48 protein-coding genes (2 of these 48 running past the window's edge) are annotated in these 57,512 nt (G+C 69.4%); 16 read left to right on the top strand and 32 right to left on the bottom strand.

The genetic code is table 11. From position 1 onward, the window contains the following. The 8 genes from AB4850_RS06205 to AB4850_RS06170 all read right to left on the bottom strand — a co-directional run. A protein-coding gene (locus AB4850_RS06205; protein ID WP_414441728.1) for a branched-chain amino acid ABC transporter substrate-binding protein crosses the window boundary here: on the bottom strand, positions 1 to 82 show its 5' end (the start). The gene continues 1,073 nt to the left of window position 1, outside the view; the window shows 82 of its 1,155 coding nt (coding positions 1–82); the start codon lies at positions 80 to 82; the stop codon falls past the left edge of the window. Positions 83 to 266: 184 nt separating this feature from the next. After that, positions 267 to 899, bottom strand: a complete 633-nt coding sequence (locus AB4850_RS06200; RefSeq protein WP_414441727.1) for an N-carbamoylsarcosine amidohydrolase — start codon at positions 897 to 899, stop codon at positions 267 to 269. A gap of 35 nt (positions 900 to 934) precedes the next feature. Beyond that, positions 935 to 1,969 (bottom strand): 2,5-dihydroxypyridine 5,6-dioxygenase, encoded by a 1,035-nt coding sequence (locus AB4850_RS06195; protein WP_414441726.1) that lies wholly within the window; start codon positions 1,967 to 1,969, stop codon positions 935 to 937. A 1-nt stretch (position 1,970) separates the two neighbouring features. Next, entirely contained in the window at positions 1,971 to 2,837 is an 867-nt protein-coding gene (locus AB4850_RS06190) for an alpha/beta fold hydrolase (RefSeq protein ID WP_414441725.1), read from the bottom strand. Positions 2,838 to 2,862: 25 nt separating this feature from the next. Then, positions 2,863 to 3,615, bottom strand: coding sequence for an Asp/Glu racemase (locus AB4850_RS06185; RefSeq protein WP_414441972.1), 753 nt, complete (start codon positions 3,613 to 3,615; stop codon positions 2,863 to 2,865). A gap of 49 nt (positions 3,616 to 3,664) precedes the next feature. Next, positions 3,665 to 4,870 (bottom strand): FAD-dependent monooxygenase, encoded by a 1,206-nt coding sequence (locus AB4850_RS06180; protein WP_414441724.1) that lies wholly within the window; start codon positions 4,868 to 4,870, stop codon positions 3,665 to 3,667. Positions 4,871 to 4,920: 50 nt separating this feature from the next. After that, positions 4,921 to 5,886, bottom strand: a complete 966-nt coding sequence (locus AB4850_RS06175; protein WP_414441723.1) for a PDR/VanB family oxidoreductase — start codon at positions 5,884 to 5,886, stop codon at positions 4,921 to 4,923. Beyond that, positions 5,873 to 6,931 (bottom strand): Rieske 2Fe-2S domain-containing protein, encoded by a 1,059-nt coding sequence (locus AB4850_RS06170; RefSeq protein ID WP_414441722.1) that lies wholly within the window; start codon positions 6,929 to 6,931, stop codon positions 5,873 to 5,875. Before AB4850_RS06170 ends, AB4850_RS06175 begins: the two co-directional genes overlap by 14 nt. A 197-nt stretch (positions 6,932 to 7,128) precedes the next feature. Here AB4850_RS06170 and AB4850_RS06165 point away from each other — a divergent pair, with 197 nt between their 5' ends. After that, the gene (locus tag AB4850_RS06165) at positions 7,129 to 7,962 is read left to right on the top strand and encodes an AraC family transcriptional regulator (RefSeq protein WP_414441721.1); all 834 of its coding nucleotides are present in this window, start codon (positions 7,129 to 7,131) and stop codon (positions 7,960 to 7,962) included. On the opposite strand, the gene AB4850_RS06160 is transcribed toward AB4850_RS06165, so the two are convergent. Both AB4850_RS06160 and AB4850_RS06155 read right to left on the bottom strand, forming a co-directional pair. Further along, the gene (locus AB4850_RS06160) at positions 7,963 to 8,586 is read right to left on the bottom strand and encodes a DUF4865 family protein (RefSeq protein ID WP_414441720.1); all 624 of its coding nucleotides are present in this window, start codon (positions 8,584 to 8,586) and stop codon (positions 7,963 to 7,965) included. Positions 8,587 to 8,647: 61 nt separating this feature from the next. Then, positions 8,648 to 9,772: a rhodanese-like domain-containing protein gene (locus AB4850_RS06155; RefSeq protein WP_414441719.1), complete on the bottom strand. Its 1,125-nt coding sequence runs from the start codon at positions 9,770 to 9,772 to the stop codon at positions 8,648 to 8,650. Positions 9,773 to 10,039: 267 nt separating this feature from the next. On the opposite strand from AB4850_RS06155, the gene AB4850_RS06150 reads away from it, so the two are divergent. The 4 genes from AB4850_RS06150 to AB4850_RS06135 are packed head-to-tail and all read left to right on the top strand — an operon-like array spanning position 10,040 to position 16,191. Next, the gene (locus tag AB4850_RS06150; RefSeq protein WP_414441718.1) at positions 10,040 to 11,233 is read left to right on the top strand and encodes an LLM class flavin-dependent oxidoreductase; all 1,194 of its coding nucleotides are present in this window, start codon (positions 10,040 to 10,042) and stop codon (positions 11,231 to 11,233) included. A 48-nt stretch (positions 11,234 to 11,281) separates the two neighbouring features. Next, positions 11,282 to 12,922, top strand: a complete 1,641-nt coding sequence (locus AB4850_RS06145; protein WP_414441717.1) for an ABC transporter substrate-binding protein — start codon at positions 11,282 to 11,284, stop codon at positions 12,920 to 12,922. A gap of 51 nt (positions 12,923 to 12,973) precedes the next feature. Continuing rightward, positions 12,974 to 14,605: an ABC transporter substrate-binding protein gene (locus AB4850_RS06140; RefSeq protein ID WP_414441716.1), complete on the top strand. Its 1,632-nt coding sequence runs from the start codon at positions 12,974 to 12,976 to the stop codon at positions 14,603 to 14,605. A 32-nt stretch (positions 14,606 to 14,637) separates the two neighbouring features. Beyond that, a complete protein-coding gene (locus tag AB4850_RS06135) occupies positions 14,638 to 16,191 on the top strand; it encodes an amidase (RefSeq protein WP_414441715.1) in 1,554 nt (517 codons plus the stop codon). A gap of 152 nt (positions 16,192 to 16,343) precedes the next feature. Here AB4850_RS06135 and AB4850_RS06130 read toward each other — a convergent pair whose 3' ends face one another. After that, a complete protein-coding gene (locus AB4850_RS06130) occupies positions 16,344 to 16,532 on the bottom strand; it encodes a hypothetical protein (protein WP_414441714.1) in 189 nt (62 codons plus the stop codon). Between the two features lie 134 nt (positions 16,533 to 16,666). Between AB4850_RS06130 and AB4850_RS06125 the strand changes: the two genes are divergently transcribed. Next, complete coding sequence (locus tag AB4850_RS06125; RefSeq protein WP_414441713.1) at positions 16,667 to 17,536, top strand: LysR family transcriptional regulator; 870 nt, start codon at positions 16,667 to 16,669, stop codon at positions 17,534 to 17,536. Between the two features lie 138 nt (positions 17,537 to 17,674). After that, the gene (locus AB4850_RS06120; RefSeq protein ID WP_414441712.1) at positions 17,675 to 18,787 is read left to right on the top strand and encodes a catalase family peroxidase; all 1,113 of its coding nucleotides are present in this window, start codon (positions 17,675 to 17,677) and stop codon (positions 18,785 to 18,787) included. A 115-nt stretch (positions 18,788 to 18,902) separates the two neighbouring features. On the opposite strand, the gene AB4850_RS06115 is transcribed toward AB4850_RS06120, so the two are convergent. From AB4850_RS06115 to AB4850_RS06065, 11 genes are all read right to left on the bottom strand, one after another. Next, positions 18,903 to 20,252 (bottom strand): cytochrome P450, encoded by a 1,350-nt coding sequence (locus AB4850_RS06115; protein ID WP_414441711.1) that lies wholly within the window; start codon positions 20,250 to 20,252, stop codon positions 18,903 to 18,905. 69 nt (positions 20,253 to 20,321) lie between these two features. Beyond that, positions 20,322 to 21,431: a terpene synthase family protein gene (locus tag AB4850_RS06110; RefSeq protein WP_414441710.1), complete on the bottom strand. Its 1,110-nt coding sequence runs from the start codon at positions 21,429 to 21,431 to the stop codon at positions 20,322 to 20,324. A 295-nt stretch (positions 21,432 to 21,726) separates the two neighbouring features. Continuing rightward, on the bottom strand, positions 21,727 to 22,554 hold the full coding sequence (locus tag AB4850_RS06105; protein WP_414441709.1) for a substrate-binding domain-containing protein: 828 nt from the start codon (positions 22,552 to 22,554) through the stop codon (positions 21,727 to 21,729). Positions 22,555 to 22,559: 5 nt separating this feature from the next. Continuing rightward, a complete protein-coding gene (locus tag AB4850_RS06100) occupies positions 22,560 to 24,698 on the bottom strand; it encodes a TonB-dependent receptor (protein ID WP_414441708.1) in 2,139 nt (712 codons plus the stop codon). Between the two features lie 358 nt (positions 24,699 to 25,056). Further along, on the bottom strand, positions 25,057 to 25,923 hold the full coding sequence (locus AB4850_RS06095; protein ID WP_414441707.1) for a sterol desaturase family protein: 867 nt from the start codon (positions 25,921 to 25,923) through the stop codon (positions 25,057 to 25,059). Next, positions 25,920 to 26,576 carry a maleylacetoacetate isomerase gene (maiA, locus tag AB4850_RS06090; protein WP_414441706.1) on the bottom strand — a complete coding sequence of 219 codons (657 nt, stop codon included), beginning with the start codon at positions 26,574 to 26,576 and terminating at the stop codon, positions 25,920 to 25,922. The genes AB4850_RS06095 and maiA overlap by 4 nt, the downstream gene beginning before the upstream one ends. After that, positions 26,573 to 27,982: an MFS transporter gene (locus AB4850_RS06085; RefSeq protein ID WP_414441705.1), complete on the bottom strand. Its 1,410-nt coding sequence runs from the start codon at positions 27,980 to 27,982 to the stop codon at positions 26,573 to 26,575. The genes maiA and AB4850_RS06085 overlap by 4 nt, the downstream gene beginning before the upstream one ends. Before the next feature lie 17 nt (positions 27,983 to 27,999). Continuing rightward, entirely contained in the window at positions 28,000 to 28,947 is a 948-nt protein-coding gene (locus AB4850_RS06080; RefSeq protein WP_414441704.1) for a hypothetical protein, read from the bottom strand. Beyond that, positions 28,944 to 30,863: an FAD/NAD(P)-binding protein gene (locus AB4850_RS06075; RefSeq protein WP_414441703.1), complete on the bottom strand. Its 1,920-nt coding sequence runs from the start codon at positions 30,861 to 30,863 to the stop codon at positions 28,944 to 28,946. Before AB4850_RS06075 ends, AB4850_RS06080 begins: the two co-directional genes overlap by 4 nt. 16 nt (positions 30,864 to 30,879) lie before the next feature. Beyond that, positions 30,880 to 31,884, bottom strand: a complete 1,005-nt coding sequence (locus AB4850_RS06070; RefSeq protein ID WP_414441702.1) for an N-acyl homoserine lactonase family protein — start codon at positions 31,882 to 31,884, stop codon at positions 30,880 to 30,882. Then, positions 31,881 to 33,275 (bottom strand): KamA family radical SAM protein, encoded by a 1,395-nt coding sequence (locus tag AB4850_RS06065; protein WP_414441701.1) that lies wholly within the window; start codon positions 33,273 to 33,275, stop codon positions 31,881 to 31,883. The genes AB4850_RS06070 and AB4850_RS06065 overlap by 4 nt, the downstream gene beginning before the upstream one ends. Before the next feature lie 399 nt (positions 33,276 to 33,674). Between AB4850_RS06065 and AB4850_RS06060 the strand changes: the two genes are divergently transcribed. Continuing rightward, complete coding sequence (locus AB4850_RS06060; protein WP_414441700.1) at positions 33,675 to 34,553, top strand: MetQ/NlpA family ABC transporter substrate-binding protein; 879 nt, start codon at positions 33,675 to 33,677, stop codon at positions 34,551 to 34,553. Between the two features lie 73 nt (positions 34,554 to 34,626). Here the strand turns inward: AB4850_RS06060 and AB4850_RS06055 are convergent, their stop codons facing one another. Both AB4850_RS06055 and AB4850_RS06050 read right to left on the bottom strand, forming a co-directional pair. After that, positions 34,627 to 35,724, bottom strand: coding sequence for a hypothetical protein (locus AB4850_RS06055; RefSeq protein ID WP_414441699.1), 1,098 nt, complete (start codon positions 35,722 to 35,724; stop codon positions 34,627 to 34,629). Between the two features lie 170 nt (positions 35,725 to 35,894). Continuing rightward, complete coding sequence (locus tag AB4850_RS06050; protein WP_414441698.1) at positions 35,895 to 36,155, bottom strand: hypothetical protein; 261 nt, start codon at positions 36,153 to 36,155, stop codon at positions 35,895 to 35,897. Positions 36,156 to 36,395: 240 nt separating this feature from the next. Here AB4850_RS06050 and AB4850_RS06045 point away from each other — a divergent pair, with 240 nt between their 5' ends. Next, positions 36,396 to 37,346 (top strand): ABC transporter substrate-binding protein, encoded by a 951-nt coding sequence (locus tag AB4850_RS06045; RefSeq protein ID WP_414441697.1) that lies wholly within the window; start codon positions 36,396 to 36,398, stop codon positions 37,344 to 37,346. A gap of 52 nt (positions 37,347 to 37,398) precedes the next feature. On the opposite strand, the gene AB4850_RS06040 is transcribed toward AB4850_RS06045, so the two are convergent. The 4 genes from AB4850_RS06040 to AB4850_RS06025 form a co-directional block, all read right to left on the bottom strand. Next, entirely contained in the window at positions 37,399 to 39,105 is a 1,707-nt protein-coding gene (locus AB4850_RS06040; protein ID WP_414441696.1) for an ABC transporter ATP-binding protein, read from the bottom strand. Then, positions 39,102 to 39,908, bottom strand: coding sequence for an ABC transporter permease (locus AB4850_RS06035; RefSeq protein ID WP_414441695.1), 807 nt, complete (start codon positions 39,906 to 39,908; stop codon positions 39,102 to 39,104). Before AB4850_RS06035 ends, AB4850_RS06040 begins: the two co-directional genes overlap by 4 nt. A gap of 232 nt (positions 39,909 to 40,140) precedes the next feature. Further along, complete coding sequence (locus AB4850_RS06030; protein WP_414441694.1) at positions 40,141 to 41,121, bottom strand: ABC transporter permease; 981 nt, start codon at positions 41,119 to 41,121, stop codon at positions 40,141 to 40,143. Positions 41,122 to 41,136: 15 nt separating this feature from the next. Then, positions 41,137 to 42,612: an NAD(P)-binding domain-containing protein gene (locus tag AB4850_RS06025; RefSeq protein ID WP_414441693.1), complete on the bottom strand. Its 1,476-nt coding sequence runs from the start codon at positions 42,610 to 42,612 to the stop codon at positions 41,137 to 41,139. Positions 42,613 to 42,936: 324 nt separating this feature from the next. Between AB4850_RS06025 and AB4850_RS06020 the strand changes: the two genes are divergently transcribed. The 4 genes from AB4850_RS06020 (at position 42,937) to AB4850_RS06005 (ending at position 48,339) form a co-directional block, all read left to right on the top strand. Next, positions 42,937 to 44,133: an LLM class flavin-dependent oxidoreductase gene (locus tag AB4850_RS06020; RefSeq protein WP_414441692.1), complete on the top strand. Its 1,197-nt coding sequence runs from the start codon at positions 42,937 to 42,939 to the stop codon at positions 44,131 to 44,133. A gap of 83 nt (positions 44,134 to 44,216) precedes the next feature. Then, positions 44,217 to 45,362, top strand: coding sequence for an ABC transporter substrate-binding protein (locus AB4850_RS06015; RefSeq protein WP_414441691.1), 1,146 nt, complete (start codon positions 44,217 to 44,219; stop codon positions 45,360 to 45,362). Between the two features lie 138 nt (positions 45,363 to 45,500). Further along, a complete protein-coding gene (locus tag AB4850_RS06010; RefSeq protein WP_414441690.1) occupies positions 45,501 to 47,069 on the top strand; it encodes an ABC transporter substrate-binding protein in 1,569 nt (522 codons plus the stop codon). 43 nt (positions 47,070 to 47,112) lie between these two features. Beyond that, positions 47,113 to 48,339 carry an acyl-CoA dehydrogenase family protein gene (locus tag AB4850_RS06005; RefSeq protein ID WP_414441689.1) on the top strand — a complete coding sequence of 409 codons (1,227 nt, stop codon included), beginning with the start codon at positions 47,113 to 47,115 and terminating at the stop codon, positions 48,337 to 48,339. A 61-nt stretch (positions 48,340 to 48,400) separates the two neighbouring features. On the opposite strand, the gene AB4850_RS06000 is transcribed toward AB4850_RS06005, so the two are convergent. From AB4850_RS06000 to AB4850_RS05985, 4 genes are all read right to left on the bottom strand, one after another. Next, complete coding sequence (locus tag AB4850_RS06000) at positions 48,401 to 49,615, bottom strand: acyl-CoA dehydrogenase (protein WP_414441688.1); 1,215 nt, start codon at positions 49,613 to 49,615, stop codon at positions 48,401 to 48,403. 391 nt (positions 49,616 to 50,006) lie between these two features. After that, positions 50,007 to 51,020: an aldo/keto reductase gene (locus AB4850_RS05995; protein ID WP_414441687.1), complete on the bottom strand. Its 1,014-nt coding sequence runs from the start codon at positions 51,018 to 51,020 to the stop codon at positions 50,007 to 50,009. Between the two features lie 65 nt (positions 51,021 to 51,085). Continuing rightward, positions 51,086 to 52,693: an ABC transporter substrate-binding protein gene (locus AB4850_RS05990; protein ID WP_414441686.1), complete on the bottom strand. Its 1,608-nt coding sequence runs from the start codon at positions 52,691 to 52,693 to the stop codon at positions 51,086 to 51,088. A gap of 136 nt (positions 52,694 to 52,829) precedes the next feature. Continuing rightward, positions 52,830 to 54,149 carry an NtaA/DmoA family FMN-dependent monooxygenase gene (locus AB4850_RS05985; RefSeq protein ID WP_414441685.1) on the bottom strand — a complete coding sequence of 440 codons (1,320 nt, stop codon included), beginning with the start codon at positions 54,147 to 54,149 and terminating at the stop codon, positions 52,830 to 52,832. Between the two features lie 286 nt (positions 54,150 to 54,435). On the opposite strand from AB4850_RS05985, the gene AB4850_RS05980 reads away from it, so the two are divergent. The 3 genes from AB4850_RS05980 to AB4850_RS05970 all read left to right on the top strand — a co-directional run. After that, complete coding sequence (locus tag AB4850_RS05980) at positions 54,436 to 55,545, top strand: MsnO8 family LLM class oxidoreductase (RefSeq protein ID WP_414441684.1); 1,110 nt, start codon at positions 54,436 to 54,438, stop codon at positions 55,543 to 55,545. Continuing rightward, on the top strand, positions 55,542 to 56,111 hold the full coding sequence (locus AB4850_RS05975) for a GNAT family N-acetyltransferase (protein WP_414441683.1): 570 nt from the start codon (positions 55,542 to 55,544) through the stop codon (positions 56,109 to 56,111). Before AB4850_RS05980 ends, AB4850_RS05975 begins: the two co-directional genes overlap by 4 nt. Before the next feature lie 67 nt (positions 56,112 to 56,178). Further along, a protein-coding gene (locus AB4850_RS05970; protein ID WP_414441682.1) for an ABC transporter substrate-binding protein crosses the window boundary here: on the top strand, positions 56,179 to 57,512 show its 5' portion. Its footprint extends 295 nt past the window's final position; only the first 1,334 of its 1,629 coding nucleotides appear in the window; it begins with the start codon at positions 56,179 to 56,181; the stop codon falls past the right edge of the window.

Raw genomic sequence — 57,512 nt, 5'->3', positions numbered from 1 at the left:
CCTGCACCTGCAAGGCGGCTACCGACAACACCACACCGAGCAGAGCGGCGAGGGGGCGAAGCTTGAACGCACTGGAACTCATCTCGAATCCTTTCTTCAGAATGATTTTGACGTAGCGTCGACACGCGCCGGCTTCGGATCGAAACCGCTTCGTGGTCGGGCGCGCACTACCGGACAGCGTGTCTCCCCTTCCGTCTGTTCTTGTTGTCGAGCGTGTGGGGTATTGCAGGATCCATGCCAGTTTTCTGCACGAATTCGAGGCGCGATCAGCCTGCCGGCATCGCGTCGAACAGCGCGAGCGCCGCGTCGCGCGACATCACGCTCGCGTATTTCTGGCCCATGTCGAACAGGTTCGCCTCGTGCGGCCCGAGCGCGCGGTCGCCCACGCAATCGGCCAGCACGAACGGGCGGAAGCCGTATTGCATGGCGTCCACCACGCTGGCGCGCACGCAGCCGCTGGTCACCGCGCCGCCCACCACCAGCGTGCGCACGCCGCGATGCGCGAGCCACGCGGCCAGCGAGGTGCCGAAGAACGCCGACGGCACCGTCTTGCGCACCACCAGTTCGCCCTCGCGCGGTGCAAGCGCATCGACGATTGCACTGGCATGGTCGTGTTCCTTCAGCGTGGCCATGCCGGGCACTTTCATCGAAAACACGTTGTGATCCGAATCGTCGTCGGCATACACGATGCGCGAGTGCGCCACCGGCCAGCCGCGCGCACGCGCATGGGCCAGCAGCGGCACCGCGTTGTCGATCGCGGCCGGGATGTTGCCGCCGCCGAAGCGCGCCGGATCGGCGAAGCCGTTGACGAAATCAACCAGCAGCAGCGCGATCGGCGCGGCCGGTTCGAGCGTCGAGCCGAAGCCCTGGCGGCGATAGGTGTCGAGGTCGTTGGACATGGGATGGATGCGGTTCGTTAAGGGGCGAGCCGGGGTCAGCGGTCGAGCGTCTTGCCGTCGCGCACCACGGGCTCGCCGTCGAGCGACACCGTGCAATGACGCAGCGGCACATCGATATGGCACGCCGTGGTGCGCGCGCCGCCAGCCTCGTTGTTGGGGCCGAGGGAGAACAGGAAATTGCCTTCGTAGGCGCGCGCGTCCATGCCGATGGTGGCCTCGCGGTCGTACAGGCCCAGCGTGGACCAGCGCGCGCGGGCTTGCAGCCCCCAGCCGATATGCGAAATCGCGTAGGCCTCCGGATCGTCGAACGCGGCCATGTAGTCGCGCAGCAGCGCGGCGTCCACCCCGCCTTCGATGTGCGTGGCGAAGCCGTTTTCCACGGTCAGCTCGATCGGGTCCTGCACATAGCGCTTCTGCGGCAGCAGGATGTCGCCGCGATCGATCACGATCCGGCCGTGCGCGCCGCGCTCGTTCGGGAACGTCAGCGCGAAGCCGCTCGGCCAGTGATCCCAGCGGCCCGGTGCATCCACGAAGCCGTATTCGGCGATCGGCTCGAACTCGCCGAGCGGGCAATGCAGATCGGTGCCGGCCGCCGACGCGGCGTGCATGACCCGTGCGCCGGCGATGCGCGCCTGCGCGGCCAGCACGCGCTCGCGATCCTGCACGGTGGGCAGCAGCCGCACCAGCACCTCGGGCGGCTCCACGGCCAGCAGGATCTTCGTACCGGATTTCAGGATGTCGAGCTGTTCGGGCGAGAACAGCAGCGTCATCAGGTCGAGCACCAGGTCGCTCGCCTTCAGCGCGGCGATCGCGGCGCGGTTGCCGGTGAGCGGCGTGGTGCCGAGATAGGCCAGCGCGTCGCGGCTCAGGGATTTCTCGCCGTTGACGGGCGGCAGGTCGAGCCGGTTGACGATCGCGCCCATCAACTGCACCGCCACCAGCGCGGCCGACAGCGTTTGCGGATGGGTGCTCGCGCCGGTCAGGATCGTGACGGTCTGGCCCGGTTCGAGCCGCGACAGGCGCAGCACCTTTTTCCAGGCGTCGATCAATTGGTAATCGCTGACCGGCATGTCATTCCCCTTGTTTGAGCGGATCGAGTGGATCGAGCGGCGGCAGCGCCGCGCCGAGAAACGCGCCGAATGCGGCATAGAAGCCCGCTTCGTCGTCCCAGGGAATCATGTGGCCGGCGTTCGCCACGCGGCGGTGCTCCAGTTGCGGCATCGCGGCGGCGATCTCGTCCACGTCCTCGGCACGCACCACGTCGCCGCGCCCGGCCGTGATCAGCAGCGTCGGGATCGACACCTGCGGCATGTCGGCGTGCACGTCGTCGGTATGGAAGCCGTCGAAACTGGCCAGCACGGCGCGCTCGTCGCAGGTGTGCAGCCATTCGGCGCGGCATTGCAGTTGCGCGTCGGTCCAGGTCGGGCAGAACTCGCGCATCGCCGCACCCGTCATGCCGGCGCGCGCGAGCCGCATCGAATCGACGTACCACGGCAGCTTCGCCGGATAGGCGCGGCGGCCCGGGCCGGACACGGGCGGGTCGATCATCGCGAGCCGCGCCAGCCCGGCCGGTTTGGCGCGCGCGGCGCGCAGGCCGATGCGCGCGCCCATCGAATGCCCGGCCACGCTGTAGCGCGCGAGGCCGAGCGCATCGGCGAACGCCACCAGGTCGGCGGCCTGCGCGTCGAGGCTGTAGTCGAGCGCGTCGCCGGCCGACGACAGGCCACGCCCGCGCACGTCGAGCACGTAGGTGTCGAAGCACTGGCCGAACCACGCGCCGACGAAATCCCAGGTGGCGGCCGGGCTGGTGATGCCCGGCACGATCACCACCGGGTCGTGCGCGGCGCGCAGCGCCTCGCCGCCGTATCGCAAGTAATGCTGACGAATGCCGTTGGCGTGCACGTGGCCGCCGCCGATCAGCGTAGTGGGATTCGACATGAAACGCTCCGTAGTCCGTACGTGTTCAATAGGCGCCGGACAGCAGCGCACCGGCGCCCGGCACCACGGCTTCGAGGCCGAGCTGCTTGAGCATCGCGTAGGTGGTGGCCACGGCCGCCGTGATCACCGGCTTGCCCGTCATCGCCTCGACCTTCGCGATGACCGGCAGCGACGGCATCTGCACGCAGGCCGACAGCACGATCGCATCGGCATCCTGATAACGAAGCGTCTTGACGATCTCGGGCAGGCGTTCCGGGTCGTGGCGCGCCACGTCGAGGTTGTCGGGAATCTCCAGCGCGCGGTAGTCGATCACCTCGTAGCCTTCCTCGCGGATGTAGTCCACCACCAGTTCGGTCAGCGGCTTGAGGTACGGCGCGACCACCACGATCTTCCTCGCGCCGATCGTGGCCAGCGCATCCACCAGCGCGCCGGCGCTCGTGATGACCGGGGCCTGCGCGTCGTTCTCGGCCGTGCGCGCCGTCAGGCGCGCCTGCGACACACGGTGATAGCCGTGCCCCATCGCCATGATCGCGACCAGGCAGGCATAGCCGAGCACGTCCACGCGCGCGTCGCTCAGTTCAATCGCGCAGCGATCGGATTCCACGTCCATCGCGGCCAGTTCCTCCTTGACCACGCGCTTCATGCGCATGCGGCTCGAATGGAACGTGAAGCGTTCGGGGCGGATTCGCTCGCGCGCCGTCAGCATCGCGGGAATCTCGGTCTCCATCGTGGTGTTCGAACTCGGCACGATCTGGCCGATCCGGTAGGGCTTCGTCATGGGCTGCATGGGCAATTCCGTTGGCTGGCAAGCGATGGTTCGATGCGCGTCACGCGGGCTGATGAAAGCGCTCGATACAGCGCACCGCATCGTATTCGTAGACCCATTCGGCCTTGATGCCGACCGCGTTCGGGTTCTTCTCCTGCTCCAGGCGCATCGCCTCGTCGCGGCGCGCCTGTTCCTCGGGCGAGGCCAGGTGATAGGTGCGGCCGCGCTCGCGCGCCTCCAGTTGCACGCGCGCGGTGCGCGGCCGGCGCTCGCGCTCGTAGGCGTCGAGCGCATCGTCGAGCCGCTCGAAATGCGTCAGCGCCTGCGCCAGCACGTAGGCATCCTCGATCGCCATCGCCGCGCCCTGCGACAGGAACGGCAGCATCGGATGCGCGGCGTCGCCGAGCAGCGTCGCGCCGCCCTTCGACCATTGCGGCATCGGATCGCGATCGAACAGCCCCCACTTGAACGTGGTGCTGCTGTCGGTCAGCTTGAACAGCTCGACCAGATCGGGGTGCCAGCCTTCGTAGGCGGCCAGCAGTTCCTCGCGCGAACTCGGCTCGGTCCACGATTCCGCCACCCAGTCGGCGCTCTCGTTGACGGCCACGATGTTGACGGCCTTGCCGCCCTTCACGTAATAGGTCACCACGTGCGCCTTCGGCCCCATCCAGAACGACGCGTCGGGGCTGACGAACGGCAGCGGGTGCGACTCCACCGGCACCAGCGCGCGCCAGCACATATGGCCCGTGAAGCTGGCCGGCGCTTCGCCCCACAGCGAGGCGCGCACCGCCGAGTGGATGCCGTCCGCGCCCACGATCAGGTCGGCCGTGAAGCGGCTGCCGTCGGCGAAATGCGCGGTGGCCTGCTCGCCGTCGAGCGTGACGCGCTCGCACTGCGCGTTGAACGTGACGTTCTCGGGCTTGATGTCGCGCGACAGGATCGCGTGCAGATCGGCGCGATGCACATGATAGAAATCCGCGCCGAACAGCCGTTGGCAGATCGCCTTGAGCGGCGTGCGGAACAACTGGCGCGCGCTGTCCCAGTTGCGGCCCATCATCGCCTCGGGCAGGAAACCCACCGCCTCCAGGCTGTCCGCCAGGCCCAGCGCATGCAGCACCTTGACCGCGTTCGGCGTCATCTGCACGCCCGCGCCGATCTCGCCAAACGCCGGCGCGCGCTCGAACACATGGGCCTCGATGCCCGCCTTCTGGAGCGCCAGCGCAAGCGCCACACCGCCGATGCCACCGCCTACGATTCCGATTTTCATGAGGATTCCTTTGAGTTTTGATCAGTATTCGAGTGCCGTTCCCGGCGGCGCTACAGATCCAGCACCAGCGATGTGCCCGCGCCGCGCGAGCAGCAGATCATCATGCTGCGGTTGGCACGCCGCTGTTCGGGCGTCAGGACCGAATCGCGATGCGTGATCTCACCGGCCAGCACGTTCACCTCGCACGCGCCGCACACGCCCTCCTCGCACGAATACGATGCGTCCACGCCCGCTTCGAGGCAGGCCTGCAGCAGCGTCTGCCCGGCGTCCACCGTCAGCGTTTTTCCCGAGCGCACGAGGCGCACCTGGAACGTATCGGCCGGCAGCAGCGCCGCCGCATCGGCGCCGAAGCGCTCGCGGTGCGCCATGCCGTCCGGCCGGTTCTCGCAGGCCGCATCGAACGCGGCCAGCATCGCTTCGGGGCCGCAGCAATACAGTTGCGCATCCATCGGCACGTCGCGAATCACGTCGCCGATGCGCGGCGAGCGGCCACCCTGCCGCGTTTCCGCGTGATGCAGATGCACGCCGGGCGCATCGCGCAATTCGTCGAGAAACAGCGTGCGGGCGCGGCTCGCGCTCCAGTAATGCAGTTCCACCGCCGCGCCGTCCTGCTTCAAGCGCCGGTACATCGACACGATCGGCGTGATGCCGATGCCGCCCGCGAACAGCACGTAGCGGCGCGCCCCGGCCGCCAGGCCGAAGTGATTGCGCGGCAACGACAGCCGGTAATGCCGCCCGACCACGCTGTCGTAATGCAGCGCGCGCGAGCCGCCGCGGCCGTCCTCGGCCACCTGCACCGCGATCGTGTAGCTGCCCGGCGCGGCCGGCGGCCAGAGCAGCGAATACTGGCGGCGATGCTCGCCGCAGGCCTGCACATCCACGTGCGCGCCCGGCTCGAAGGCCGGCAGCGCAGCGCCGTCCGGCGCGTCGAAGCGATACAGGTTGATGCCCTGCGCGCCGTAGGCGACCGCGCCGAGCCGCAGTTCCAGTTCGCCGGGGGCTTCAGATGACGCCATACGAAATGCCCTTGTTGCGAAGCCACATGCGGTAGCGCTGGCCCATCAGGTCGGTGCGGTGATGCAGCTCGTAGCGCAGCTCGGTGGGAATCCGCTCGGGCCGCTGCGTCTCGACGATGTCCTTGTCCTGGTTGAAGATCACGTCGGCGCGCTCGCGCACCGCCTGCGGATCGGGCGACGGCTGCACGTTGAGCGCCGCGCACACGCGCACGATGCAATGCTTGTCGTCCACCATCTGCACCGTGAAGAACGTGCCGAACAGATCGGAGTGCTCGGTAACGGGCTTGCCGCTCGCATCCGATTGCTGGGTGCGCTTGCGGAAGTAGGCCACCAGCGGCGCGAACGTGTGATACGTGTAGAACGCGATCAGCGGGCGGCCGGTGGCGTCGCCCACCGGCTGGAACACGCGCACTTCCGACGATTTGAGGATGCCGCCCGTTTCTTCCACCGTGTACGGTTCGAGGCGGTCCGCGTCGTCCTTCACGCCGTTCAGGCCGGCGTGCACGAACGGGAAATGCGAGGCGTCGATGAAATTCTCGATCGCGCGGTAGCCGTTGGCGTTGTATACGTACGGGCCGCTGTGCACCTTCATGAACGCGGCATCGTTCCAGTCGGGGAAATCGGGAATGTCCGCCTGCGGCTCGCCCAGGCACACCCACACGAAGCCGAAGCGCTCCTGCGCCGCGTACGGGAACGCCACGGCCTTCTTCATCGGCTTCTCGTCGGGCGCGGCCGGCATTCTGGTGCACTTGCCGGTGCAGTCGTATTCCCAGCCGTGATACGGGCACACCACGTGGTCATTGGCGATCCAGCCCTTCGAGAGCCGTGCGCCGCGATGGATGCAGAGGTCTTCCCACACGTGGATCTCGCCCGATTCGCTGCGCCACACGATCAGGTCGCGCTCCAGCAGGCGGGCCGGGTAGATCGTGCCGGGCTGGAAGTCGTCGGCGTAGCCCACCACGTGCCAGTCGTTGAGCAGGACCGGGTCCTGGCATCCGTCGGCGGCGGTGATCGGGATGGTTTTGATTTCGGCTGGCGCGTTCATGGTGGCCTTCTCGCTCCGGGTGATGTGTTGGAGCCAGTATCGAGGGCCAATTTGCGTCTGTCGTTTTAACAAACCGCCAATCGATCTTCATAACCCGCCATTTCGCGCGGCGGGCCGCCGGTATTTTTTTTCGCGTTGACAGCCGGGTTTTCGTGCGGATAAATCGGTGATTGATCCGCTTTTCGACCGGCCGCGCCATGTCCTATACGAAGACCCTGCACGGCTCCTACTCGCAATTCGACCCCGATGTCGAGCCCGGATCGGCGATGGCACTGCGCATCGACCTGTCCACCGTGGAAGACGAACAGCCCGTGCACCAGCATCGCAAGGCGCAACTGGTGATCTCGCTGCGCGGCAGCGTGACGTGCCGCGTGGCCGATGCGCTGCTGATGGTGTTGCCCGAATCGGGCGTGTGGATTCCGGGCAACCTGCCGCACAGCAACAAGGCCAGCCTCGACGCGCAGATCATCTTCCTGTTCGTCGACCAGGATGCGATGTCGCTCCCTTCGCATTCCTGCATATTGTCGATCACGCCGCTGGTGCGCGAGATGGTGATCCACCTGGCCGATCAGGGCGACCGGTTTCCCGACGACGAGGCCTACGCGCAGTTCTGCGCGGTGCTGCTCGGCCAGCTTTCACGTGCGAGCGTCGAGCAGCTTTCGCTGCCGCTGACGGTGCACCCGAAGCTGCGCCCGGTGTGCAACGCGTTGATCGACCAGCCGGGGGATCGCCGCTCGCGCGCCGATTGGGCACGCGAGGTAGCCATGAGCGAGCGCACGTTCGACCGGCTCGTCATGAAGGAAACCGGCCTGAGCTTCGGCCGGTGGCGGCAGCAATTGCAATTGATCGTCGCGTTGCGCGACCTGTCGGCGGGCATCAGCGTGCAGCGCGTGGCGCTGACGCTCGGCTACGAATCCACCACGGCCTTCATCATCATGTTCAAGAAGGCGTTCGGCGTGCCGCCCGGCCGCTATATCGTCGATCACCGGCCGCAGTTCAAGCCGGCCCTGGCGGCGCCGGCCACGGCCTAGCTACGCTGTGCGAAGCGCCTTGTCGGCGGCCGGTTTGGAAGCCGATTCGGCGGCCCCCGCCACGCCGCGCCACCCCGGCGCGGCCAGATACGCGATCTCGTAGCCGATGCCCGCCTCCGGCGTGCGCAGCGGCGCGGCGCTGATCTCCAGACGCAACAGCTTCCACGCGCTCACGTCGAGGCCGACGATCGCCGCGATGGTGTCCTTGCGCGTGACGGCTGCCTCGGCGCGGGCCGTTTCGGCGCGCCGCAGGCCGATCAGGTCGGTCTCCTCGTCGAGTTCGAACTCGTGCTTGTAGATCGACAGCGCCGCGCGCGACGCGTCGTTCACCTGTACGGCGATCGGCAGCCAGGTGCGGATCTCGGGCCGCCCGAACGATTCGAGCACGGGCCGGAAGCGCGGCCCGGTCACGAAATCGGCCGCCGCATTTTCACTGAGCCACAGGTAGATCGACGTGTATGCATGATGCGGCGCGCCGTGCACGCCGCGCTCGCGCAGCGCGAACGCCTTGAACGCCAGCCCCTGCGCATCGTCCCAGGCCGCGCCGCGCACGCGGCCGCGCGCGCGGATCTGGTCGATGTCATAGTCGAACGGCAGGCGGTGCTCGTATTGCTTGATCAGCATGATCCGGTTCCTTTCTTCGGCGGAGGTCGAACGGTCACGGTAGCAAGCGAGCGCAGGCGGCTCAATTCACGCTTGCATATTTCTGCGATGACGATTCGCGATCGTGCGCGGCCAGCACCGCCACCTCCCAACCGCGCTGCCGCAGCCAATATGCAGTGGTGCGGGCGCGCGTGCCGTCGTCGTCGGTCAGCACCACGCGCGCGCCGCGCGTGGCCAGCGTGCGATACGTAATGCCGAGCAATTGGCCGCCCGGCGCGGAGATCGCATCGGGTGCATGGCCCGCGTCGTATTCGTCGCGCGAGCGCACGTCGAGCAGGTAGGTGGTGCGCCCGGCCTCGGCGCGCCACGCCGCCAGCCCGGCCGCATCGATCTCGGCCACCGGCACGCGCTCGCCCAGTTGCGCGACGCGGTCCGTTGCGTACGCAACCGCTTCCTCGCTGGCGCGACTGCGGCTCGCATCCGTGCCCTGCTCCAGCGCGAACGATGCGCGCGTCCAGCCGACCGTGCCATCCTCCAGCAGCGCAACGCGGTTCGGCACGCCCGCATCGATCAAGGTTTGCGCGCCGATGATCGCGCGCGGCAGGCCGGCGCACGACACCACCACGAACGCATCCGGGTCGGGCACCGCATCGCGGAAGCGCTGCAGGATTTCCTCGCCCGGCGCGTTGAGGGCACCCGGCACGTGCGCGTCGGCGAACTCGGCCGGCGTACGCGTGTCGATCACCACCACGTTGCCGCCCGCCTCGCGCAGCGCGTGCAGTTTCGCGGCGTCGATCGACGGCGTGGCGCGCAGGTCGCGAATGCTGCCCGCGAAGATGTTGCCGGGGATGTCGAACGTCGGCTGGCCGAGCGCATCGCCCGCAGCCCAGGCCCGCGTGCCGCCCGCCAGCACGTACAGGTCGGTGTAGCCGAGCGCGGCGAGCCGCTCGGCCGCCTGCGCCGCTTCGCCATCTACGCTGTCGCCGCCGTCCACCAATACCACGCGCACCGAGCGGCGCGGCACGTAGTTGGCCACCTCGTCGGCCAGCCGTGCGAGCGGCAGGTTGGTCGCGTAGAGCGGTGCGCCGTTGCCGAACGCGGCGGCATCGCGCACGTCGAGCACGGCGAGTTCGTGATCGGCCGGGCCGAGGCCCGACTGGGTCAGCCAGGTGTGCAGCGTGGCGCGCTGGATGGGGCGAATGCTCAAGATCGTCTCCGCTTCGATATCGGTAAAGGGGCGCACAGATATACGGTCGAACCGGCCGCGCGACAACCAACAAAAGCCGATTAGGAATCGCGAAAAATCGAGCATGCGCGAATCGAATCGCAATGATGGGTTTCGCATATCACCGCGCGATCCGCCCGCGCATCAACGCCGGAAAATCGCCAACCCTTAGCAGTTTTCGTTCTTTGCGAAGCGAGACGGGGGCGTGATTTACTTTGCATCTCGAAATAATCAAGAACGCCGACTGCAATGATCGCCGCCCCGCCCACCGCCACCACCCGCCCCTACGCCGCCACGCCGTTCGTGCCGGTGCGCTCGCCGGTGGACGATCCGGCCAGCCCGGTGGCGCGCGTGCTGACGCAGCCGCTGGCGCTGGGGCTGTTCGTGCCGATCCAGGCAGGCGGCTGGAGCGCCTCGACGCTGCCGCGCAGCACCGACTGGAGCTTCGACTACAACGCCGCGCTGGTGCGGCGCGCCGAGGCATTCGGCTTCGATCTGGCGTTCGCGCTGTCGCAATGGCTGCCGAAAGGCGGCTATGGCGGCGTGTTCACCGGCGACGCGCTCGATTCGTTCATGTCGCTGGCCGCGATGACGGCGATCACCGAGCGCATCGTGCTGGTGGCCACCAGCCACGTGCTGTACGGCCCATGGCATCCGCTGCACTTCGCGAAGTTCAACGCCACGCTCGACCATATCTCGGGCGGACGCTGGGGCATCAACGTGGTCACCGGCCACCGCGCGGTGGAACACGAGATGTTCGGCTGGCCGCGCATCGAGCACGACCATCGCTATGCGCTGGCCGCCGAGTTCCTCGACGCCGTGCAGCAACTGTGGGCGCAGGACGAGAACTTCTCGTACACGCCGGAACTGTCGACCTGGCGGCTCGGCGAGGCGTTCGTCACACCCAAGCCGCGCCACGGCCGCCCGCTGCTGGTGAACGCCACCGGCTCGGATGCGGGCATCGCGTTCGCCGCGCGCTATTCCGACTACATCTTCATCACCAGCCCGGCCGGCTCCGAGATCGAGACGGCGATCGCCACGCTGCCCGCGCACACCGCGCGCGTCAAGCAGGCGGGCCGCCAGCACGGCCGCACGGTGCGCACGCTGCTCAATCCGATGGTGATCTGCCGCGACACGGCCGCCGAGGCGCGCGAATACCGCGACGCGATCGTTGCGCACGCAACCCAGGGCAGCTTCGACGGCTACCACAGCGACGCCCACGCCTGGCGCAACCAGGCCGGGCGCGGCGACCTTGCGCGCCGCGCGGTGGGCGGCAACGTGACGATCGTCGGCTCGCCCGACGAGGTGACCGACGCGATCGTGCGGCTGCATCGCGCCGGCGTGGACGGCGTGCAACTGAGCTTCTACGACTTCGCACCCGATCTCGAACAGTTCGGCACGCAAGTCGTGCCGCGCCTGCGCGCAGCCGGCCTGCGCCACTGAACACCCACGCGCTGCCCGACGCCCCCTTCTCATCGCTACGGATTCCTCATGATCGTCCCGCATCTTTCACTGCGGCTCGCCCGCGCCGTGCGCCGCCTCGCGCCGCGGTTCGACGCGCGCTATCTCGGCGTGCTGGCGCTGGCCGCCGCCTGCGCCGCGCTCGAACCGGTGGCGGCCGGCGCGTTCGACGATCATCGCGGCGGCACGCTGACGATGGTGGTCACACCCGAGCCGACCACGCTCGTCAACCTTGCCACCACCTCCACCAACGTCATGCAGGTCAGCCCGAAGGTGACCGAGGGGCTGCTCGACTACGACCTCGATCTCACGCCGCGCGCCGCGCTCGCCACGCATTGGGAGATCGCCCGCGACGGCCTGACCTACACGTTCGGCCTGCGCCACGGCGTGCGCTGGCACGACGGCCAGCCGTTCACCTCGGCGGACGTCGGCTGGTCGCTCGCCACGCTGCGCGCGCTGCATCCGCGTGCGCGCTCCACCTTCGCCAACGTCGCCGCGATCGATACGCCCGATCCGTACACGGTGGTGCTGCACCTGTCGAAACCCGCGCCGTATTTGATCCACGCGTTCTCGGCGTCCGAGACGCCGATCGTGCCGAAGCACGTGTACGACGGCGCCGACCCGCTGCACGCGGCCGCCAACAACGCGCCGATCGGCACCGGCCCGTTCCGCTTCGTCAAATGGGTGCGCGGCAACTACATCGAGTTCGCCCGCAACGACGACTACTGGGACAAGGGCAAGCCGTATCTCGACCGCCTGATCGTGCGCGTGATTCCCGACGCGCAATCGCGCGCGATCGCGCTGGAGGACGGCTCGGTCGATATCGGCGGCGAAACGCCGGTGCCGCTGGCCGAGCTGAACCGCCTGGCCGGCAACCCGAAGCTCGCGCTCGAAACCCGTGGCTATGGCTTCGAAAGCGGCGTGGTGCGCGTGGAGTTCAATCTCGACAATCCCTACCTCAAGCATCCCGAAGTGAGGCAGGCGATCGCCTCGGCGGTCGATCGCGAGGTGATCCGGCGCGTGATCTACGACGGCTATGCGCGCGCGCTGGCCTCGCCGATCATCGGCGGGCCGTATGCGGACCCGTCGCCCAGCCCCTACCCGTACGACCTGGCGCGCGCCAACGCGCTGCTCGACGCGGCCGGCTTCCCGCGCGGCGCGGACGGCACGCGCTTCGCGCTCGCCATCGATCCGTTCCCCGGCAACGACGCCTACGCACGCATCGGCGCCTACCTGCGATCACAACTGGCGCGCCTCGGCATCGCGCTGACGGTGCGCAACCAGGATCTGTCGGCCTACCTGAAGCGGATCTACACCGATCGCACGTTCGACCTGAGCGTGCACGGCATGAGCAACCTGTTCGATCCGTCGGTGGGCGTGGCGCGCCTTTATACCAGCGAGAACTTCCGCCCCGGCGTGCCGTTCACCAACGGCTCGCACTATCGCAACCCCGAGGTGGACCGGCTGTTCGCGCAGGCCGCCGTCGAAACCGACGAGGCGCGCCGAAAGCAGGCATTCATCGAGATCCAGCGCATCGTCGAGCGCGACCTGCCCGACCTGACGCTGCTCTCGCCGCAATACGTGACCGTCTACAACCGCGCCGTGCACGACCACACCGTGTCGCCGGACGGCACCGCCGGCAATTTCGCCGCCGCGTGGCTGCAACGCTGACCGGCGCGCCCCGAACCCACCTCATCACGACCCACGCTGCGAACCTGACCGATGACCTTCGACCGACGACATTTCCTGACCTCCTCGCTCGCCCTGCTCTCCGGGGCCGGCACGCTGGCCGCCGGCCTCGCGCCCGAGCACGCGCACGCCGCGCCTGCCCCCGGCGCGGCCGACGCCGGCACCCCGGTGCGCGGCGGCACGCTGACCTACATCGTGCCGGAGGACATCACGCAGGCCGTGTCGTTCCTCGACACCAACACGCGCAACCGCAACCTCAGCGCGAAGGTGACCGAGGGTTTGCTGCGCTACGACACGCATTTCGAGCCGCAACCGCTGCTGGCCACCGCCTGGTCGATCAGCGCCGATGGCCTGCGCTACACGTTCAAGCTGCGCCCCAACGTCAAATGGCACGACGGCAAGCCGTTCACCTCGGCCGACGTTAAATTCTCGTTGCTCGCGCAACAAAAGTCGGGGCCGCGCGGGCGCATCAGCCTGGCCAACGTCGAGCGCATCGACACGCCCGACGCGCTGACCGCCGTGATCGTCCTGAGCCGCCCCGCGCCGTACCTGATCAAGGCGTTCTCGTCGGCCGAGCTGCCGATCGTGCCGAGCCACCGCTACGGCGACGGCGATCCGCTCACCAGCCCCAACGCATCCGCGCCGGTCGGCACCGGCCCGTTCATCTTCGAGAAATGGGTGCGCGGCAGCTACGTCAGCCTGCGCCGCAACCCCGACTACTGGCGGCCCGGCGCGCCGCTGCTCGACCGCGTGGTGTTCAAGGTGGCCGGCAGCCCGGCCGCGCTGTCGGCCGCGCTCGAGGCGGGCGACGCCGACGTGGCCAACAACGTGCCGCTGGCCGATATCGAGCGGCTCGCGAAGAACCCCGTGCTGCATGTCGACAACACCTACGACGCCTACCTCAACAACGGCCAGTTCTTCGAGTTCAACACCGAGCATCCGGCGCTGGCCAAGCCCGAGGTGCGCCATGCGATCGCGCAGGCGCTGGACCGCAACTTCATCCGCGACAACGTCTATTACCGCCACGCCGCGCTGATCGATTCGCCGGTGCCGCGCGTGCTGCAGGCCTATTACGACGACAGCACGTTCCGCTACCCGTTCGATCCGGCCGCCGCCAACGCCGCGCTCGACGCGGCCGGCTACCCGCGCGGCGCGGACGGCACGCGCTTCGCGCTGCGCCTGACCTACCTGACCGGCAACGACATGCGCACCACCGCGCTCTACACGCGCGGCGCGCTGGCCAAGATCGGTATCAAGGTGACGGTGCTCGACGGCGACCTGCCGACGTTCCTGAAGCGCGTGTACACCGCGCGCGAATTCGACATCAACCTGAACGGCCTGGGCCGCCTGTACGACCCGAGCGTGGGCGTGCAGCGCTTCTACTGGGGCGACGGCGTGCGGCATCCGCTGGTGTGGATCAACGCCGCGCATTACCGGAACCCGGACGTGGACCGCCTGTTCACGTCGGCCGCCACCGAAACCGACGAGGGCCGCCGCGCCGGCCTCTTCAAGGAAGCGCAGCGGATCGTCGGGCGCGACCTGCCGGTGTATCCGATCGTCAGCATTCCTTCGATCCAGATCCATCACAAGCGCGTGCGCAACCTCAACAACAGCATCGACCTGACCGCCGGCGATTTTTCCGACACCTGGCTCGCGCAGGCCTGAGCGGCCACGCGTCGCATTCCCGAGGAACCGAGATGAGCACCGAGACAACTGACCTTCCCGCCGCCTCCGAAACGGCGGCAAACGGATCCGAAACCGAAACCACCGCTGCCACGCTGATCTTCGCCAGCGCGGCCGAGCAGGCGCGCGCGCTGGCCGAGGGGCGCGTCAGCGCCGTGGCGCTGCTCGAACAGGCGCTGGCGCGCATCGACCGCCACGACGCCGCGCTCAACGCGATCGCGATCCGCGACGACGTGCGCGCCCGCCGCGAGGCCCGCGCCGCCGACACGGCGCTCGCGCGCGGCGAACGCCGCCCGCTGCTCGGCGTGCCGATCACCGTCAAGGAATCGTTCGACGTGGCCGGGCTGGTCACCAGCATGGGCGCGCCGGCCTACGCGGCAAACCGCGTCGAGCGCGATTCGCATGCCGTGGCCGCGCTGCGCGAGGCCGGCGCGATCGTGATCGGCAAGTCGAACGTGCCACTCAACAACTCCGATCTGCAGAGCTACAACGCCGTCTACGGCCTGACCGGCAACCCGTGGGACCTGGCGCGCACGCCGGGCGGCTCCTCGGGCGGCTCGGCCGCGGCCGTGGCGGCCGGCTACGTGGCGCTGGAGATCGGCTCCGACATCGGCGGATCGATCCGGATTCCTGCGCATTTCACCGGCATCTTCGGCCACAAGCCGAGCTACGGCATCGTCTCGATGCACGGCACCGGCGTGCCGACCGGGCGCATCGTCGATCGCGACCTGTCGGTGGCCGGGCCGCTGGCGCGCAGTGCCGGCGATCTCGAACTGGCGCTCGACGTGCTCATCAACCGCGAGCCGCTGGCCGCCAAGGGCTGGCGCCTGACGCTGCCGCCCGCGCGCGCCGCCACGCTCGACGCGTTCCGCGTGCTGGTGCTCGATGCCTGGCCCGGCGTCGAACCGAGCCTGTCGGAGCGCGAGGTGATCGCACGCGTGCTGGCGAGGCTGCGCGAGCACGGCACGGCGGTGACGTTCGCCACCGATCTGCCCGAAGGCGTGCTGCCCGATCTGGCCGCCTCGCATCCGCTGTTCCGTACCTTGTCGGGGGCCTCGCTGGCCGAGCCGCCGCCGTTGAGCGCGGGCCAGCAGGCGCGGCTCGCCCGGCTCGCGCCCGACGACACCAGCGCCGACGCCGCGCGGCTGCGCGCGCCCACGCTCGCGCATCGCGACTGGATTCGCGCCGACGAGCGCCGCCACGCGCTGCGCCATCACTGGGAGCGGCTGTTCCGCGATTACGACGTGGTGCTGACGCCCGTTGCGCCCACGCCCGCGTTCCATCACAACCGCAACGAGCCGAAGGACGAGCGCACCTACCCGGTCGCCTATGCCGACGGCGTGCGCGAGGTGCCGTTCTTCGAGCTGTTCTACTGGGCGGGGCTGCCGGTGCTGCCGGGGCTGCCCGCCACCAGCTTCCCGGTGGGGTTCGACGCCGACGGGCTGCCGATCAGCGCGCAGGTGGTGGGCGCGTATCTGGAGGACCGCACCACCATCGCGTTCGCACGCGCCTACGAGGCGCGCTACGGCGGCTTCGTCGCGCCGCCCGATTTCGTGCCGTCGGCCTGAGGCATCAAGCAAGCGCGCGGAACTGGAGAAACCGCCGCGATAGCAGCATCCGCGCCGAGGGCGATCGATCTCGCCCGGTGCGGCAGCACGCCGGCTCCGTTACCGTTCGGGCCGGCGCGGCACGCCAACGCGTGCCTGGAACACGTTCAACTTCACAAGAGGCGCAACAGCCCGCACACCCCCACCGTAGCGGCGGCCAGGATCGCCACGCCGAGCACCAGCCCGGTCAGATGCGCGCCGAGCGTCTGCCAGGCGAGCGCGCGCGCGTCGGCCGTTTCGGGCAGCGCGCGGGCCGAGGCGGTCGGGGCGGCCGGATCGGCCGAGTCGGTCGGATAAGGCATCGCCGCTCCTGATTCGTGAGATGGGGGGGCGGCCGCTTGCGAGGCCGGCCGGATGACGATAGCGTGTCACACCGACCGGTGGCGGGAAACGGGCCGCGCCATATTTCAACGATGACAAAAACGAATGGTTCCCGATGAAAACACTCGATCTCGAAGCGGTTCAGGCCTTCGTGCTGGTGGCCGACCTGCGCAGCTTCACGCGCGCGGCCGACGCGCTCGACAGCACCCAATCGGCGGTCAGTCTCAAGCTCAAGCGCCTGGAGGAACGGCTCGGCCATCGCCTCGTCGAGCGCACGCCGCGCATGGTGCGGCTCTCGCCGAAGGGCGAGGTGTTCCTGCGCTCGGCGCGCACGTTGCTGGCCGCGCATGACGAGGCGCTCGGCGTGCTCGCGCGCGAGCGCACCACGCTGAAGGTGGGCATCAGCCATCACATCGTCGGGCCGGACTTGCCGCTGGTGCTGCGGCATGTGCATCGCGCCGATCCGGGGCTGCTGGTGGAAATGCGGGTGGCCAGCTCGCGCGACGTGGAAGCCGATTTCGACGGCGGCGCGCTCGACGCCGCGCTGGTGCTGCGCCACGACGACAGCCGCCGCGACGGCGACACGCTGCAGGCCGAGCCGTTCGGCTGGATGGCCGCGCCAGACTGGGTGCGGCACGACGGCGAGCCGCTGCGGCTGGCGACCCAGGCCGCGCCGTGCCGGGTGCGCGCGATGGCGATCGGCGCGCTGCAGGCGGCGGGCGTGCCGTGGGTGGAAGTGTTCGTCGGCGGCGGCATTCCCGCGCTGGCCGCCGCGGCGCAGGCGGGCCTGGCCGTGGCCCCGCTCGCGCGCCGGGTCGCGCCGCTCGGCACCGAGGACGTCGGGCCGCGCCTCGGCCTGCCCGCGCTGCCGGCGCGTGACGTGGTGCTCTACTCGGCCACCACCGACAGCCAGGTGCGCGCCGCGCTGCGCACGCTGGTCAGCGCGTTCCGCACCGGGCCGGCGGCGGTGGCCACGGCGGCCTGACGGAGCGAGGCGGCGAGGCGGTGGCGCGCCAACACATTCCATTACAAAATTCAGGGCGCGAAGCCGCCGCCGTGCCGGAATAAGCGCGCGAAAAGTCTGTTCACCTCACTGTCGCCCCCCCACAACAGGACCGTGAACATGACCCACCGTAATGCTGATGCCAGCCGCCGCTCGTTCCTTTCCGCCGCCACGCGCTTGACCGTGGCCGGCGCCGTCGCCCCGATGGTGGGGCTGCCCGCGTCGGCCGGCGCCGCCGAAGCGCTGCCTTCGGCCGATGCCGCCTCGGCCAGCCATGCCGCCCCACCCGGCGCGGTCGGCAACGAATACAACGAAGCGAATTCGCAGCGCGCGCTCGACGCGCTCGAAAGCGCCTACGGCGCGCATCCGGGCAAGCGCCGCAATCACACGAAGGGCGTGGGCGTGATCGGCCAGTTCGTCGGCAACCCCGAGGCGGCGAAGTTTTCGCGCTCGTTGTTGTTCACCGGCGAGACGATCGAGGTAATCGGCCGCTTCTCGCTGGCCGGCGGCGACCTGGAAGCCGCCGACACCGAGCGCAGCACGCGCGGCGTGGGCCTGCAGTTCCGCCTGCCCGGCGGCGCGCTGCAGCACATGACGATGCTGCACACGCCGATGTTCTTCGCCACCATGCCAAAAACATTCATCGACAAGTTCTTCGCGCTGACGCCCGACCCGGCCACCGGCAAGCCCGACGGCGCCGTGTTCAAGGCCTTCCTCGCGAGCCATCCCGATCATGCGGCGCAGGCGCATTATCTGGGCGCCGTGAACCCGCCGTGGAGCTACACGAACTGCGCGTTCTACGGCATCCATACGTTCCGTTTCGTCGATGCGCGCGGCACGGTGACGATGGTGCGCTGGCGCTTCGTGCCGCGCGACGGCGAACGCGCGCTGACCGACGCGGAACTGGCCGCCGCACCGCACGATTTCCTGGAGCCGCGCCTGATGGAACGCCTGCGTCACGGCCCGGCGCTGTGGGACATGATCGTCTCGATCGGCGAGCCCGGCGACCCGGTCACCAACCCCACGCTGCTGTGGCCGAAGGAGCGCAAGGAGATCCACGCCGGCACGCTGACGCTGACCGGCGCGATGCAGCAGGAACAGGCGCCGAGCTACGGCATCAACTTCGATCCGCTCGTGATGGCCGACGGCATCGAGGCCAGTGATGATCCGATTCTTCTGTTTCGTTCGCCATCCTATGGGTTGTCGTATGCGCGGCGGTTGCGGGGGGTGTGATGGGCAGGCGCTAACGCGGCGCGCCCGCCAGCGTCGCGCGATCCGCACCTCGAAGCGCGACGGGCTCAACGAACTGCGCGGCATATGAAGCGCGGGCCGCGACGTGCCGCCCCCGCTAACGCCGCACGATCTGCACCTCGAAGCGCGACGGGCTCAACGTCGCGCGGCGCGGGATCGGCTCGACCGGCTCCGCCGTGACCGGCGACAGCCGCCAGCGCGTGAGGATCGCGGCCAGCGCGAGCAGCACCTCGGTGGTGCCGAACTGGTCGCCGATGCACTTGTGCACGCCGCCGCCGAACGGAATGAAGCCGTGCTCGGGCAGCGCGCCGGCACGCTCGGGCAGCCAACGGTCGGGGTCGAACCGGTCCGGCTCGGCGAACAGCGCCGGGTTGCGATGCAGCACGTAGGGGCTGTAGGCCAGGCCGTCGCCCGCGCGCAGCCGGTACGGGCCGAGCGCGGTGTCGCGCGTCACCACCCGCGTGAAGAGCCAGCCCGGCGGATAGAGCCGCAGCGCCTCCATCATGGCGCGGCGAATCTCGCCGAGCGCGGGCAGATGTTCGGCCTGCGGCACCGTCGCGCCGTCGAGCACCGCGAACGCCTCGGCCGCCGCGCGCTCGGCGATCGCGGGATGGCGGCCGAGCAGGTAGAGCGTCCAGCTCATCACGCCGGCCGTGGTCTCGATGCCGGCCAGGAACAGCGTGATGACCTGATCGTGCACTTCCTGATGCGTCCACGGCCGGCCCTGATCGTCGCGCGCGGCCAGCATCATCGACAGCAGATCGCCGTGATCGACGCCCGATTCGCGGTACGCCACGATGATCTCGTCGATCGCCGCATGCAGGCGCGCCACCGCGCGTTCGTAGCGCCGGCCGCCGAGCGTCGGCACCTTGCCGAGCACGCCGCCGGGCAACATCATCCGCACGAACAACCCGCCCAGATACACCGACAGATCCTCGACCAGCGAGGCCGCCGCCGCGCCGGCCACGTCGGCCGCGAACATGGTGCGCGACGCGGTGCGCGCGGTGATGTCGTAGCAGGCCGCGGCCATGTCGACGATGTCGCCGTCGCGCCACGCGTCGAGCACGCCGCCGATCGCTTCGTTCATGACGCCGACGTAGGTGACGATGCGCTTGCGCGAAAACGCCGGCTGCATCTGGCGGCGTTGCAGCTTGTGATCGTCGTAGCGGCTCGTCAGCAGGCTGTTGCCGGTCAGCTCGCGTACCTTGTCGAACAGCGCGCCGCCCTTGTCGAACGTGCGGCTGTCGTTGAGCACCTGGCGCGTCAGCTCGGGATCGGTCAGCAGCAGCATCGGCAGCCGGCCGAGGTCCACCCGCACCAGCGCGCCCACCGACGCCAGCCCGGCCAGGAACGGCAGCGGACGGCCGAGCAATTGCGCGGCGTGGCCGGCGATCGGCAAGCGACCCGGCGCGACGGGGATCGGGTGCGGGGGAGACGGCGACGGCATCGGCGTCGGTGTCGTCCATCGCGTCACCGATCGCCGTCCCACCCGAGACATCAGACAGATCGTCCCTCATCACCACCACCCCGCCAGCGATGCCGGCGCCGGCATCGCATCGTCGTGCTCCGGCTCCGGGCGCAGCCGGCTGTCGATGGTCCAGCCGTACGCGCGCACGTGCTCGAACGCGCTGCTCGGTTGCAGATAGCGCGGCGACTGCGCGCTGTAGTCGAGATAGCCGCGAATCCATTGCCCGAGCCCCTGCACGTAGCGGCCGGTGGCCGCGTCGCTGTCGGCCACGACGCGATCGCGCAGCGCCACGAAGCGCGCCATCGCGTGGTTGCGCATGCGCGCCGCCCGCGCGGCGGCCTCGGCCACCGTGCAATCCTGTTGCACGGCCAGCACGGCCACCAGGTTCTGGATCGCCGGGAAGCCGTATTGCGCGGCGCGCAGCGCTTCCTTGTTGTAGGACGTGAGATCGTTGTCCCAGCCGATGATGGCGGCCGTCATCTCGCGCAGCATCCGCACGCGCGGGTCGGTCCAGCCGGCGGCGGGCACCTCGTAGCCACAGGCGATGTCGGTGAACGCGATGCACGGATACACGCCCGACTGCTTGAGCCACATCGTCACGTAGTCGTCCACGTCGGGGCCGCGATCGGCCTCGCGGTTGACGGCTTCCCACAGCAGCCCGTCGAAGTAGTCGAGATGGGCGCGCACCCAGCGGTCGAGCTGCACGGTGCTCGCGTGCGCCTCCACCTCGAGCCGCAGGTCGCGCAGCGCGGCGGCCCAGCGGTTGCCCGGCAGCAGATCGGCGCCCGGCTCCTCCAGGATGCGCGCGAGCTTGCCGAGCAGCACCACGTAGTCGTGCAGCGGCGTGCCGCCCGGCGTTTCATCGCTGTAGACGTCGTCGAACGATTGCAGCCACATCACCTCCTTGCCGGCCAGCGGCAGCAGGTCGGGATCGGCGGCGGGCAGCGAACGGGCGGGAAACAGCGGAAACCGGGCGCGCGCCAGATACTCGCGCTGACGCGCGTCGGCATGCAGTTCGAAGCGGTCGGCCCAGGCCAGCACCTGCGCTTCGGCTGCGTCGGCGGCGGGCGACAGCGCGGGATCGATCGGGCAATGGAACACCGGCATGCGCTCGATCAGGGGCGGCAGGTGCGTGTCGATGCGGTCGGGATGGTTCACGGCAGGGCAATCGCGTAAAGGATGGAATCGCGCACCGAGGCCGCCAACGGCCCGCCTTGCGCGCGGCACGGCGCCATCGCGGTCCCGCTCGACGGCGTAATCCATCATGCCCAAGTTCCGTCAGGCAATGCTCATTTTTTTATCGAATTCTGCTTGAGATTTTAATTCCATTAAAAATTCTTTTAATCGCCTTCATAGGCTTTTTCTAAAAGGATTACGCCGTACTTTCACGCAATCCTCCCATTCAAAAGAAATCGTAATTTTTCGAATCAATTCGAATGTCGTACGGCCGCCGTCACGGCTGCGGCGTAGCCAACCCCACCGCGCCGAAACCATAACGCGGCAGCACGGCCTGCGCGGCCGGACTCAGCAGATACATCGCGAAGCGATAGGCCGCATCGTCGTGGCGGCCGGCCAGCACCGTCATGCCGTAATCGGCCTGGATCGCCAGTTCGGGCGGCAGCTCCACCTGGTCGAGCGCCGGGTCCGGCTTGGTGTCGTGCGAGCTGCAATAGCCGACGAACACGTCCACGCGGTGCGTCTGCATGAAGTATTTGACCGGATTGCGCCCGGCCGGCACGTCGGGCGCGGTGCGCCCGCCCACCAGTTGCTGCGCCTTCGCCTCCAGCACCGCCGTCGCGCCCGGGCGCACCGCGCCGGCCTTCTCGAACAGTTGCCAGGCATAGTCGCCGCCCGGGTCCGCATGCGGCGTGGAGGTGCCGATCTTCACGGCCGGGTTCAGCAGCGTGTCGAGCAGGTTCGCCGTGCTCAGGCCCACGTCGGGCCGCGCCGTCACGCACACGCGGTTGCGCGCGAACACCACCGTCGCGCCGGCCTTGCCCTCGTCGGTCAGCCGTTGCGGGTGGGCCAGATTCGCGGAGATGAACAGGTCCGCATGCTCGCCGCGCTCGATGCGCTCCAGCAGCAGGCCGGCCGGTCCGAGCACCAGCTCGACGGGCTGGCCGGTGGCCGCGCCGTAGTCGTGCGCGAGCGTCGCCAGCGCGCCGCCGGTGCTGCCGGCCGCGTACACGACGAGCGGCTCCGCGCCGTGCGCGGCGCCCATCGTGAAGGCCAGCGGAGCCGCGAACGCCGCGATGAGGGAGCGCGAGCGGAAGGAACGCATGAAGGTCATAAGTCGATCTGGATGGAAGCGCGCACCGTGCGCGGCGCGCCGAGCGTGCCGGTGCCGTTGTCGGTGCTGTTGAAGCCGTTCTGGCCGGTCGGGGCGATGTTCGCCCAGTACTGCCGGTTGGTCAGGTTGTCGATCGCCACGCGAAACACCACGTTCTTGCCCGCGATGCGCGTGCGGTAGCGCGCGCCGAGATCGAGCAAGGTGTAGCCGTCGACGAAATCGGTATTCGTGTAGTTGCCCGGCCGCCGGCTCGCGTGATTGACGTTCAGCGTGAACGCCAGGCCCGGCACCACCGGCACGCTGTAGTCGAGCAGCGCGTTGAACACCACGCGCGACAGCCCGAGGATCTGCTGATCGCTGGTGGCCGCCGAGCCGGTGTCGAACAGGCGCGGATCGAGCAGCGACAGCCCCGCGTACACGTACAGGTCGCGGCTGACCGCGCCGTTCGCCATCAGTTCGAGGCCACGGTTGATCTGCCTGCCGCCGTTGGCGAACACGTTGTCCGCGCCGACGAACGCATACGGCCGCTGAATCCGGTACAGCGCCGCGCCGAGGTTCATCGCCGCCACCTCGAGCTTGTAGCCCAGCTCCCATTCGCGGCTGCGGTACGGCGCGAGGCTCTGGCCGGCGTTGGCCGCGCCGCTCGGCGCGCTGTCGCCTTGCTGGAGGCTGTCCGCGTACGTCACGTAGGCCGTCATGTTCGGTTGCGGCTTGAACATCAGGCTCGCGGTGGGGCTGATGCCGTTCGCGTCGTAGCGGCTCGTGACACCGCCCTGGCGGTTGAAGTTGCGCACGCTGATCCAGCTCTGGCTCGCGGCCAGCAGCGCCGACCATTGCCGGTTGAAGCCGATCGTGTCGCCGAGCGTCAGCGATTGCTGGATCGTGCGCACCGCGCGGAAGCGATCGGAGAAATCGGGCAGCGCCGGCTCGGCGAAGCTCGACGGGTTGCCGAGGTTGCCGGTGCCGAGCGTGATCGCGCCGGTCTGGAACGGCGTGTAGCGATTCCAGAAGAACCCCGTATTCGACAGCACCAGGTCGTGCGACATGCCGGCCAGCCAGGTGCGGCCGTTCAGCGCGAGGTTGTTGCTGACGATCGTGTCGAGGCTAAACGTGGTGGTGGCCGCGGTGGTGGTGTACGCGCCCGACCGGTTGGTCAGCGTGTTGGTGGGCACCGTGGAGGCGCGGTCGCTGGTCTCGCGCAGCAGGCCGGCCGTCAGGTGCCAGTCGTCGCTGAAGTCGTGCTTGAGCGTGGCGCTCAGGATGTTGGTGGTGTTGTCGTCGCCGGCCCAGGTCTGGCCGTAGCCCGCGCGGGTCGGATCGAGCGATACCGGGAACGGCACGTTGCGCGCCAGCGCGAAGGTGCCCGGAAAACCGGTGTCGAGATAGCGATAGGTGCTGGCGTTGGTTTCGAGGCGCGTGTCGCGGCTGAAACGCACGTCGAACGCAAGGCTGGCCAGCTCGCGCCGCAGCCGGCTGCCGGGCGTGTAGCTCTCGCCGTTCTGGTTCAGCAGGTTGAGGCGATAGCCGAATGCATCGTCGTTGCCGAAATGGCCGCCGAGATCGAGGTGTTCGAGCAGCGATTGGCGCGAGACATAACCCACCGTGAATTCGCGCAACGGCGTGGCGGTCGGGCGCTTGAACACGAAGTTGAACGTGCCGGCCGGGTTGGCCGGGCCGTACAGCGCGCCCGACAGGCCGCCGAGCACCTCCACGCGCTCGAATTCCTCGATCGGGTAATCGGTGGTGGCGGCCACGTTCAGGCCGTCCACGCGCGTGTTCTGCACCACGCCGGCCTGCAGGCCGCGCGTTTGCGGGCGGATGTTCTCGCCCTGCACCGACGGCACGAAGCGGAACGCCTCGCGCACGCTTTCGAGCTGCTGGTTGGCGGCCAGCGCGGCGGGCACCACGCTGATCGAATACGGCGTGTCGAGCAGCGCCTTCTCGCCGAGCGGGCCGACCCGGATTCGCTCGACCTGGTACGACGGCAGCGAATACGGCATCAGGCCGCCGACGGCGACCGGCGCGAGCGCAACGTCGCGATCCGGAGCGGGATCTTGCGCGTGCGCGACACATGACGCGCCCACGCCGGCGGCAGCCAGCGCGAGCGCCCTGAAACGGGGGCGGCGGAGAAGCATGGGGCGAAACGCGAGGGGTCGAAATCGTTATGCACCGAAATATATAACGAAATGATTCGCCGCAAAGAACACAGTTGCGTAGAGCACAGTCGGCTTTTCCGAGCGTGGTCGAACTGCATCGATCACACAAGGCGCCGCCATGCCGCCCCTGTCTCCCCTCGCCCTTTGCCTGCTTGCAACGCTTGCCTGGCCGTGGCCGCCGCTGCCGACCGACTCCATCCGCCCTTCAGCCGGCCTGCAACGCTTGCCTGGCCGTGGCCGCCGCTGCCGACCGGCTCCACCCGCCCTTCAGCCTGCCCGCAACGCTTGCCTAGCCGTGGCCGCCACGCTGCAAACCGGCTCCCCCGTCCCCTTTGCTTCAGCCCGCCTCGCGCGCCACGCTTTCCGGCGCCAGCGCCGCGTTGACCGGCACGGCCACCGCCGCCACTGCCGCCGCCGGCTTGCGCTCGAACATCGACAGCAGCATCCCGCCGAGCGTCTGGCTCGCCGCGTCGTCGTAGCCGCGCACGCCGAGCGGCGTGGTCTTGCGCTCGGGCGCGATCTCCAGCGTGCCGAACAGCTTGTCCCACAGGATCAGCAGCACGCCGAACTGGCTGTCCGAATACTTGCGGATCTTCGCGTGGTGCGCGAAGTGATGGCTCGGCGTGACGATCACCTTGCCCAGCAGGCTTTCGAGCCGCGCCGGCAGCCGCAGGTTGCTGTGGTGATAGAGCTGGCCGGCCAGCGCGAGCGGCGCGTGGATCAGCAGCGCGAGCGGCGGCAGGCCCAGCAGCGGGATCAGGATCGCGCGCGGCGCGAGGATCGGGAACGCCGCGCCCGGATGGTTGCGGATGGTCGTCGATGCCTCCATCAGCGGATCGCTGTGATGCAGCCGGTGAAAGCGCCACAGCAGCCGGAACGTGTGATCGGCGCGATGCCGCCAGTAGTCGCCGAAGTCGAGCGCGATCACGCCGAGCACCACCTGCAGCCACAGCGGCAGGCCCAGTTGCGGGAACAGCCCCCACTGATGGCGCTCGGTCGCATGCAGCAGCCACACGATGCCGAGCCCGAGCACGGCCGTGGTGGCCACGTAGATCACGCCGATCGCGAGGTTCTTCGCCGTGTGCCGCCAGCGCCCCTCGCCTTCGAGCAGGGGCACGGCCGCCTCGGCCGCGATCAGCAGCGGCAGGCCGGTGAACATCACCGCGTAACGTGGGTTGTCGAGGGCAAGCTGTATCAGACTCATGTCGATCTCCGTTCCTGTTGGCTGTCCGGCTGATTGTCGGGATGCGCATGCCGGAACGCCGGCAATTCCAGGCATGCTGCGACGATTGCGGCGATCGTCGGATACGCGTCCACCTCCACGCCCACGCGCCGCGCCGTGAACGCCTGCGGCACGAGGAACAGATCCGCCACGCCCGGCGTGTCGCCGTGGCTGTAGCGGCCGCTCGCGCCGTCCTGCAGCCGCGTTTCCAGCGCGGCGAAACCGGTTTCGATCCAGTGGCGCTGCCAGGCGCCGGCCTGCGCGGCGTCGAGCCCGGCCGTCTCGCGCAGGTAGCGCACCGCGCGTGCCGCGCCGAGCGGATGGATGTCGGAGCCGACCGCCGCCGCCAGGCTCGCCACCCGCGCGCGCCCGGCCGGATCGGCCGGATACAGCGGCGGCGCGGGCCGCGTCGCCTCCAGGTAATCGACGATCGCGAGCGATTGCGTGAGCCGCAGCCCGTCGATCGCGAGCGTCGGCAGCAGCCCTTGCGGGTTCAGCGCCAGATAGGCGGGATCGCGGTGCGCCTGCTGCGCGATGTCGTAGGACACCGTGTCGTACGCGATGCCCTTCAGGTTCAGCGCGATGCGCACGCGGAACGACGCGGACGAGCGGTAGAAACCATGCAGCGTGGTCATGCGGCCTCCTGCTGCGGGTCGGGTTGCTGGGCATCGCGCCGCGAATTGGGCTGCGAGCCTGAGTGTGGGTCGGGCTGCGAATCGGGCCGCGAATCGGCCTGTGAGCCGGGACGCGAGTCGTGCTGCGAATCGTGCTGCAAATCGGGCTGGAAATCCGACTGCGACCGGCGACGCACGGTGCGCATGAGCCACGCGAGAAAGCCCGGCAATTGCAGCGCGACGACCACCGCGAACGCCGTCTGATAGGCCGCGGCCGGATAGTGATGGGCGGCGTCGGGCGTCCATGCCGAAACGATGAAGCCGAAGCCGCTCTGCACCAGGAACGCGCCGAAGAAGATCAGCAGGTTCAGGCAGGTGGCCGCGCGGCCCGTCAGCGCGGGCGAGACGTTCTGCGCGACGATCGTGTATTCCAGCCCGGCGATCGTGCCGATCAGCGTGAAGGCCACGCTCAGGGCCGGAATCCACGGCACCACGTTCAGCAGCGCGAGCACCTGCACCAGCAGGAACAGCCCCACGCCCACGCCGGCCACGTCGATCGGCTTCGCGCCGAAGCGGCGGCCCGCCCATTCGGTGATGTTCCCGATCGACAGCGAGCCCGCCACGATCGCGCCCATCCCGACGAACAGCAGTGCGGCCGCCTCGCGCGTGTCGAGCCCGCCGACGTCCTGCAGCCACTGCCCCATCCACAGCCCCTGCAGGCCGAACGCCACGGCGTGCGCGGGCAGCAGCAGCGAGATGGTGCGGCGGAACGCCGGGTCGCGATACACCTCGAGCAGCGAGCCGAGCGTGGGCCAGCGCGCGACGCGATGCGCGGGCGGATCGGGCGGCGTCAGGAAGCGGATCGCCAGCGCCGGGGCCAGCGTCACCACCGCCAGCGCGACGAACACCGCGCGCCAGCCGAACTGCTGCAACGCCAGTTCCACCGGCAGCGTGGCCGACATCGCGCCGAGCCCGCCCACCGCCAGCAGATAGCCGTGGATCGACGGCAGCCGGCGCGGCTCGACCCAATACGACAGCGCCTTGATCGAGCCCATGAAGCAGGCCGACAGGCCGATGCCGGTCAGCACGCGCGCCGCGAACAGCGGCCCGAAGCTGGTGCCGAACGCGAACAGCAGCGAGCCTGCCGAGGCCGCGCCGAGCAGCGTCAGTTGCACGCGGCGCGGGCCGTAGCGGTCGAGCGCCATGCCGACCGGCAATTGCGCCAGCCCGAACGACACGAAATAGGCGCTCGACAGCAGCCCGAGCTGCGCGGCGCTCAGTTGCAGCGCTTCGACCAGATACGGCGCGAGCACCGCATTGATCGAGCGAAACACGAACGAAACGTAATGGCCGAAAGCGAACGGCAGGAACACGGTCGCGTAGAGCGCCGCGGTGCCGAGCCGGCCCTGGGTGTCCGACGAATTCACGGAGGCTCCTTCGAGGATCAGTACGAACGGGGTGGAGGGAACGTGCCGGCCGGCGCGCGATAGACGTGCTCGATGCCGCCGTGCGCCGACTCGCGCACCAGCGTGCCGAGCGCGGCCAGTTGCGGGAGGTTCTGCACGGCGTAGAGCACGAGGGGGGCGGCTTGGGCTGCGCGGTCGGCTCGGTCGGCTCGGTCGGCTCGGTCGGCTCGGTCGGCTCGGTCGGCTCGGTCGGCGTGATCGGCGTGATCGGCGTGATCGGCCTGCGTGGCCGCGAAGCGGTGCGCAGCCCACGGCGGCACGTAGAGCGCGTCGCCGGCCGCGAGCGGATAGGCGCGTTCGCGGCTTGCCGCCGGGTTGCGTGCGCCGTGTGCATCGACGTCGCCCCCCTCGCCATCGCCATCGACGCGCTCGCCGGCCTCGCCGAGCCACGCCGTGCCGGCCCCGGCCACCACCACGTACAGATGCCAGAACGCATGACGATGCGCACGCGTCGGCTCGCCCGGCGCGACGATCTGGATCGCCAGCGAGATGCCCGGCGCGACCTCCGCGCCGGATTCGCCGGCCACCAGCGCCGCCGTGCCGCGCTCACCGTGCACGAAGCGGCCGCGCGCCTCGTCGAGCGCGGCCGACGGCCAGTGCGCAGCACCGGGCCGAGGCTGCGCCGCCGCCTTGAGATAGGCGCCGAACGGCACGAGCCGGCCGCCGGGCGTGACCACCTCGTCCGACGGATTCAGGGCTTCGGGCTGCGTTTGGGGGTGCGCTTGGGGCTGCGCTTGGGGCTGCGTTTCCGACTGCGCTCGAAGTTGCGTTTTCGGCTGCGCTTGAATCCGCGCTTCCGACTGCGCTCGAAGTTGCGTTTGCGGCTGCGCTTGGGGTTGCGCTTCCGGCCGTGCTTCCGGCTGCACTTCCGGCTGCGCGTCCAACTGCAAATCGCCCCGCGTATCCAACCAGGCCAGCGTGCTCATGCCGTGGCCTCCACGCTGTCGACGCTATCCGCGCGCGCCGCTGCGCCCGGCACCGCCCGCGCCGCCCCATGCCGCTCGATCGCCTCGAACAGTTGCAACACGGCGCGCTCGGCATCCGCCGTCTGGCGCGATGCAATACGCGGCCTCGGCAGCGCATGCGTGTAGAAATGCGCGCCCTCGACCGGATAGCCGATCGCCCAGATGCGCGGCTGCGCCGTGCCGTCGCGTCCGATCGGCCGCAGTTGACGGTCGATGTCGAGCCCGCCCGGGTGGTAGTCGCCGTTACGGAACGGCCGGATCAGGCCGCGCGCGAGCAGCGCGGCGGTCAGCGGCGCGGCATCGGTCAGCGGCGACCACGCGTCGAGCCGCGCGGCCACCAGCACGTCGGCGAAGCGGTGCGTGTCGCCCTCGGGATAGGCCGTATCGATGCGGAACCGCGCCGCGTCCGGGTCGCCCGTCACGCGCGCGCCCGGCCCGCCGCCCAGCGTCAGCACGCCGGCCCGGCGCAGCGCCTGGAACTCGACGTTGCGCTGCTTCGGCGGCCCGAACGCGATGCGGTTCGTGATCGCGTTGAACTCCTCGACGAAATAGCGATGCGAATCGGGCGTCGCCGCGCCGTATTCGATCGCCTCGCGCAACGCCTCGCGCGTATCGCGCAGCGCATCGGTCGCGGCCTTCAGCGGGCTCGACAGATTGCCGAGGAAGGCCTGCGCGAGATCGTCGTCGAACTGCGCGTCGAAGAACGCGCGGAATTCGGCTTCCGAAGCAAACCGGCGGCCTTTCAGCGGCCAAAGGATCGCCTCGATCGCCCGCTGCTCACTCTCGCTCGGCGCGAAGCGCTCAGGATCGACAGCGTCGGCCGAATCCCCGTGCGCGCCACCGGCCGCCGTCGCGGCGAGCCGGTACGCCCAGGCCATCTCCTTGACGATCAGCGGCAGCACCTCGGCGCGGAAATCGACGCGCCGGTCGCCACGCGACAGCGCCGCCGCATCGGCCAGCGCACGCACCGCCGCCGGCGTGAAGAAGCGCGCCGCGTGCCGCCCGGTCAAGCCCTTCTGGTTCACGCCGCGCGCCGCGAACGGCAGGCACTGGCGCGAGAACACCAGCAGCTTCGGCTCGCGCCCAGACGGCACGTAGCGCAGGCCCTGCGCATCGTCGACGAAGCGCCCGCCGCGCCCCACCGTCAGCTCGGAGATCACGTCGTGCGCGGTCAGCCCGAAGCCCTGGATCGCCACCGTCGCCTGCGAGGCGATCCGCGACAGGCCGGTGACCGGATACGGCGTCGCGAAATAGGCCAGCGCCGGGTTGTGGCGCACCTGGCTCGCCACGAACGCGTCGGCCGCGTGGTCGGCCTCGTTCGGCAGCCGCCGGCCATGGCCGGTGGTCAGGAACGTGTAATCGGCGCGCACCGTGTAGCCGTTGTCGAGCCGCACGCGAAAGCCCTCGCCATGCGGCTCGACGTCGTGCGCGCGGGTGCGGTGATGCGCGAATGTGATCGCAGCCGGCAACTGCCGCGCGATGTGATCCACGCCCCACGACAGGTATTCGCCGAGCAGGCTGCGCGGCAGATAGTCGAATTCGGTGATCGCCTCGCCCGAGGCGTCGCCGACGCGGAAGAAGCGCGGCCCGAAGCGGCGGTAGCCGCTCGCGATCGCCCATTCCACCAGCGTCGGGCCGTTCGCGCCGCCCGCCACGCTGTCGGGCGCGAAGATCGTCACCTGCGAGGCAACCGTGTTGATCAGCAGATGATCGGGCTGGCGCGCCGGGTGCGAGCCTTCCCCGCATTCACCGGGGTCGATCGCGTCGATATGCAGGCGCGCGCCGGCCGGCAGCCGGCGCGCGTGTTCCAGGATGCGTTCGAGTACGCTGATGCCGCGCGGGCCGAGCCCGATCACGGCGACGTGGGTGGTCGTCATCGTTCAGTTCTCCTCGTCAGTGTGTGGCCAGCGCGGCGGTGTCGGCGGTGTCGGCGGTGTCGGCGGTGTCGGCGGTGTCGGCGGCTTCGGCGGTGTCGGCGGCTTCGGCGGTGTCAGTGGCTTCGGTGACTTCGGCAGCCTCAGCGTCGGCGGCTCCAGTGACATCGCCAGTCGCTTGCCCATGCACCTCCAGCGGCGGCTCGTGCAGCACCACCACATCCGGCTCGCCCGGCAGCGTGCGGAACGTCGTGCGCACCAGCGGGTCGTGACCCGGCACGATATGGTTCGGCCCGTCGGCGAGCCGCTCGATCGCGGCATGCGCGTCGAGCATGCGGCCCACGTCGATCACGATCGGGAACGGCCGGCGCTCGCGCAGGTTGTCCCAGTAGTGGGCGGCGTCGCTGGCCAGCACCACATAGCCGCGCGCGGTCGCCACGCGCACCACCTGCAGCCCCGGCGTGTGGCCGCCGAGCTGATGCAGCGTGATGCCGGGATGCAATTGCGCGTCGCCGTCGACGAACGCGATACGCCCCTCGAACAGCCGGAACACGGCCTGCGCCACGTCGGCCGGCTCGAACGGCCCGCGCAGCGCACCGTGCGCCATGCAGCGGCCCGTGCAGAACGCCAGTTCGCTCTCCTGAACATGGAAGCGCGCACGCGGGTAGGCATCGAGATTGCCGGCGTGGTCGTAATGCATGTGCGTGATCACCACGTCCTCGATCGTGGCCGCATCGATATCGAGCTTGCGCAGCAACTCGGCCGGCTCGCCGAAATACGTGCGGCGGCGGCGCCCGGCCAGCTCGCGCTTGAAGCCCGTATCGACCAGCACCGTGCGCTGGCTGTTGCGGATCACCCAGACATAGAAATCGAGCGGCATGCCGCGATTGCCATGCGGATCGTGGCCCAGATAGTTCTCGGAACTACGGCGGCCCTCGTGCGTCGCGTAGCGCAGCGCGTAGACCTCGTAAGGCTCGACGGCCTCGTCGACGGCGGCGGCCGGGGAATAAACGGCTTGCGTCATTGCGCGGCCTCCAGTGCGTCGGCCAGATCGGCGCTGCGATCGTCGTGCGCATGAAGCGGAATCACGCGATGCGACGGCTTGACGTGAGCGGCCGTCTCCTCGAAGAAGAAGCGCTGCTCGCCGAACGCCGGCACCAGATCGTCGAGCCAGGTCGCCTCGGGATCGAACTTCGCGTAGAACGGCCGGCGCACCCACTCGGGGTTGCGCGCCTGCAGGAATTGCAGCGCGAACACCTTCTCGCCACCGATCTCGACGATGCCGTCCACCGCCACCTTGCCCGGGAACGCGCTCATCGACGGGCCGCGCACCGTGCGCGCCAGCCCCGACACCTGCCGGTAGGCGCGCTGGAAGATGTCGTAGGCCTCGGCCAGCGGCAGCTTGAAATAGTCGCTCGGCCCGGTGTCGCGCTCGACGAACATGTAGTACGGCACCGCGCCGAGCTTGACGCCGAGCGTCCAGAGCCGCGCCCAGGCGTCCGGATCGGTGTTGATGTGGCGGATCAGCGGCGCTTGCAGGCGCACCGTCGCGCCGGTGCCGATGATGCGCCGCACGGCCTGCTGCGCGATCGCCGGCTCCAGTTCGTTCGGGTGGTTGTAGTGGCCCATGATCGCCAGGTTGCGGCCCGAGGCCACCACCGATTCGAACACCCGCAGCAGGTCGTCGGCATCCTTGTCGGTCACGAAGCGCTGCGGCCAGTACGCCACCGATTTCGTGCCGATCCGGATGTTCTGGATATGCGAGAGTTCGGGCGACAGCAGCGGCGTCAGGTATTCGGCCAGCGAGCGCGCGTTCATGACGAGCGGATCGCCGCCCGTGATCAGCACGTCGGTCACGTCGCGATGGCGCTTCAGGTATTCGACGAGCTGGGTGGTTTCGCGCGCATCGAACTTGAATTCGTCCATGCCGACGAACTGCGGCCAGCGGAAGCAGAACGTGCAATACGCATGGCAGGTCTGGCCCGCGCTCGGAAAGAACAGCACCGTCTCGCGGTATTTGTGCTGCATGCCGGGCAACGGCACGCCGTCGAGGTGCGGCACGTTGTGGGTCAGCTGCCCGGCCGGATGCGGGTTCATGCGCAGCCGGATCGAATGGATCAGGCGCTCGGTTTCGTCGGGCTTGCCGCCGTGCGCGATCAGGTCGCGCAGTTGCGCGTATTCGCGCTCGTGGAGCATTTCGCGGTGCGGGAACGTGAGGCGGTAGATCGGATCGTCGGGCACGCGGTCCCAGTCGATCAGTTCGCTCAATACATAGGGATTCACGCGAAACGGCAGCACCCGGCCCACCACGTCGATCGCCTCGCGCTGATCGGGCTTGAGCTTCTCCCATTCCGGCGCCTGGCGGATCGACTGTCGCGTATACGGCTTGAACTTGATTCCGGCGTCATTCGGCATTTCCCAACCCTCCTGGATGATTTCCGTTCTCTCGTGACGGAAATGAATGTGAAGCGAACTCGGAACATCCCTATTCGGCAATCGATTCGCCATGCGAAGGAATTGTTTTGGGTTTGATTTCCATCGGCGATTCAATCGAGTCGCCAATGTAAAGATGAGAAACGCGCTTGACCATCGGCCCGGACGGATTTCTGTGATTGCGCAAGACCTATGTTTGCAGGGCGCAAAGCATTGGCGCGATCGCGTGATTTGCAACGATGCGGATCGCCGGTTCGGCGCCGATAAGCTTATGCGTAACCGTTGTTTCCCGGCCGCTTGCACGATCTCTAGAATCGCCCGGTCGCGTGAGCGCCGCAGCGCGCGCACGCATTCATTTCGTCATACCGAGGATTTGCCGTCATGCCCGCTTCGCCGCCCATTCGTTCCTCGCGCCGGCTGCTGCCGTCGCCCAAGCGCCGTGCGATCCGCCGCTTCGCGGCCGTGCTCGCGCTCTGCTCGATCGGCGTGCTCGGCACGCTGGCCGCGCGGCCCGCGCATGCGGACGAACGCGTGTTGCGGGTGGGCGTGACGAGCGGCCCGCACGAGGAGATTTTCGAAGCCGCGAAGCGCGTGGCCGAACGCGACTACGGCCTGCATATCAAGACCGTGGCGTTCAGCGATTACATCGCACCCGACGCCGCGCTCGATTCGGGCGACCTCGATGCCAACAGCTACCAGCACCGCCCCTTCCTGAACGCGCAGATCCGCGCGCGCGGCTATCACCTGGTCGGACTCGGCCGAACCTGGATCGGGCCGATCGGCGTGTATTCGAAGAAGTACCGCACGTTCGCCGCGCTGCCCGAACATGCGACGATCGGTATTCCGAACGATCCGGCCAACGAAAGCCGCACGCTGCTGCTGTTGCAGAAGGCCGGTGCGATCCGGCTGCGCTCGGGCATCGACCCGGTAGCGGGCATCAACGCCACGCCGCGCGACATCGTCGAGAATCCGAAGCAATTCCGCTTCACCGAGATCGATGCGGCGCAACTGCCGCGCACGCTCGACGATTTCGACGCCACCACCGTGAACGCCGATTACGCGATCAAGGCCGGCCTGCAGCCGGGCCGCGATACGATCCTGGTGGAGGACGGCTCGACCGTCTATGCATGCCTGATCGCGGTGCGCGAGAAAGACGCGAACCAGCCGTGGGTCAAGCAACTGGTGGCGGCGTATCAGTCGCCGGAAGTGAAGCAGTTCATCCTGACGCACTATCACGGTGCGATCATTCCGGCGTTTTGAGGGGGGAGTCGGACGGGGAAGTTGATAACGAAATGGGCTGCCGGAGCCGATGCCGCGGCCTCCGGTGCCGGCCTTAAAACCTCACGAATTCGAAATCGGCCCCGGTGCCGGCCGCCTGATCGGCGAGATCGGACAGCGCGATCTTGCGCACGACCGACTCGTTCCACGGGTTCGTGTAGTAGACGGTGTTGGCGGCCACGTCCACGCGGATCACGGCGAACGCATGCCCGTCGCCCTTCGACCAGTCGCCGTGGCGGTCCGGCTTGCCGCCGAACACCATGGCCACGCGCGAGCCGAGATCGCTCGAATGCTTGCCGAGGAACTCGACGATCTGCTGGCTGGAGCTGTCGCGGTCGGCCAGACGCGCGTGCGCGCCGTAACTGCCGGCGAGCACGGCCATGACCTTGTTGGTGGGCAGCGATCCCTTGGCGGGATCGAGGTGGAAATACTGGAACATCGCGCCGACGATGGCCGCGGCGGCCGGGTCGCCGGTGCCGTACTGATCGAGGTTGTCGGCGGCGAGCGTGTAGGTGCGGGCGGGGTCGCCGGGCAGGCTCACGCGGTAATGGCCGCTGTCGAGCCGATGCACGGCGCGGCGCAGGATATCGGCGCCGGTGGGCGTGGTCGAGAACGCCTTGACGACGGAAATGCCCACGCAATCGCCCTCGTGCTTCTGCACGAGGTTGATCCCGATCGGCTGGGGAACCGGCGTACCGGGCAGCGCGCTGACATCCCAGGGCCCGGAGTCGAGCGCGTTGCCGGCCGCGGCATCGCGAACCAGCGCGCGGATGCTGCCGTCGGCACTGAACGAGCCGTCGCCGAGCGAGGCCACGATGTTCTTCGTGTCGGTGACGAGCACGTCGCGTGCGCCGCCATCGCGCTTGAGCGCGGCGAGGAACAGTGCGGAGGCGCGGGTCACGTCGGTGCGCTGCGCGGGGCTGGTCGCGGCGGACGGGCTGCGGCGCAGCACGTCGATCAGTTGCCGGTAATGGCGTTCGACATCGCTGTAACGCGCCGTGGATTCGGCGCTGGCCGATTGGGTGCCGATGGCGCCGATCAGGCATGCGCCCAGAAGCCCGGCGGTGATGAGACGACGCGCGCCGCGCCGCGGGTTGCCCGTCGGCGCGCCTGGTGCGCCCGACGCGGCCGCAATGAAGTGCGAATCAGCCATCGTGTCCTCTTTCGATCTGGGGGAGCCGTCGGGATCGACGCTCCGTTCAGAAGCAGAACACTTGCAGGCCGGCAATTATTCCCGCTGTTTTCGCGGTGTCCGGCGACGACGGCGACCGTCTTGCGCGACAGCCAATTCTCATCGTCGTCCTTGATTTTTCTACGACAAGCTCAGCGCGATCCGCTCGCCATGCCGAATCGCACCGCCGCCGCGTTGGCGTTGCCTTCATCCGGCCGGCGTGCCGCCGCCGGCTCCGCCGGCGAATGCGTGAAACGAACCCACTCGATCTCGGCCGGCGTCAGCGGCGGAAACCCCACCGAGGCGGACGCCAGCGCATCGAGAATGCGCAGCGCCCGGCCGGACGAATGCGGCGATGAAAAACGACGCGTCAGGTGCGTAGTCAGTCGAATCAGAATCGAGGGCTGCGTCATGGTCGTAAGCCTGCGGAAATCGTGGCGGCGGGCGCGGCCGCCTTGCATCGGGCAAGCGGCACGCAACATGGGCCCACGATACGGCCCGCCGCGCGCGGCCGGAACCAATCATTTCGCCTATATATATGCGCGCCGAGCCATTGCCGCGCCGCTGCTAACCAAAGCAGAAAACGGCATCACGGCCGCCCCCGAATCCGGATAGTCTCGCAGCGCCCCACCCCCTCATTTCCGGAGTCATCGATGTCGCATTGGAAGCCCCTCGCCGGCCTGCTGCTGGCCCTCGCCGCTCAACAGGCGTTCGCGCAGGAACCCGTCACGCTCGCGGTCGGCGAGCAGAACTACTACAACATCGAGGCGTCGATGGAAGCGTCGGGCGCCTTGAAGGATGCACCGTATCGCGTGCAATGGAAGCACTTCCAGGCCGCCGCGCCGATCGCCGAAAGCCTCAACGGCCAGGCGCTCGACCTCGGCTTCCTCGGCGATTCGGGCCTGCTGACGCTGGCCGCGCGCGGCGCGCCGGTGCGCATCGTGGCGGTGTCGCGGCAGAACCTCGAAGGCGTGGCGCTGCTGGTGCCGGCCAATTCGCCGGTCAAGCGCGTGGCCGATCTGAAGGGCAGGAAGGTGGCGGTGTGGCGCGGCGCGTGGAGCCAGCAACTGGTGCTGCGCGCGCTGCAGCAGGCCGGCGTGCCGGCCGACGCCGTGCAGTATTCCTATCTGATGCCGGTCGACGCGACCGATGCGCTCGCGAGCGGCGCGGTGGATGCCGTCTCGCTGTGGGAGCCGTTCGTCAGCACGCTGGAATTGAAGCAGCACGCGCGCCCGATCGCCACCGCCGAAGGCCTGATGCCGGCCCTCAGCTACGTGGCCGCCACCGACAGCGCGGCCACCGGCAAACACGCCGCGATCGCCGATTTCCTGCGCCGCGCGGTGATCGCGCGCCGCTGGGTCGATGCGCATCCGAAGGAATATGCGGCGCTGTGGGCCAAGCGCGCGAATCTCGACGTGGACGTGGCCACGCGCTGGCTCTCGACCGCGCACCAGACGATCGGCCCGGTCGACGAGCGCGCCGCGCGCGACACGCAGGAAACGGCCGATTTCCTGACGCGGCAGGGCGTGATTCCGGCGCACTTCGATACCAGCAAGGTGCTCGATCGTTCGTATGCCGACGCGTTTTCGGCAGCGGCAAAGTAAGACGGATTGCAACAGGCGGCCGCGCGGCAAGCGCCGCCGCCCTCACCCTCGCTCAGGCCGCCTGCGCCACCGCCTCGCGCCCCGGCACCGCCTCGAGCAACGTACGCGTATACGGATGCTTCGGTGCACGCCAGATGCTGCGATGGTCGCCGTGCTCGACGATCTTGCCGCGCTGCATGACATGCACGCTGTCTGCCAGGTAACGCACCACCGACAGATCATGCGAGATGAACAGCAACGACAGCCCGAGCGAACTCTTCAGCTCCACCAGCAGGTTCAGGATCTGCGCCTGGATCGACACGTCGAGCGCCGACACCGGCTCGTCGCAGATCAGCAGCGCCGGTTCCAGCACCAGCGCCCGCGCGATGCCGATGCGCTGGCGCTGCCCGCCCGAGAATTCGTGAGGAAAGCGATGCAATGCGGCGGCCGGCAGCCCGACCTTGTCGAGCGCCGCCGCGCTGCGCGCCTGCCGTTCGCGCCCGCCGCGCACGCCGTTGGCGGCCAGCACGCGCCCGAGAATCTGGCCGACCGTGCGGCGCGGGTTCAGCGATGCGTAGGGATCCTGAAACACCATCTGCACACGTGGGCGCAACGGCCGCAATGCACGCTCGCCGAGCGGCACGAGATCCACGCCGTCGAGCCGGATCTCGCCAGACGCCACCGGCGCGAGCCGCATCACGGCGCGCGACAGCGTCGATTTCCCGCACCCTGATTCACCGACCAGCCCGACCGTCTCGCCGCGCCCGATCGTCAGCGACACGCCGTCCACGGCGCGCAGCGTATCGCGCGCGCCGCGCTGCGTGTATTCCACCTGCAGATCGCGGATCTCCAGCAGCGGCAAGGCCGGCACCGGCAGCACCGGCACCGCGTTCGATGCAGGCTGCGCCACCCGCTCCACGCCCGGCACGACGATGAACGACGTCGTGCCGTCCGGGTTCACGCCGTGGCGGATCTCGGGCAGCGAGGTCTCGCGGTAATGCCGCTCGCCGGCCAGGTTCAGCGACGCGTTGAGCAGGCCCTGCGTATACGTATGACGCGGCGCGGCGAACAGCGCGTCGGTGGCCTGCGTCTCGACCTTGCGGCCGGCCAGCATGACCGCGACGCGATCGGCGTGATCGGCCACCACGCCCAGATCGTGCGTGATCAGCAGCAACGCCATCCGCAGCTCGCGCCGCAGCGAATCGAGCAGCGCGAGGATGCGCGCCTGAATCGTCACGTCTAGCGCGGTGGTGGGCTCGTCGGCGATCAGCAGGCGCGGCCGGCAGGCCACCGCCATCGCGATCATGACGCGCTGGCGCTGGCCGCCCGACAGTTCGTGCGGATAGTCGCCGAAGCGGCGCGCCGGCTCGGGAATCTGCACCAGATTGAGCAGCTCGATCGCGCGCACGCGGGCCGCCGCACGCGACAGCGGCTCGTGCCGGCGCAGCGTCTCGACGATCTGCTCGCCGATCGACAGCACCGGATTCAGCGACGTCATCGGTTCCTGGAAGATCATCGAGATGTCGCGCCCGCGCAGGTCGCGGGTTTCGCGCGGCGTCAGCGTCAGCAGCTCGCGGCCGTCGAACTTCACGCTGCCGCTCACGCGCGCCGTGTCGGGCAGCAGCCGCATCAGCGAAAGCGCCGTGGCCGATTTCCCGCATCCCGATTCGCCCACCAGCGCGAGCGTCTCGCCCTCGCGGATCTCGAAATCGATGCCGCGCACCGCTTCGTGCGCACCGAAATTCACGCGCAGGTCGCGCACTTCGAGCAGGTTCGTCATGCGCCGCGCTCCGAGCGTTGCGCGAGGCGCGGGTTCAGCGCGTCGTTCAGGCCGTCGCCGAGCAGGTTCAGCGCGAGCACGGCCACCACGATCGCGCCGCCGGGGATCGCCGTCAGATACCAGGCCGTGCGCAGCGAATCGCGGCCGAAGCCGATCATCGCGCCCCAGCTGATCACGTTCGGATCGCCCATGCCGAGGAACGACAGCGACGATTCGATCAGGATCGCGCTGGCCACCATCACCGAGGCCGTCACGATCACGGGCGGAAGCGCGTTCGGCAGGATCTCGCCGAAGATGATGCGGCCGTTGCCGAAGCCCTGGCTGCGCGCGGCCAGCACGAAATCGGCGTGGCGCAGGCGGCGGAACTCGGCGCGCACGATGCGCGCCACCGTGGGCCACGACGCGATGCCGATCGCCAGCGCGATCACCGTCACGTCGGGCCGGCCGATCGCCACGATCACGATCACCAGCAGGAACGACGGCACCGTCTGGAACAGCTCGGTGACGCGCACCAGCAGGTCGTCGATCAGGCCTCCGAAATAACCGCCGATCGCGCCCACCAACGTGCCGATCACCAGCCCGATGCCGGCCGACGACGCGCCGATCAGCAGCGACACGCGCGCGCCGTGCACCAGCCCGGCCGCCACGTCGCGGCCCAGCGAATCGGTGCCGAGCCAGTATTGCGGATCGCTGCCCGGCCATTCGAACGGCGCGGCCACCATGTCGAGCGGATCGCCCGGAAACAGCTTCGAGGCGAACAGCGCCAGCAGCACGATGGTGGCCAGCAGCACCAGGCCGGCCACCGCCGACGGGTTGCGCAGCAGCGCGCGCCAGGTGCGCAGGCCGGGGCCGCGGCTGGCGGCCGCCTGCCCGGCGGCGCCGGCCGGGCCAGCCGCCAGCCGCCAGCCGGCCGAACAGCGCGCCGGCCAACTGGTTGCGCCACGGCGAGGCGGTGGCGGCCGATTGCGCGGCTCGCACCGCGTTCGACGATTCAGTGCTCATGGAAACGCTCCATCGAAAGGGGAAAACGGCGCATCAGGCGATCCGGGGATCGAGCCACGCCTGCAACAGGTCGACCAGCACGTTGGCCGCGATCACCACCAGCGACGACAGCAGCAGCACGCCGAGCAGCACGTCGAAATCGCGCGCGAGCACGGCGTCGAGCGCGAGCCGGCCGAGGCCGGGCCAGCTGAACACCGTCTCGGTCACGGCCGCGCCGCCGAGCAGCGTGCCCACGTGCATGCCGACCATCGTGGTCAGCGGCATCAGTGCGTTGCGCAGCACATGGCGGATCGTCACGCGGGCCGGATGCAGGCCCTTGGCATACGCGGTGCGCACGAAATCCTGGCGCTGCACCTCGAGCATCGCCGCGCGCACCAGCCGCGCGTAGATCGCCACGAAGAACGCCGCCAGCGTCACGGCAGGCAGCAGCACGTGCTTGCCGACATCGGCCAGCCACGCGAGGCCGTGCAGCGACGCGCCGATCGTGACGTTGCCGCCGCTCGGCAGCCAGCCGAGCCGCACCGAGAACAGCACGATCGCCAGCAGGCCGATCCAGAAGCCCGGCGTCGAATAGAACAGCAGCGCCAGCACCGACAGCACGCGGTCGGGCCACTTGCCCGACCAGTGCGCCATCACCGCGCCCAGCACGATGCCGACGATCACCGCCAGCGCCAGCGCGGTGCCCATCAGCAGCAGCGTGTTCGGCAGGCGCGCGAGGATCAGTTGCATGACCGGCATGTCGTAGCGCGGCGAATAGCCGAGGCTGAAATGCGCGAGATGCGACAGGTAGCTGGCGAGCTGGTGCAGGATCGGCTGGTCGAGGCCGAACTTGGCGCGCAGCATCGTCATGGTTTCGGCGGTGGCCGAACCGGCCTCGCCGGCCAGCACGTCGGCGGCGTCGCCGGGCAGCAGCTTGAGCAGGAAGAAGTTGAAGATCACGATGCCGATCGCCGTCGGCAGCGCCTGCCACGCGGTGCGCCGCAGCACCGCGATCCATCGTCCGTTATGCGTCATGGCGGGCTCCGGGCGTCATGCGGCGGCGTCGGCCGCAGCGGCTGCAGCGGATGATGCTGCCGCGCCCTGCCAGACCCGGTGCGCATAGGCCGATTCGGGGAAATCGGCCGGCACCTCGCTGGCCATCCGCGCGGCGTGGGCAGCCAGATCGGCCGTGAACAGATCCTCGCTGATGCGCGCGATCACGGCCGGGATGTCGCGCTTCATGCACGGCACGTCGCCCACCGGCACGCCGAAGCTGACGAAGCCGGCCGGGTTGTGCGCGTGGATATGGCGCAGGTACGGCGCCGCGCCCGGCGTGCGTTCGAGATATTCGAGCGCGCGGCCGAGGTACGGATGCGCGCCGAGCGCGTCGTCGCGATCGGCTGCGTCGGGCTGGTGGCGATCGCGCCACAGCAGCACCTCGGCGGCGAAATCGGCCAGCTCGGGCCGCGCGTGCAGATCGATCGCGTAGCCGGTGCCCGCGATCGCGAAGTCGAACGCGAAGCGCTCGCCGGCCGCCTCGGCGATCACCTCGCCGTGTTCGAGCCGCGCGGCCGTCCACTCGCCGCCCAGATGCAGATGGAACGCGTCGTGGCGCGTCACGCGCTCCACCGCGTCGGGCGGCGGCGTCGAGCCGGCCTGGCGGAAGCGGCGCGCGAGCTGCCAGCGCAGCGCGTCGGGCAGGTTCGGGTAATTGTCGTAGGCGCCCGGGTAAGCGCGCGCCCGCGACACCGGCAGCGAAGCGATCGCCGTGCGCCGCACGAACAGATGCACGGCCGCCGCGCCCGCTTCGAGCGCCGTGGCGGCCGCGTCGAACGCCGAGGCCGCGCCGCCGATCACGGCCACCCGCTTGCCGCGCAGCGCCGTGAAATCGATCGCGTCGGCGGTGTGCGCGCGATGCGTGGCCGGCAGCGCCGCCAGCACCGGCGGCAGGTTCGGCCGGCCGTTGCCGGCCACGCCGTTGGCGAGAATCACCTTGCGCGTGGTTTCCACCGCGTCGCGCTCGCCGCTCGCATCGCGAATGCGCAGATGCACGCGGAAATGATCGCCGGCCGGCTCGATGCGCGCGAGCGTCACGCCATAACGGATCGGAATCCGAAGGAACGTGCGATACCACGCCAGGTATTCGGCCCAGCGCTCGCGCGGAATCCGCTCGAACGCGTCGAACGCCGCCTCGCCGTATTGCGCGTCGTGCCAGGCGCGAAAGCCCAGGCCCGGCAGGCCCGCTTCCGGCCCCACCAGCGTTTTCGGGGTGCGCAGCAGCCGCATCCGGGCGCGCGTGAGCCACACGCCGGCCTGCGACGCATCGGGCGCCGCGTCGATCACGCTCACGCGGCCGATGCCGGCGCGGCGCAGGCCGTACGCATAGGCCGCGCCGCTCTGCCCGCCGCCCACGATCAGCACGTTGTGGTCGATGCCGGGGCGATCGGGCACCCAGTTCTCGGGGTCGGGGCCGGCAAGGCGCAGCGTATCGAGCGCGTCGCGATCGGGGTTCGGCAAGTCGGACATCGGGTCCCTCCGGCGGAGCAACGGGCCGGCCGACGAGCCGGCCCGCGTGTCAGGTTGATTGAAACGGCAAGGCAATATCGAAGCAGTATCGAACGCATGGGCGGCCCCGCCAACCAAGCATTCACGCTTTGCATATCGCAATGCATGGCCGGCAATCGGCAATAGGAAATCAGATTTCGTTCGTTGTCCGCGAGAATCGGCGCGTGCTTGAATGCAGCGGCTGTGACACGAGCGCCGCCGGCGCGCCGACCGGCGCCATCGCGGCATCCGCGCCAATGTAACGGCCGTGCGAGAGCGCGGCCGACGAACAAACCGATCGATTCCGTGAACACGACTCTCGCGCTCCCCGCGCACGACACCGCTCTGCGCTCGCCGTTCCTGCCGGTGCCGTCGCCGGCCGACTTCCCCGACAGCCCCGCCTCGCGCGTGTTCGCGCAGCCGCTGATGCTCGGCCTGTTCCTGCCGATCCAGGCCGGCGGCTGGAGCGCCTCGACGCTGCCGCGCGGCACCGACTGGAGCTTCGACTACAACGCCGCGCTGGTCGAAAAGGCCGAGGCGCTCGGCTTCGACCTGGTGTTCGCGCTGTCGCAATGGCTGCCGAAAGGCGGCTATGGCGGCGTGTTCAACGGCCAGGCGCTCGATTCGTTCATGACGCTGGCGGCGCTGACCGCGCGCACCGAACGCATCATCCTGGCCGCCACCAGCCACGTGCTGTACGGCCCGTGGCATCCGCTGCACTTCGCGAAGTTCACGGCCACGCTCGACCACATCTCGAAGGGGCGCTGGGGCATCAACGTGGTCACCGGCCACCGCGCGATCGAGCACGAAATGTTCGGCTGGCAGCGCATCGAGCACGACCAGCGCTACGCGATGGCCGCCGAATTCCTCGACGCCGTCAAGCAGCTGTGGGTGCAGCCCGAGAATTTCTCGTTCGAACCGGAGCTGTCGAGCTGGAAGCTCGGCGAGGCGTTCGTCACGCCGAAGCCGCGCTACGGCCGGCCGCTGCTGATCAACGCCACCGGCTCGGACGCCGGCATCGAATTCGCCGCGCGCCATTCGGACGTGGTGTTCATCACCAGCCCCGGCGGCCCGACGCTCGCCGCCGCGCTCGACTCGGTGCCGGCCCACGCCGCGCGCGTGAAGGCCGCCGCCGCCGCGCACGGCCGGCGCGTGCGCACGCTGCTCAATCCGATGGTGATCTGCCGCGAGACGGCCGCCGAGGCGCGCGAGTATCGCGACGCGATCGTCGCGCATGCCGACGAAGGCAGCTTCCATCGCTTCGACAGCGACGCCCAGGCGTGGCGTGGCGGCGCGGACGAGCGCGCCAAGGCCGAGCATCGCGCGCTCGGCGGCAACATGTCGATCGTCGGTTCTCCCGAGGAAGTGGCCGACGCGATCATCCGCCTGCACGCGGCCGGCGTGGACGGCGTGCAACTGAGCTTCTACGACTTCGCGCCCGATCTCGACCTGTTCGGCCGGCGCGTGATGCCGCTGCTGCGCGAAGCCGGCCTGCGCCACTGACCGGCGCGCAGCGGTTCGTCTTACCGGCCCGCTCACCGGCCGTCTCATCCGCCCGATACCGCGTTCATTCCGAGGAACCCGCGATGACTCATCTCTGGTACACCCGATGTCCCGCGCCGACGCCGTTCGGCGTGGCGATCCGCCAAGGCCGCCTGCACGACGAATTCGCGCGCGACGGGCTGACCATCGCGGCGCTGCAGGATGCCGACGATCCGCAGATCCGCCGCTCGCATTTCACCCACAGCCAGCCCTGGTCGTTCCGTCAGGGCGGCAATATCCCGGCGCTGTGGGCGCGCGCCCAGGGCAGCGACACGCGGCTCATCGCGCTGTCGTGGGTGGACGAATTCCAGGCGCTGATCACGCTCGATCCGGCGCTGGCCGCCTCGCCCGAGGCGCTCGCGCGGGCGCGCTTCGGGCTGCCCGTCAACACGCGCGCGAGCGTGGTGGATTTCCATCGCGCCACCGCGCTGCGCGGCTTCGATTCGCTGCTGGCCGTGCGCGGCATCGCGCTCGAAGCGATCGCGCTGGTGGAATTGCCGCACGCGCCGCGCAGCCTGGAAGACGCCGCCGCCGGCACGGACCTGCCCGTCAGCCAGTGGCTCGCGCAGCAGCGCCCGCACGAATTCTCGCGCGAGGCCGCCGCGCTGCTGCGCGGCGAGGCCGACGTGGTGTTCGTCAAGGGCGCGACCGGCCTCGACATCGCGAACCAGCTCGGCGCGACCGTGCTGGTGGAAATCGCCGAGCAGCCCGAGCGCCGCCGTCACGCCAACAACGGCACGCCGCGCCCGCTCACGGTGGATGCGCAACTGCTGCGCGAGCGGCCCGACCTGGTCGAGCGCGTGCTGATGCGGACGCTGGAGGCGGGCGGCTGGGCCGCCACGCATGCCGACGACACGATCGCCTACCTGGCGCGCGAGACGCGCAGCGCCGAGCACTGGGTGCGCCGCGCGTACCGGCCCGACGTGCACCGGCAGATGACGATCGGCATCGACCGCGGCTCGCTGGCCGCGCTCGACGATTTCAAGCGCTTCCTGCATCGTCACGGCTTTCTGCCGACCGATTTCGATCTGGACGACTGGGTCGATCCCGCGCCGCTCGCGGCGGCTTACGAGCGGCTGGCCCACGAAGCGGGCGAATCCGTTCGCGACAATGACAATGTCAAGCAGCCCGAAATACATCGCGCAGTGCCGGCGAGCGCCTTGCCACAGGTCGCGCCGGCCGTCGGCTGACGCATCCCCGCTTGTCTTGCCGCGCTGCCGCGCGCCCTTCCCTCGCCGCCCCGATCGTTCATGACCGCCTTCGCCGCACGCCGCACCTTCGTTCGCCGTTCCCGTCGCGCCCCGAGCCCGCTCGCGCGAGCTGCCGCCATGGCCGCCACCCTCGGCGCGCTGCTGTGCACCGCGCTCACGTTCGCCCCTGCCACGGCGGCGGCGCAGACGCGCGGCGGCACGCTGAATTTCGTCGTCACGCCCGAGCCGACCGCGCTCGTCGATTTCGCCACCACGGCCGTCAACGTGCTGAAGGTCAGCCCGAAGGTGGTGGAAGGCCTGCTCGACTACGATTTCGCGTTCAATCCGAAGCCGCTGCTGGCTGCCGCCTGGTCGATCGAGGACGGCGGCAAGCGCTACGTGTTCCACTTGCGCCCGGGCGTGAAATGGCATGACGGCCAGCCGTTCACATCGGCCGACGTGGCGTTCTCGCTCGACCTGCTGCGCAAGGTCCACCCGCGCGCCAAGAGCACGTTCGCCAACGTGACCTCGGTCGCCACGCCCGACGCGACCACCGTGGTGCTGACGTTGAGCAAGCCCACGCCGTACCTGATCAAGGCGTTCTCCGCCACCGAAACGCCGATCCTGCCGAAGCACCTGTACCAGCACGGCGACCCGCTCGACAACCCGGCCAACAACGCGCCGGTGGGCACCGGGCCGTTCCGCTTCGTCAAATGGGTGCGCGGCAACTACATCGAATACGCGCGCAACCCCGATTACTGGCAGCCCGGCAAGCCCTATCTCGACCGCCTGTTCGTCAAGATCATCGCGGACCCGGGCGCGCGCACCGCCGCGTTCGAAAGCGGCGCGGTGGACCTGGGCGGCGACATCCCGGTGCCGCTGGCCGACCTCGCGCGCCTGAAAGCCGATCCGAAGCTCGCGCTCGACACGCGCGGCTACGAATTCCAGGCCGGCGTGGCGCGCATCGAGTTCAATCTCGACAACCCGGTGCTGAAGAACCTGAAGGTGCGGCAGGCGATCGCGCATGCGCTCGATCGCGAGGTGATCCGCAAGGTCATCTATTACGGCTACGCCACGCCGCTGGTCAGCCCGCTGATTCCGACCAACCCGTACTACGACCCGGCGCCGAACCCCTACCCGTTCGACCCGAACCGCGCCAACGCGCTGCTCGACGCGGCCGGCTACCCGCGCCACGACGACGGCACGCGCTTCGCGCTGACGATCGATCCGCTGCCGATCGGCGACATCCCCGCGCGCACCGCCGCCTACGTGAAATCGGCGCTGGCGCGCGTCGGCATCGCCGTGACGATCCGCAACCAGGATCTGCCGGCCTATTTGAAGCGGATCTACACCGACCGCGATTTCGACTTCAGCCTGAACGGCATGAGCAACCTGTTCGACCCGGTGGCGGGCGTCGCGCGGCTCTATACCACCGCCAGCTTCCGTCGCGGCGTGCCGTTCACCAACGGCTCGCACTACAGCAACCCCGAGATCGACGCACTGTTCGCGCAGGCCGCCGAGGAAACCGACGAGGCCGCCCGCAAGCGCGCGTTCGCGCAGATCCAGCAGACGCTGGAGCGCGACCTGCCCGACATCAACCTCGTCGCGCCGCAATACGTGACCGTCGCCTCGCGCGCCGTGCAGGCGCATACCGTGTCGCCCGACGGCGTGTCGGGCAGCTTCGCCGACCTGTGGCTCAAGCGATGAGCCGCCTTTTCCCTGTTTCCCCCGTCTGACTGGAGGTTGCGCGATGAGCGCCGTACTGGTTCCCCCCGCCCCGATCGATGCGTCCCACGCAGGTGGCGCGCTGCGCCCCGCCGTCGAGCGCGCCCGCGAGCTGGCCGCCGAATTCGCCGCACTGGCCCCCGAGCACGACCGCAGCGGCGCGCCGCCGGCCGAACAGTTCGCACGACTACAGGAAGCCGGCCTGTTGCGCGCGCCGATCGAGCGCCGCTTCGGCGGCGACGGCGCGGGCCTGGCCGTGTCGCGCGCGATCGTCGGCGAGATCGCCTACGGCGACCCGTCGGTGGCGCTGATCCTTGCCATGCACTACAGCCAGCACAGCGCCATCGCGCGCGCCACCTCGGGCCGCAACGCCGAATGGCCGGCCGCGCTGGCCGAGCGCCTGGCGCGCGAGGCCGCCATCGAGCCGGCGCTGATCAATGCCGCGCAAGTGGAGCCGGAACTCGGCTCGCCGTCGCATGGCGGCCTGCCCGCCACCGTCGCGCGGCGCGTGGGCGCGCACTGGCGGCTGTCGGGCCACAAGCGCTACGTGACCGGCGTGCCGCTGCTGTCGTGGATCAACGTGCTGGCCATCACCGACGAGGCCGAACCGCGCGTCGGCCATTTCCTGGTGCCGCGCGCCGCGCCCGGCGTGGTGGTGATCGACGCGTGGGACCCGCTCGGCATGCGCGCCACGGCCAGCCACGACGTGGTGCTGAGTGACGTGGCGATCCCGCTGGACGACGCGGCCGGCCTGCGCCCCGCGCACCTCGGCCTGCAACGCGACCCGCTCGCGCTGGCCTGGTATTTCAGCCTCGTCAGCGCCGTGTACGACGGCGCGGCGCGCGCCGCGCGCGACTGGCTGCTCGATTTCCTCAACGAACGGCGGCCCGGCAGCCTCGGCGGCGCGGCGCTGGCGAGCGTGGCATCGGTGCAGGAACAGGTGGGGCGGATCGAAACCTGGCTCGCGACCAACGACTGGCTGATGAGCACGCACGCGCGCCATATCGACAGCGGCGATGCGCCGCCCACGCTCGGCGCGGTGGTCAAGCAGACGGTGATCGAGAACGCGAAGCAGGCGGTGGCGCTGGCCGTGGAGCTGGCCGGCAATCACGGCATCGCGCGCGCCAACCCGCTCGAACGCCATCAGCGTAACGTGCTGTGCAGCGGCATTCATGCGCCGACCAATCCGCTGCTGCGCGCGAATCTGGGCCGCGATGCGCTGGCGGCGGCGGCGGTTCGGAAGAAGGCGTAGGCGTGCCGGTGGATGGGACGGCGGGCGCCGTCCTTGTCATCCTGTCATGCCGTGATGTCGCTCAGAACACCCGGCCTTCGGTCAAATGCGTGGTCACGCCGTTCAGCGCGTAGTCGCCCACCACGCGCGCCTTGTGCAGCAGCGGGTTGTGGCTGAAGATCGTGCGCAGGTTGCGCCAGTGGCGGTCGAGATTGTGACGCCGCGCGGTGGCCGATGCGCCGCCCACTTCGAACAGCCGCTCGCCGGCATGCAGCGCCAGCTTGCTGACGATCAACTGGGTGCGCGCGGTAGCCAGCGCGCCTTCGAGCACCAGCGCCTCGGCCTCGGGCGCTTCGGCCTGGATGGCGTCGGCCGAGCGGTCGAGCGCACGCGCGTTCTCGCGCACCAGCGCGTCGATCGCATGGCTGTGCGCGCTCAGTTCGCCCACCGTCTGCTGAATGAAATGATCCTCGCGCGCCGACGGCGCCGGGCTGTGCAGCACCGGCCGGCCGAACTCGATCACGTAGCGCGTCGCGTCGGCCGCGATCGCGCGCACGATGCCGGCGGCCACCGCCACCAGGTGAAGCTGGCGCAGCGCCCCGCCGTGCCGGCCCACCAGCGTGGTGTTGCCACGGTCGATCACCTCGTTGGCCTCCACCCGCAGGTTGTCGAGCAGCAGGCTGCCGCTGGCCGTCATGCGCTGGCCCATGCCGTCCCAGTCGTCCACCACGCGCAGGCCTTCGCGGCGCACCGGCACCACCACGGCCACCCGTGCGTCGTCGCTGGCGCGCACCACGTTGATGCGTGCGTAGTCCGAAAACAGCGTGCCGGTGGAGTAGTACTTGGTGCCCGACACGCGATAGCCATCGCCGTCGGCCGTCAGCGTGGTGCTGACCTCGCCGGGGCGCGACGTGCCCAGTTCGGTGGACGCGCCGCCGAAGATCGCGCCCGACAGCACGCGGTCGATCTGCAACGCGTTGAACGGCGAAGCCGGCGAAAGCCGCAGCACTTCGGTGAAGTCGTAATGGATCCGCAGCGCGTGCGCGAGGTTCGAATCGGCCGCGGCCAGCGTCGAGACCACCTCGAACAGATCGACCAGCGAGCCGCCCAGGCCTCCGCTCGCTTCCGGCAGGCGCAGCGCGCCGAGCGGCGTGGCGCGGAACAGCTTGAAGCCCTCGAACGGCAGTTCGCGGTTCGCCTCGCGGCGCGCGGTGTCGTGGCCCAGTTCGGCGGCGAGCGCGGGCAGCGCCGCCAGCGCGTCGGCCAAGGGTGAGGAAGTCGTCTGAGATGCGGTCATGGCAGGATGAAGAGGGAATCGTGGATCGGGCTGGCGGCGGTGGCTGGGCCGCGCGCCGTCATGAACGGATGCCCGGACACGCCGCGCGGCGCGCCCGGAGCGCATCGTGAAAGTATAGAAATGCGCGAACCGCGCGGGAACGTTCGATTTCAGCTATGGATATGCCGGATTCGGCAACGGCCCGCACCGGGCCGGCCGCTCGCGGGTGCGCGGGGCCGGTCGGTCGCGATCCAGGCAGGCCGTGATGGCGTCAGCCGCCCATGCCCGTCAGCCGCCCGAGAATGAATGGCCCGGGTCGGTGAAGCCGGACCAATGCGAGCCGTGATAGCGTCAGCCGCCCGAAAAGGATGCCCCGGTTGCCGAAGCCGGACCAGCGCAAGCCGCGATGGCGTCAGCCGCCCGTGCGCGTCAGCCGCCCGAAGAACGGATGCCCCGGATCGTTGAAGCCCGGCGTGGACGGATGGCCGCTCGCCACCAGCGAATCGACGAACGCCTCGTCGGCTTCCGTCAGGCGATAGGCCAGCGCCGGCAGGTAGTCGTCCCACTGTTCGAGCGTGCGCGGCCCGGCGATGGCCGAGGCGATGTAGCGGCTGTTCAGCACCCAGGCCAGCGCGAACTGGCTGGCGCTCAGGCCACGCTCGGCCGCGTGGGCATGCACGCGCCGCGCCAGCTCGATCGTCTCGGGCCGCCATTCGGTCTGCAGCAGGCGGCGATCGGCGCGGCCGGCGCGCGTATCGGCGCCCGGCTGCGCACCGGGTTCGTACTTGGCCGTCAGCACGCCGCGCGCGAGCGGGCTGAACGAAATCACGCCGAGGCCGTAGCGATGGGCCGATGTCAATTGCTCGGCCTCCACCTGGCGATTCGCGAGGTTGTAGAGCGGCTGGCTCGCGGCCGGGCCGTCGATGCCGAGCGCCTGCGCCGTGTGCGCGAATTCGGCGATCTTCCAGCCGCGAAAATTGGACAGCCCGTAATAGCGGAGCTTGCCGGCGCGGATCAAATCGCCGAGCGCGCGGATGGTTTCCTCCGGCGGCGTCAGGTGATCCTCGCGATGCACGTAGACGATGTCGAGATAATCGGTGCCGAGCCGCTTCAGGCTCGCGTCCACCGCCTGCACGATGTGCTTGCGCGACGCGCCGCGATTGTTCGGGCCGCTGCCCTGCGGGTTCGCGAACTTGCTGGCCAGCACCCAGCTGTCGCGGCGCGCGGCGATCGCACGGCCGACGATGCGCTCCGATTCGCCGCCCGTGTAGGCGTCGGCCGTGTCGATCGAATTCACGCCCTGTTCGAACGCGCGATCGATGATCGAGGCCGCCGTGCGCTCGTCGGTCGGGCCGCCGAAGTTCATGGTGCCGAGCGTCAGTTCGGACACCTGGAGGCCGCTGCGGCCGAGTTGTCGGTATTCCATTCCGTCATCCTGATGAAAAAAAGAAAGCGTTACTGCACTGCGTTGATCGTGCGGGCGCGCCGCGCTCACGACACCACGTACACGTCGGCCAGATTACCCTGAAGCCCGTCGGCCGTGAGCGTGTGATTGCGCACGCGCCGGTTGTAGATCGTCACCTGCTTGAGCGTGACCAGATTGACGATCGGCAGGTCGCGCGCCACCTGCTGCTGGAACTGACGGAACAGCGCGACGCGCTTGGCCGGGTCGATTTCCACCGCCGCCGATTCGAGCAGCCGGTCCACTTCGGGGCTGTTGTAATGCGTGGCGTTCGAGAACGGCACGCCGGGGCGGAAATTCTTCGACCAGTACAGGCGTTGCACGCCCACCGTCGGATCGAACGTGTTGCCGAGGAAGTTCGCATCCAGGTCGAACGCGCGATCGGTGTAAATCCGCTTCACGTACGACGCGAAATCCTGCGAGCGCACCGTGGCGTCGATGCCGATGCCGCGCAGCGTCTGGCGCAGGTATTCGGCGAGCCGCGAGAAGGTCGGATCGTACGGGTTGTAGTCGATCGTCAGCGGAAAACGGAAGCCGCCCGAGGCGCGCGGGTAGCCGGCCGCGTCGAGCAGCTTTTGCGCCTGCGCCAGATCGAACGCGGGCACCGGCGTGGTGGCGTCGTGGAATTGCGTCAGCAACGGGCTGATCGGCGTGGGCGAGACGATGCCGTAGCCCTGCCACACGGTGCGCAGGATCGCATTGCGGTCGATCGCGTGCGCGATCGCCTGACGCACCGGCAGCTTCGCCAGATAGCGGTTGTCGAGGTTGAACTGAAGCTGCGTTTGCGCGGCGTCGTAGCTGTAGCCGCGCGTTTCGACGGCCAGGTGCGGCAGCGCCGCGAGCCGCTTGATGTCGGTCAGCGGCACCGGGTTCTCGCCGGCCAGATCCAGTTCGCCGGTTTCGAGCGCCGCCGCGCGCGCGGCCGGGTCGCCGATGAAGCGCACCACCAGTTCGTCGAGATACGGCTTCGGCGCATCCCAATAGTCCGGATTCCGTACGAACGTGACCGAGCTGCCGCGATCCCAGCGCACGAAGCGGTACGGGCCGGTGCCGATCGGCGCGAGATTGTTCGGGTTCTCCAGCGGGTTGCCGCTTGCGTAGCGGTGCGCGGGCAGGATCGGCGATTCGGATGCGGCCAGCGCATACAGCAGATACGGCGCGGGCTTCGACAGTTCGAACACGGCCGTGTGCGGATCGGGCGTGTGCACGGCGGCGACGTTGGCGAACGTCGCGCGCCCCCGCGCGTGGTACTGGCGCAGCAGGTCGATCGACACGGCCACATCGCGCGACGTGAACGGCTGGCCGTCATGCCAGCGCACGTTGCGGCGCAGTTCGAAGCGGTATTGCAGTCCGTCGGCGCTGACCGACCACGCGGTGGCAAGCTGCGGCTTCGGCTTGACGTCGAAATCGTAGGCGAGCAGGCCTTCGGTCACCTTCGGCGCGATCTTCTCCTCGGCGCCCGCAGTCGTCGCGAAATCCACCAGCGCGTTCGGCTCGGGATTCACGAGCAGCGTGACGCGCCCGCCGCGTCGCGGCGTGCCTTGCGCCGCGTCGGCTGCATGCGAAAGCGGCGCAAGCGAACCGAGCGCGGCAGCAGCGGCGGCCGCCTGCAACGCGCGGCGACGGGTAAGACTCACGGGATCGTGACCGGACATGCGAAGCGCTCCTCGAACGAGATGCCGAACTGTCGGCTGGAAAAGAGCCACCGACAATAGCAGCGCGCTTCGCGATGCTTAACCAATCAATTGGGGAATGCTTTTCCGGGCGTTCGCGTCAAGCCACCGCGCGCGGCGCATGCGGCAACGCGAGCGGCGGCAGCTCCAGGTTCGCGCGGAAATCGTCGCCCACGTAATCGTGATCGATGATGTTTCGCCGCCGCAATTCCGGCAGCAGGCCGTTGACGAGCAGGTCTTCCTGATCGGGCTGCCCGAGCCCGTGCAGCGACAGCACGTCCACCAGCCCGGCGCGGTAGCGCGCCTCGATCGCGTCGGCCAGTTGCTCGGGCGTGCCCGCCACCGACCAGTGCCCGGTGTCCTGCGCGCGCACGATCAACTCGCGCAGCGTCAGGCCCTGCTGCGCGAAACCGACGAAGATCGCCACCCGCCCGCGCCGCCGGTTGACGGCCTCCACGGAAGGCAGCAACACCTCGGGCAACGGCCGGTCGAGCGACAGCTCGCGCAGGTCGAGGCCGCCGCCGAGCATGTCGGCGAGCTTGAGCCGGCCCTGCTCGTAATCGATCCGCTCGTGCCGTTCCTTGAGCCGGCGCGCGACGTCCGCATCCGATTCGCCGATCAGCGAATGAAACGAGTTCATCACGAACGGCAGCCGCCCGGCGCGCCCGAACGCGGTGGCCTGGCGATGCAGTTCGGTGACGAACGCGCGCGCCTCGTCGAGCGTCGGCTGCGAGGTGTAAACCACCTCCGCGTACCGCGCGCCCAGCGTCACGCCGGCCGCCGATTGCCCGGCCTGAAACTGCACGGGCCGAAGCTGCGGCGACGGCGGCACGTTCAGCGGCCCGCGCACCTGGAAATGCGCGCCGCGATAGTGAATCGCGCCGAGCTTGCGCGGATCGACCGACACGCCGCCGCCCGCCTTGCGCGTGGTGGCCGCGGGATCGTTGGCGTCGTACAGCGCATGCACGATCTCGACGAACTCGGCCGCGCGCGCATAACGCTGCGCCGGATCGGGCAGCGCGCCTTCGCCGAAATTCTCTTCGCCCACCGACGACGTCACGGCATTCCACGCCGCCCGGCCGCCGCTCACATGATCGAGCGTGCCGATCAGGCGGGCCAGGTTGTACGGATGGTGATAGGTGGTGGAGACCGTCGCCACCAGGCCGATGCGTTCGGTCGCCTGACTGAGCGCGGCCAGCGCGACGATCGGCTCCTGGCTGCCGGTGATGCCGGCCAGCCCGTCGGGGTCCGTCTGCAGCAAGTCCGCCGTGAACAGCCCGGTGATGCGCTCGGCCTCGGCCTTGCGGGCCAGCGCGGCGGCGCGGCGGATGCCTTGCGACGGGTGGGCGTCGCCGGTGGCGTGAATCACGCTGGTTGCGCCCACCAGCGTCTTCAGGCGGCGGAGTCTCGTGTCGTTCATCTGGTTTCCTTATCGATTTGCGCGGGCCGGCGCCGCACTCGAACGCGGCAGCATCGGGATGCACGCCGCAGCATCGATACGCACTCCGATGCAGTTTTCCGGCGCGGCATCGCCCGCTCGCGCCCTCGACCTTACTGCAACGTGCCCGGCGAGCAGGAACCATTATTTTTGGCTTTGGATATTCCTCTTGCTTGTTTGACCGGGCCACGCGCGGCGAAAAATAATCCGGCATGTCCAACCCGGCAATCGCCCTGCCGCCGCCCGCACCGATCGCCTCCGGCTCCCCATGACGTCAACCCTTCGCTCCTTCCCCACCGACCTGCGCGCGCTGCCGTTCCGGCTCGGCGTGCTCGACAAGAGCCCCGTCGCGCCCGGCGAATCCGCCGGCGACGCGCTGGCGCGCAGCGTCGCGCTGGCACGCTTCGCCGATGCGGCCGGCTACCACCGCTACTGGGTGGCCGAACATCACAACTCGCCGGGCCTCGCGTGCCCGTCGCCGGAAATCCTGATCGCGCATTTGCTGGCCCACACGGCGCGCATCCGCATCGGCTCGGGCGGCGTGATGCTCCAGCATTACGCGCCGTACAAGATCGCCGAGAACTTCAACCTGCTCGCCACGCTCGCGCCGGGCCGCATCGATCTGGGCGTCGGCAAGGCGCCGGGCGGGCTGCCGCTGTCGACGCGTGCGCTGCAAGGCGATTACGACCGCGCTCGGCGCGGCAGCTTCGCCACGCTCGCCGAACAACTGGACCACCACCTGCGCACCGTCGGCACGCCGCCGGCCGGCACCGAAAACGACGAGAGCGCGCTGCGCGCCACGCCGCTGCCACCCGCCGCCGCGCGGCCCTACTTGCTCGGCGCGAGCGTGGACAGCGCGACCCTGGCCGCGCGGCTCGGCTGGGATTTCGTCTACGCGTCGCACATCAACGCGTCGCGCACCGATCTCGAACAGGCGTTCGACGCCTATCGCGCCGCCTCGGGCGGACGCACGCCGCTGCTGGCGATCGCGGCGATCGTCGCGGCCACGCACGACGAGGCCGTGCAACTGGCGAGCGGCTACGAGCGCTTTCGCGTGCAGGTCGGCGATACCCCCGCGATCAACGTGGGCAGCCTGGCGCAGGCGCATGCCTATATCCGGCAGGCCGGCGGCGGCGAGCACCGCATCGAAGAGCGCGAGGCGCGCATCGTGCACGGCACGCGCGACGCAGTGCTCGACGAATTCGATGCGCTGCACCGCCGCTACGGGATCGAGGAATTCATCATCGATACGCCGCTGGCCGAGGCTGCACCGCGCGTTGCGTCGCTGCATCTGCTGGCCGGGAAATCGACGAGCACGCGCGCGTTTGAAACCGCGCCGTCGCACGCACTCCACACCGAACCGGCGAACGCCTCATGAGCGACACGATCCGCATCGCCACCGCCGCCGACGCGCCGGCGCTGTATGCCCTGCTCCAGCAGTCGTATGCGTCGCTGGCGCAGCACGGCGTGCATTTCACGATCACGCGCGCGCCCGTCTCGCAGGTCGAGCAGGCCGTGGCCAGCCAGACCAGCTTCGTGCTCGAGCGTCCCGGCGACGATGGCCGCCCGGTGCTCGCCGCCACCGTCACGGTGCGTTTTCCGTGGGTGGACAGCGACCGGCAGCGCACGCCGTATCCGTTCCTGCACTGGTTCGCCGTCGCGCCCGCATTCAAGCGGCAAGGCCTCGGCTCGATCGTGCTGGCGCACGTCGAGGAGCAGTTCCTGGCCGCGCAGGTGAAGGCGCCGGCCACCTACCTCGCCACCGCGATCGAACATCCGTGGCTGCCGCAGTACTACCGGCAGCGCGGCTACGTGCCGTTCGACCGCTCGGTCAATGCGCTCGGCACCTCGCTCGTGTGGCTGCGCAAGGTGCTGATTCCCGAGTTGTACGAAGCATCGGCGCAGGCCGATACGGAGCCTGCGGGCATCGCTTCGATCAACTGAACGACGCGCGGCAATACGCTCGCCGCCGCGCCCCGCCCCCGAATTTTTTCCACCACGCCACCCCAACATGACGTCTCCGTTCCTCCCGCTTTCCGCTTCGCACCGCGCCGCCGCGCTCGCCGCCGCTGCGCTCGCGCTGTCTCCGCTGGCGCACGCGCAAGCCCCCGCCACCGGCGGCACGCTGACCTGGGGCGTGGAAACCGAGCCGCGCACGCTGAACCCGCAATTGAACGGCCAGGACAAGGTGGAGCTGCTGCTGCGCAACGCCTATGAAAGCCTGCTCGCGCAGCGCCCCGACGGCAGCTACGTGCCGTGGCTGGCCACCGCGTGGAAGGTGTCGCCGGACGGCAAGACCTACACGTTCACGCTGCGCGACGGCGTGAAGTTCAGCGACGGCGCGCCGTTCGACGCCAAGGCCGTGGCCCGCAACTTCCTCAACGCGCGCGATCTCGGCTACTCGGGCGGCAGCAACCTGGCGCGGCTGATCTCGCACGTGGCCGACGTCAAGACGCCCGACGCGCACACGCTGGTCATCACGCTCGACGCGCCGTACGCACCGTTCCTGACGTTCTCGGGCCGCCTGCCGCTGCTCTCGCCGAACGCGTTCGACAAGCCGGACCTCAAGGCGGGCGGCGTGGACATCGCCGGCACCGGCCCGTTCGTGCTGCGCAAGTACGTGAAGGGCCAGCAGATCGAATTCGATCGGAATCCAGACTATCGATGGGCGCCGGCCACGGCCGGCCACCAGGGGCCGGCGTATCTGGACCGCGTGGTGTATCGCTTCCTGCCCGAATCGTCGGTGCGCACCGGCGCGCTGCTGTCGGGCCAGGTGGACGTGATCGAGGGCATCTCCGGCAACGACGCCGGGCTGATCCGCTCGAACCCCGATCTGACCTACCAGCACGCGCTCAACACCGGCACGCCGTATTCGCTGTTCCTGAACGTGACCTACGGGCCGACGCAGGACGCCAAGGTGCGCCGCGCGCTGCTCGAAGGGCTCGACGTGTCGGGCATCGTGCAATCGATCTATCGCGGCGAACGCACCCGCACCTGGGGCATTACCTCGCCGATCGATCCGCTGTACGACCGCGGCATCGAAAAGACCTACGGCAACGATCCGGCGCTCGCCAACCGCCTGCTCGACGAAGCGGGCTGGAGCGCACGCGATGCGGGCGGCTATCGCGCCAAGGGCGGAGAACGGCTGACGGTCACGGTAATTCAGGCGCAGGCCACCGTGCGCGACCAGCGCGACGTGCTGCTGCAGGCCTTGCAGGCGCAGGCGCGGCAACGGCTCGGCATCGACCTGAAGATCCAGTACGTGGACGACGGCACCTACACCGATGCACGCAAGAGCGGCAAGTTCGGCTCGATCGCGAATTCGAACACGCCGCCCGACGGCAT

Origin of the sequence: Burkholderia sp. 22PA0106, assembly GCF_047497155.1 — a bacterium.
Taxonomy (GTDB): Bacteria; Pseudomonadota; Gammaproteobacteria; order Burkholderiales; family Burkholderiaceae; genus Burkholderia.
This window is presented reverse-complemented; position numbering and strand designations above follow the sequence as displayed.

Excerpts from the sequence above, each read along its gene's own strand:
- AB4850_RS06060 (WP_414441700.1), top strand. The coding sequence starts at position 33,675 with ATGCCCGCTTCGCCGCCCATTCGTTCCTCGCGCCGGCTGCTGCCGTCG.
- AB4850_RS06005 (WP_414441689.1), top strand. The coding sequence starts at position 47,113 with ATGAGCGCCGTACTGGTTCCCCCCGCCCCGATCGATGCGTCCCACGCA.
- AB4850_RS06095 (WP_414441707.1), bottom strand. The coding sequence starts at position 25,923 with ATGAGTCTGATACAGCTTGCCCTCGACAACCCACGTTACGCGGTGATG.
- AB4850_RS06135 (WP_414441715.1), top strand. The coding sequence starts at position 14,638 with ATGAGCACCGAGACAACTGACCTTCCCGCCGCCTCCGAAACGGCGGCA.
- AB4850_RS06045 (WP_414441697.1), top strand. The coding sequence starts at position 36,396 with ATGTCGCATTGGAAGCCCCTCGCCGGCCTGCTGCTGGCCCTCGCCGCT.
- AB4850_RS06075 (WP_414441703.1), bottom strand. The coding sequence starts at position 30,863 with ATGACGACCACCCACGTCGCCGTGATCGGGCTCGGCCCGCGCGGCATC.
- AB4850_RS06010 (WP_414441690.1), top strand. The coding sequence starts at position 45,501 with ATGGCCGCCACCCTCGGCGCGCTGCTGTGCACCGCGCTCACGTTCGCC.
- AB4850_RS06160 (WP_414441720.1), bottom strand. The coding sequence starts at position 8,586 with ATGCTGATCAAGCAATACGAGCACCGCCTGCCGTTCGACTATGACATC.
- AB4850_RS06065 (WP_414441701.1), bottom strand. The coding sequence starts at position 33,275 with ATGCCGAATGACGCCGGAATCAAGTTCAAGCCGTATACGCGACAGTCG.
- AB4850_RS06185 (WP_414441972.1), bottom strand. The coding sequence starts at position 3,615 with ATGACGAAGCCCTACCGGATCGGCCAGATCGTGCCGAGTTCGAACACC.
- AB4850_RS06080 (WP_414441704.1), bottom strand. The coding sequence starts at position 28,947 with ATGAGCACGCTGGCCTGGTTGGATACGCGGGGCGATTTGCAGTTGGAC.
- AB4850_RS06050 (WP_414441698.1), bottom strand. The coding sequence starts at position 36,155 with ATGACGCAGCCCTCGATTCTGATTCGACTGACTACGCACCTGACGCGT.
- AB4850_RS06105 (WP_414441709.1), bottom strand. The coding sequence starts at position 22,554 with ATGCGTTCCTTCCGCTCGCGCTCCCTCATCGCGGCGTTCGCGGCTCCG.
- AB4850_RS06115 (WP_414441711.1), bottom strand. The coding sequence starts at position 20,252 with ATGCCGTCGCCGTCTCCCCCGCACCCGATCCCCGTCGCGCCGGGTCGC.
- AB4850_RS05985 (WP_414441685.1), bottom strand. The coding sequence starts at position 54,149 with ATGAACGACACGAGACTCCGCCGCCTGAAGACGCTGGTGGGCGCAACC.
- AB4850_RS05975 (WP_414441683.1), top strand. The coding sequence starts at position 55,542 with ATGAGCGACACGATCCGCATCGCCACCGCCGCCGACGCGCCGGCGCTG.
- AB4850_RS06070 (WP_414441702.1), bottom strand. The coding sequence starts at position 31,884 with ATGACGCAAGCCGTTTATTCCCCGGCCGCCGCCGTCGACGAGGCCGTC.
- AB4850_RS06130 (WP_414441714.1), bottom strand. The coding sequence starts at position 16,532 with ATGCCTTATCCGACCGACTCGGCCGATCCGGCCGCCCCGACCGCCTCG.
- AB4850_RS06055 (WP_414441699.1), bottom strand. The coding sequence starts at position 35,724 with ATGGCTGATTCGCACTTCATTGCGGCCGCGTCGGGCGCACCAGGCGCG.
- AB4850_RS06000 (WP_414441688.1), bottom strand. The coding sequence starts at position 49,615 with ATGACCGCATCTCAGACGACTTCCTCACCCTTGGCCGACGCGCTGGCG.
- AB4850_RS06015 (WP_414441691.1), top strand. The coding sequence starts at position 44,217 with ATGACTCATCTCTGGTACACCCGATGTCCCGCGCCGACGCCGTTCGGC.
- AB4850_RS06200 (WP_414441727.1), bottom strand. The coding sequence starts at position 899 with ATGTCCAACGACCTCGACACCTATCGCCGCCAGGGCTTCGGCTCGACG.
- AB4850_RS06100 (WP_414441708.1), bottom strand. The coding sequence starts at position 24,698 with ATGCTTCTCCGCCGCCCCCGTTTCAGGGCGCTCGCGCTGGCTGCCGCC.
- AB4850_RS05995 (WP_414441687.1), bottom strand. The coding sequence starts at position 51,020 with ATGGAATACCGACAACTCGGCCGCAGCGGCCTCCAGGTGTCCGAACTG.
- AB4850_RS06165 (WP_414441721.1), top strand. The coding sequence starts at position 7,129 with ATGTCCTATACGAAGACCCTGCACGGCTCCTACTCGCAATTCGACCCC.
- AB4850_RS06025 (WP_414441693.1), bottom strand. The coding sequence starts at position 42,612 with ATGTCCGACTTGCCGAACCCCGATCGCGACGCGCTCGATACGCTGCGC.
- AB4850_RS06140 (WP_414441716.1), top strand. The coding sequence starts at position 12,974 with ATGACCTTCGACCGACGACATTTCCTGACCTCCTCGCTCGCCCTGCTC.
- AB4850_RS06030 (WP_414441694.1), bottom strand. The coding sequence starts at position 41,121 with ATGACGCATAACGGACGATGGATCGCGGTGCTGCGGCGCACCGCGTGG.
- AB4850_RS06195 (WP_414441726.1), bottom strand. The coding sequence starts at position 1,969 with ATGCCGGTCAGCGATTACCAATTGATCGACGCCTGGAAAAAGGTGCTG.
- AB4850_RS05980 (WP_414441684.1), top strand. The coding sequence starts at position 54,436 with ATGACGTCAACCCTTCGCTCCTTCCCCACCGACCTGCGCGCGCTGCCG.
- AB4850_RS06190 (WP_414441725.1), bottom strand. The coding sequence starts at position 2,837 with ATGTCGAATCCCACTACGCTGATCGGCGGCGGCCACGTGCACGCCAAC.
- AB4850_RS06145 (WP_414441717.1), top strand. The coding sequence starts at position 11,282 with ATGATCGTCCCGCATCTTTCACTGCGGCTCGCCCGCGCCGTGCGCCGC.
- AB4850_RS06170 (WP_414441722.1), bottom strand. The coding sequence starts at position 6,931 with ATGAACGCGCCAGCCGAAATCAAAACCATCCCGATCACCGCCGCCGAC.
- AB4850_RS06175 (WP_414441723.1), bottom strand. The coding sequence starts at position 5,886 with ATGGCGTCATCTGAAGCCCCCGGCGAACTGGAACTGCGGCTCGGCGCG.
- AB4850_RS06120 (WP_414441712.1), top strand. The coding sequence starts at position 17,675 with ATGACCCACCGTAATGCTGATGCCAGCCGCCGCTCGTTCCTTTCCGCC.
- AB4850_RS06125 (WP_414441713.1), top strand. The coding sequence starts at position 16,667 with ATGAAAACACTCGATCTCGAAGCGGTTCAGGCCTTCGTGCTGGTGGCC.
- AB4850_RS06150 (WP_414441718.1), top strand. The coding sequence starts at position 10,040 with ATGATCGCCGCCCCGCCCACCGCCACCACCCGCCCCTACGCCGCCACG.
- maiA (WP_414441706.1), bottom strand. The coding sequence starts at position 26,576 with ATGACCACGCTGCATGGTTTCTACCGCTCGTCCGCGTCGTTCCGCGTG.
- AB4850_RS06180 (WP_414441724.1), bottom strand. The coding sequence starts at position 4,870 with ATGAAAATCGGAATCGTAGGCGGTGGCATCGGCGGTGTGGCGCTTGCG.
- AB4850_RS06040 (WP_414441696.1), bottom strand. The coding sequence starts at position 39,105 with ATGACGAACCTGCTCGAAGTGCGCGACCTGCGCGTGAATTTCGGTGCG.